The 56,822-nt window shown below is 70.9% G+C and carries 49 protein-coding genes, 1 tRNA gene and 2 pseudogenes (1 of these 52 running past the window's edge); 15 read left to right on the top strand and 37 right to left on the bottom strand.

Going from position 1 to position 56,822, the window contains the following annotated elements:
- Positions 1 to 46 precede the first annotated feature (46 nt).
- The 4 genes from ACZ5TL_RS09530 to ACZ5TL_RS09515 form a co-directional block, all read right to left on the bottom strand.
- Positions 47 to 1,483, bottom strand: a complete 1,437-nt coding sequence (locus tag ACZ5TL_RS09530) for a glycoside hydrolase family 1 protein (protein WP_468588809.1) — start codon at positions 1,481 to 1,483, stop codon at positions 47 to 49.
- A gap of 131 nt (positions 1,484 to 1,614) precedes the next feature.
- Positions 1,615 to 2,520 (bottom strand): carbohydrate ABC transporter permease, encoded by a 906-nt coding sequence (locus ACZ5TL_RS09525; RefSeq protein WP_468588808.1) that lies wholly within the window; start codon positions 2,518 to 2,520, stop codon positions 1,615 to 1,617.
- 12 nt (positions 2,521 to 2,532) lie between these two features.
- Entirely contained in the window at positions 2,533 to 3,549 is a 1,017-nt protein-coding gene (locus ACZ5TL_RS09520; protein WP_468589002.1) for a carbohydrate ABC transporter permease, read from the bottom strand.
- A 5-nt stretch (positions 3,550 to 3,554) separates the two neighbouring features.
- Positions 3,555 to 4,874 (bottom strand): ABC transporter substrate-binding protein, encoded by a 1,320-nt coding sequence (locus ACZ5TL_RS09515; RefSeq protein WP_468588807.1) that lies wholly within the window; start codon positions 4,872 to 4,874, stop codon positions 3,555 to 3,557.
- Positions 4,875 to 5,273: 399 nt separating this feature from the next.
- On the opposite strand from ACZ5TL_RS09515, the gene ACZ5TL_RS09510 reads away from it, so the two are divergent.
- Positions 5,274 to 6,329: a LacI family DNA-binding transcriptional regulator gene (locus ACZ5TL_RS09510; protein ID WP_468588806.1), complete on the top strand. Its 1,056-nt coding sequence runs from the start codon at positions 5,274 to 5,276 to the stop codon at positions 6,327 to 6,329.
- Positions 6,326 to 7,144: a protein kinase family protein gene (locus ACZ5TL_RS09505; protein ID WP_468588805.1), complete on the top strand. Its 819-nt coding sequence runs from the start codon at positions 6,326 to 6,328 to the stop codon at positions 7,142 to 7,144. The genes ACZ5TL_RS09510 and ACZ5TL_RS09505 overlap by 4 nt, the downstream gene beginning before the upstream one ends.
- Before the next feature lie 354 nt (positions 7,145 to 7,498).
- On the opposite strand, the gene ACZ5TL_RS09500 is transcribed toward ACZ5TL_RS09505, so the two are convergent.
- From ACZ5TL_RS09500 to ACZ5TL_RS09470, 7 genes are all read right to left on the bottom strand, one after another.
- On the bottom strand, positions 7,499 to 7,687 hold the full coding sequence (locus ACZ5TL_RS09500) for a hypothetical protein (protein ID WP_468588804.1): 189 nt from the start codon (positions 7,685 to 7,687) through the stop codon (positions 7,499 to 7,501).
- Positions 7,684 to 7,896, bottom strand: coding sequence for a hypothetical protein (locus ACZ5TL_RS09495; RefSeq protein ID WP_468588803.1), 213 nt, complete (start codon positions 7,894 to 7,896; stop codon positions 7,684 to 7,686). Before ACZ5TL_RS09495 ends, ACZ5TL_RS09500 begins: the two co-directional genes overlap by 4 nt.
- Complete coding sequence (locus tag ACZ5TL_RS09490; RefSeq protein ID WP_468588802.1) at positions 7,893 to 8,063, bottom strand: hypothetical protein; 171 nt, start codon at positions 8,061 to 8,063, stop codon at positions 7,893 to 7,895. The genes ACZ5TL_RS09495 and ACZ5TL_RS09490 overlap by 4 nt, the downstream gene beginning before the upstream one ends.
- 110 nt (positions 8,064 to 8,173) lie before the next feature.
- Positions 8,174 to 8,246: transfer RNA gene (locus ACZ5TL_RS09485), tRNA-His, on the bottom strand.
- A gap of 115 nt (positions 8,247 to 8,361) precedes the next feature.
- Positions 8,362 to 8,964, bottom strand: coding sequence for an oligoribonuclease (gene orn, locus ACZ5TL_RS09480; protein ID WP_468588801.1), 603 nt, complete (start codon positions 8,962 to 8,964; stop codon positions 8,362 to 8,364).
- Between the two features lie 119 nt (positions 8,965 to 9,083).
- Complete coding sequence (locus tag ACZ5TL_RS09475; protein WP_468588800.1) at positions 9,084 to 10,322, bottom strand: helix-turn-helix domain-containing protein; 1,239 nt, start codon at positions 10,320 to 10,322, stop codon at positions 9,084 to 9,086.
- Positions 10,323 to 10,699: 377 nt separating this feature from the next.
- Positions 10,700 to 11,032, bottom strand: a complete 333-nt coding sequence (locus ACZ5TL_RS09470; protein ID WP_468588799.1) for a hypothetical protein — start codon at positions 11,030 to 11,032, stop codon at positions 10,700 to 10,702.
- A 306-nt stretch (positions 11,033 to 11,338) separates the two neighbouring features.
- Here ACZ5TL_RS09470 and ACZ5TL_RS09465 point away from each other — a divergent pair, with 306 nt between their 5' ends.
- The gene (locus ACZ5TL_RS09465; protein WP_468588798.1) at positions 11,339 to 11,866 is read left to right on the top strand and encodes a universal stress protein; all 528 of its coding nucleotides are present in this window, start codon (positions 11,339 to 11,341) and stop codon (positions 11,864 to 11,866) included.
- Positions 11,867 to 12,467: 601 nt separating this feature from the next.
- Here the strand turns inward: ACZ5TL_RS09465 and glmS are convergent.
- From glmS to ACZ5TL_RS09400, 13 genes are all read right to left on the bottom strand, one after another.
- Entirely contained in the window at positions 12,468 to 14,285 is a 1,818-nt protein-coding gene (gene glmS, locus ACZ5TL_RS09460) for a glutamine--fructose-6-phosphate transaminase (isomerizing) (RefSeq protein WP_468588797.1), read from the bottom strand.
- A gap of 12 nt (positions 14,286 to 14,297) precedes the next feature.
- A complete protein-coding gene (locus ACZ5TL_RS09455; RefSeq protein ID WP_468588796.1) occupies positions 14,298 to 14,555 on the bottom strand; it encodes a hypothetical protein in 258 nt (85 codons plus the stop codon).
- A 204-nt stretch (positions 14,556 to 14,759) separates the two neighbouring features.
- The gene (locus tag ACZ5TL_RS09450; protein WP_468588795.1) at positions 14,760 to 15,641 is read right to left on the bottom strand and encodes a DUF4429 domain-containing protein; all 882 of its coding nucleotides are present in this window, start codon (positions 15,639 to 15,641) and stop codon (positions 14,760 to 14,762) included.
- A 130-nt stretch (positions 15,642 to 15,771) separates the two neighbouring features.
- A complete protein-coding gene (locus tag ACZ5TL_RS09445) occupies positions 15,772 to 17,544 on the bottom strand; it encodes an IucA/IucC family protein (protein ID WP_468588794.1) in 1,773 nt (590 codons plus the stop codon).
- Entirely contained in the window at positions 17,541 to 18,080 is a 540-nt protein-coding gene (locus ACZ5TL_RS09440; protein ID WP_468588793.1) for a GNAT family N-acetyltransferase, read from the bottom strand. The genes ACZ5TL_RS09445 and ACZ5TL_RS09440 overlap by 4 nt, the downstream gene beginning before the upstream one ends.
- Entirely contained in the window at positions 18,077 to 19,354 is a 1,278-nt protein-coding gene (locus tag ACZ5TL_RS09435; RefSeq protein ID WP_468588792.1) for a lysine N(6)-hydroxylase/L-ornithine N(5)-oxygenase family protein, read from the bottom strand. Before ACZ5TL_RS09435 ends, ACZ5TL_RS09440 begins: the two co-directional genes overlap by 4 nt.
- Positions 19,338 to 20,780, bottom strand: coding sequence for a lysine decarboxylase DesA (desA, locus tag ACZ5TL_RS09430; protein ID WP_468588791.1), 1,443 nt, complete (start codon positions 20,778 to 20,780; stop codon positions 19,338 to 19,340). The genes ACZ5TL_RS09435 and desA overlap by 17 nt, the downstream gene beginning before the upstream one ends.
- Positions 20,781 to 20,922: 142 nt before the next feature.
- Entirely contained in the window at positions 20,923 to 21,780 is an 858-nt protein-coding gene (locus tag ACZ5TL_RS09425) for a siderophore-interacting protein (RefSeq protein ID WP_468588790.1), read from the bottom strand.
- A gap of 172 nt (positions 21,781 to 21,952) precedes the next feature.
- Positions 21,953 to 22,996: an ABC transporter substrate-binding protein gene (locus ACZ5TL_RS09420; protein ID WP_468588789.1), complete on the bottom strand. Its 1,044-nt coding sequence runs from the start codon at positions 22,994 to 22,996 to the stop codon at positions 21,953 to 21,955.
- A gap of 351 nt (positions 22,997 to 23,347) precedes the next feature.
- Complete coding sequence (locus tag ACZ5TL_RS09415) at positions 23,348 to 24,508, bottom strand: acyl-CoA dehydrogenase family protein (protein WP_468588788.1); 1,161 nt, start codon at positions 24,506 to 24,508, stop codon at positions 23,348 to 23,350.
- 5 nt (positions 24,509 to 24,513) lie between these two features.
- Complete coding sequence (locus tag ACZ5TL_RS09410) at positions 24,514 to 25,464, bottom strand: hydroxymethylglutaryl-CoA lyase (protein WP_468588787.1); 951 nt, start codon at positions 25,462 to 25,464, stop codon at positions 24,514 to 24,516.
- Positions 25,461 to 27,377, bottom strand: coding sequence for an acetyl/propionyl/methylcrotonyl-CoA carboxylase subunit alpha (locus ACZ5TL_RS09405; RefSeq protein WP_468588786.1), 1,917 nt, complete (start codon positions 27,375 to 27,377; stop codon positions 25,461 to 25,463). The genes ACZ5TL_RS09410 and ACZ5TL_RS09405 overlap by 4 nt, the downstream gene beginning before the upstream one ends.
- A 14-nt stretch (positions 27,378 to 27,391) precedes the next feature.
- Entirely contained in the window at positions 27,392 to 29,008 is a 1,617-nt protein-coding gene (locus tag ACZ5TL_RS09400) for a carboxyl transferase domain-containing protein (protein WP_468588785.1), read from the bottom strand.
- 86 nt (positions 29,009 to 29,094) lie between these two features.
- Here ACZ5TL_RS09400 and ACZ5TL_RS09395 point away from each other — a divergent pair, with 86 nt between their 5' ends.
- The 3 genes from ACZ5TL_RS09395 (at position 29,095) to ACZ5TL_RS09385 (ending at position 32,015) form a co-directional block, all read left to right on the top strand.
- Positions 29,095 to 29,691, top strand: coding sequence for an SACE_7040 family transcriptional regulator (locus ACZ5TL_RS09395; protein ID WP_468588784.1), 597 nt, complete (start codon positions 29,095 to 29,097; stop codon positions 29,689 to 29,691).
- A 237-nt stretch (positions 29,692 to 29,928) separates the two neighbouring features.
- The gene (locus ACZ5TL_RS09390) at positions 29,929 to 31,086 is read left to right on the top strand and encodes an acyl-CoA dehydrogenase family protein (RefSeq protein ID WP_392033083.1); all 1,158 of its coding nucleotides are present in this window, start codon (positions 29,929 to 29,931) and stop codon (positions 31,084 to 31,086) included.
- Positions 31,087 to 31,121: 35 nt separating this feature from the next.
- Positions 31,122 to 32,015, top strand: a complete 894-nt coding sequence (locus tag ACZ5TL_RS09385; RefSeq protein WP_468588783.1) for an acyl-CoA thioesterase — start codon at positions 31,122 to 31,124, stop codon at positions 32,013 to 32,015.
- On the opposite strand, the gene ACZ5TL_RS09380 is transcribed toward ACZ5TL_RS09385, so the two are convergent.
- Both ACZ5TL_RS09380 and ACZ5TL_RS09375 read right to left on the bottom strand, forming a co-directional pair.
- The gene (locus ACZ5TL_RS09380) at positions 32,012 to 32,800 is read right to left on the bottom strand and encodes a phosphatase (protein ID WP_468588782.1); all 789 of its coding nucleotides are present in this window, start codon (positions 32,798 to 32,800) and stop codon (positions 32,012 to 32,014) included. The genes ACZ5TL_RS09385 and ACZ5TL_RS09380 overlap by 4 nt on opposite strands.
- Positions 32,801 to 32,893: 93 nt before the next feature.
- Positions 32,894 to 33,004 (bottom strand): annotated as a pseudogene (locus tag ACZ5TL_RS09375) (helix-turn-helix domain-containing protein); the annotation flags it as partial.
- 343 nt (positions 33,005 to 33,347) lie between these two features.
- On the opposite strand from ACZ5TL_RS09375, the gene speB reads away from it, so the two are divergent.
- From speB to ACZ5TL_RS09360, 3 genes are read left to right on the top strand one after another with little or no spacing between them, the layout of a single operon-like run.
- Complete coding sequence (speB, locus tag ACZ5TL_RS09370) at positions 33,348 to 34,319, top strand: agmatinase (RefSeq protein WP_468588781.1); 972 nt, start codon at positions 33,348 to 33,350, stop codon at positions 34,317 to 34,319.
- Entirely contained in the window at positions 34,316 to 36,007 is a 1,692-nt protein-coding gene (locus tag ACZ5TL_RS09365; RefSeq protein ID WP_468588780.1) for a thiamine pyrophosphate-binding protein, read from the top strand. Before speB ends, ACZ5TL_RS09365 begins: the two co-directional genes overlap by 4 nt.
- Positions 36,008 to 36,050: 43 nt before the next feature.
- Positions 36,051 to 36,197 (top strand): hypothetical protein, encoded by a 147-nt coding sequence (locus ACZ5TL_RS09360; protein WP_468588779.1) that lies wholly within the window; start codon positions 36,051 to 36,053, stop codon positions 36,195 to 36,197.
- Between the two features lie 50 nt (positions 36,198 to 36,247).
- On the opposite strand, the gene ACZ5TL_RS09355 is transcribed toward ACZ5TL_RS09360, so the two are convergent.
- From ACZ5TL_RS09355 to ACZ5TL_RS09345, 3 genes are all read right to left on the bottom strand, one after another.
- A complete protein-coding gene (locus ACZ5TL_RS09355) occupies positions 36,248 to 37,051 on the bottom strand; it encodes an endonuclease I family protein (protein ID WP_468589001.1) in 804 nt (267 codons plus the stop codon).
- 317 nt (positions 37,052 to 37,368) lie between these two features.
- Positions 37,369 to 37,983 (bottom strand): hypothetical protein, encoded by a 615-nt coding sequence (locus ACZ5TL_RS09350; protein WP_468588778.1) that lies wholly within the window; start codon positions 37,981 to 37,983, stop codon positions 37,369 to 37,371.
- A gap of 194 nt (positions 37,984 to 38,177) precedes the next feature.
- On the bottom strand, positions 38,178 to 38,798 hold the full coding sequence (locus tag ACZ5TL_RS09345) for a DUF7691 family protein (RefSeq protein WP_468588777.1): 621 nt from the start codon (positions 38,796 to 38,798) through the stop codon (positions 38,178 to 38,180).
- 396 nt (positions 38,799 to 39,194) lie between these two features.
- Here ACZ5TL_RS09345 and ACZ5TL_RS09340 point away from each other — a divergent pair, with 396 nt between their 5' ends.
- The gene (locus ACZ5TL_RS09340) at positions 39,195 to 40,046 is read left to right on the top strand and encodes a serine hydrolase (protein ID WP_468588776.1); all 852 of its coding nucleotides are present in this window, start codon (positions 39,195 to 39,197) and stop codon (positions 40,044 to 40,046) included.
- Positions 40,047 to 40,149: 103 nt separating this feature from the next.
- On the opposite strand, the gene ACZ5TL_RS09335 is transcribed toward ACZ5TL_RS09340, so the two are convergent.
- Both ACZ5TL_RS09335 and ACZ5TL_RS09330 read right to left on the bottom strand, forming a co-directional pair.
- A complete protein-coding gene (locus ACZ5TL_RS09335; protein ID WP_468588775.1) occupies positions 40,150 to 41,013 on the bottom strand; it encodes a hypothetical protein in 864 nt (287 codons plus the stop codon).
- A gap of 188 nt (positions 41,014 to 41,201) precedes the next feature.
- Positions 41,202 to 41,732 (bottom strand): SigE family RNA polymerase sigma factor, encoded by a 531-nt coding sequence (locus ACZ5TL_RS09330; protein WP_468588774.1) that lies wholly within the window; start codon positions 41,730 to 41,732, stop codon positions 41,202 to 41,204.
- 839 nt (positions 41,733 to 42,571) lie between these two features.
- Between ACZ5TL_RS09330 and ACZ5TL_RS09325 the strand changes: the two genes are divergently transcribed.
- From ACZ5TL_RS09325 to ACZ5TL_RS09315, 3 genes are all read left to right on the top strand, one after another.
- Positions 42,572 to 46,348, top strand: a complete 3,777-nt coding sequence (locus ACZ5TL_RS09325; RefSeq protein ID WP_468588773.1) for an ABC transporter ATP-binding protein — start codon at positions 42,572 to 42,574, stop codon at positions 46,346 to 46,348.
- Between the two features lie 112 nt (positions 46,349 to 46,460).
- Positions 46,461 to 46,853 (top strand): hypothetical protein, encoded by a 393-nt coding sequence (locus ACZ5TL_RS09320; protein ID WP_468588772.1) that lies wholly within the window; start codon positions 46,461 to 46,463, stop codon positions 46,851 to 46,853.
- A 114-nt stretch (positions 46,854 to 46,967) separates the two neighbouring features.
- On the top strand, positions 46,968 to 48,422 hold the full coding sequence (locus tag ACZ5TL_RS09315) for a S28 family serine protease (RefSeq protein WP_468588771.1): 1,455 nt from the start codon (positions 46,968 to 46,970) through the stop codon (positions 48,420 to 48,422).
- 35 nt (positions 48,423 to 48,457) lie between these two features.
- On the opposite strand, the gene ACZ5TL_RS09310 is transcribed toward ACZ5TL_RS09315, so the two are convergent.
- From ACZ5TL_RS09310 to ACZ5TL_RS09285, 6 genes and pseudogenes are all read right to left on the bottom strand, one after another.
- Complete coding sequence (locus tag ACZ5TL_RS09310) at positions 48,458 to 49,150, bottom strand: hypothetical protein (RefSeq protein WP_468588770.1); 693 nt, start codon at positions 49,148 to 49,150, stop codon at positions 48,458 to 48,460.
- A 113-nt stretch (positions 49,151 to 49,263) separates the two neighbouring features.
- Complete coding sequence (locus ACZ5TL_RS09305; RefSeq protein ID WP_468588769.1) at positions 49,264 to 51,129, bottom strand: glycoside hydrolase family 3 protein; 1,866 nt, start codon at positions 51,127 to 51,129, stop codon at positions 49,264 to 49,266.
- 329 nt (positions 51,130 to 51,458) lie between these two features.
- A pseudogene (locus tag ACZ5TL_RS09300) lies at positions 51,459 to 51,709 on the bottom strand (LysR family transcriptional regulator); the annotation flags it as partial.
- A 294-nt stretch (positions 51,710 to 52,003) separates the two neighbouring features.
- Positions 52,004 to 52,840, bottom strand: coding sequence for a sugar phosphate isomerase/epimerase family protein (locus tag ACZ5TL_RS09295; RefSeq protein ID WP_468588768.1), 837 nt, complete (start codon positions 52,838 to 52,840; stop codon positions 52,004 to 52,006).
- Entirely contained in the window at positions 52,837 to 53,988 is a 1,152-nt protein-coding gene (locus ACZ5TL_RS09290; protein WP_468588767.1) for a dihydrodipicolinate synthase family protein, read from the bottom strand. The genes ACZ5TL_RS09295 and ACZ5TL_RS09290 overlap by 4 nt, the downstream gene beginning before the upstream one ends.
- Positions 53,985 to 55,136 carry a Gfo/Idh/MocA family protein gene (locus ACZ5TL_RS09285; protein WP_468588766.1) on the bottom strand — a complete coding sequence of 384 codons (1,152 nt, stop codon included), beginning with the start codon at positions 55,134 to 55,136 and terminating at the stop codon, positions 53,985 to 53,987. Before ACZ5TL_RS09285 ends, ACZ5TL_RS09290 begins: the two co-directional genes overlap by 4 nt.
- A gap of 278 nt (positions 55,137 to 55,414) precedes the next feature.
- On the opposite strand from ACZ5TL_RS09285, the gene ACZ5TL_RS09280 reads away from it, so the two are divergent.
- Both ACZ5TL_RS09280 and ACZ5TL_RS09275 read left to right on the top strand, forming a co-directional pair.
- Positions 55,415 to 56,464, top strand: a complete 1,050-nt coding sequence (locus ACZ5TL_RS09280; protein ID WP_468588765.1) for a LacI family DNA-binding transcriptional regulator — start codon at positions 55,415 to 55,417, stop codon at positions 56,462 to 56,464.
- A gap of 207 nt (positions 56,465 to 56,671) precedes the next feature.
- A protein-coding gene (locus ACZ5TL_RS09275; protein ID WP_468588764.1) for an amidohydrolase family protein crosses the window boundary here: on the top strand, positions 56,672 to 56,822 show its 5' portion. 755 nt of this gene lie beyond the right edge of the window; only the first 151 of its 906 coding nucleotides appear in the window; it begins with the start codon at positions 56,672 to 56,674; the stop codon falls past the right edge of the window.

The raw sequence follows: 56,822 nt of genomic DNA, 5'->3' as shown, positions 1-56,822 counted from the left end.
CCGCACCGGTGCCCGGCCCCCCGACCGGGCCCGAAGGACGCCGCGGTCAGACCCCGTCGACCGGCGGCAGCGTCCCCGTCCGGGCCACCTCCGAGTACCAGCGGGCACTCGACTTCGGCGTCCGGGCGAGCGTGGCGTAGTCGACGTACACCGCGCCGAACCGCTTGCCGTAACCGAAGGACCACTCGAAGTTGTCCATCAGAGACCACAGGAAGTAGCCCCGGACGTCCGCGCCGTCGTCGATGGCGCGGCGCAGCTCGGTGAGGTGGCCGTGCAGGTAGGCGATCCGCTCCGCGTCGTGGACGCGGCCGTCCGGGTCGGGCTTGTCGTCGTAGGCCGCGCCGTTCTCGGTGATGTACAGCGGCAGACCCGGCGCCTCCCGCGTGTAGCGCATGAGCAGGTCGTGCAGGCCGGTCGGGTCGATCGTCCAGCCCATCTGCGTACGGTCGCCCGGCGTCTGGTGGAACATCACGTCGGTCGCGCCCGGCCACGGCGAGTGCGTGCTCTCCCCGTGTCCGTCCGCACGCGGGCCGGCCATCTCCTCCGTCGCGGCCGAGACCAGAGCCGGCGTGTAGTAGTTGAGGCCCAGGGCGTCCAGCGGCTGGTTGATCAGCGCCAGGTCACCGTCCATGACGTACGACCAGTCCGTGACCGACGCCGTCCCCTCGAACAGCGACTCCGGGTAGGCGCCGTGCAGCATCGGGCCGTGGAAGACACCGTTGGCCAGGTCGTCGATCTTCCGGCCCGCCACCAGGTCCGCCGGGTCCTGGGAAACCGTCCGCACCGCGGCGGAGTTGAGACTCACCGCGACCGTGTTGCGGGCCGGCATCACCGAGCGCAGCGCCGAGGTGCCGAGGCCGTGTGCCAGGTTCAGGTGGTGCGCCGCCTTCAGCGCCGCCTCCGGTTCCGTGCGTCCCGGGGCGTGCACCCCGGAGGCGTAGCCCAGGAACGCCACGCACCAGGGCTCGTTGAGCGTGATCCACTGCTCCACCCGGTCGCCGAGCGCCTCGCCCACGATCCCCGCGTACTCGGCGAAGCGGTGCGCCGTGTCGCGCTCCGGCCAGCCGCCCGCGTCCTCCAGGTCCTGGGGGAGGTCCCAGTGGTAGAGGGTGATCGCGGGCTTGATGCCGTGGGACAGCAGTTCGTCGACCAGGCGGCGGTAGAAGTCCAGCCCCTTCTGGACGGCAGGGCCCCGGCCCGTCGGCTGCACCCGCGACCAGGAGACCGAGAAGCGGTATGCGCCCAGGCCCAGCTCCGCCATCAGCGCCACGTCGTCGCGGTAGCGGTGGTAGTGGTCGACAGCGATGTCGCCGTGGTCACCGTCGCTCGTCCTGCCGGGTGTGTGGCTGAAGACGTCCCAGATCGACGGGGTACGGCCGTCCTCCCGTACCGCGCCCTCGATCTGGTACGCGGAGGTCGCCGCGCCCCAGAGGAAGGTGGGAGGAAAGGTCACCGGGGTGGCCGGCATTTCGGAGTCAGGCATGGAATCGCTCCCATTGGAGGTCGTGAGGACCGACGTTGCGGAGGTGGAAGAGGTGGAAGAGGTGGAACAGGGGGGAAGAGGAAAGAGCCGGGGCGGCGGTGACCCGGCTCTCGGGCGAACGGACCAGGGCGTCAGCCCTTGACGGCGCCCTGCATGATGCCGCCCACGATCTGCTTGCCGAAGATGGCGAAGACCAGCAGCAGCGGCAGCGTACCCAGCAGCGAGCCCGCCATGATCAGGGACTGGTCGGGCGTGTAGCTGCGGCCCAGCCCGGCGATCGCGACCTGCACGGTCGGGTTGCCCATCCGGGTGAGGACGAGGAACGGCCACAGGAAGTCGTTCCAGGTCTGCACGAACATGAGCATGCCCAGTACGGCCATCGCGGGCCGCGCGGTCGGGAACACCACGTGCCACACCACGCGCCAACTGCCGGCGCCGTCCACGCGGGCCGCCTCGATGATCTCGTCCGGCAGCGCCTGGATCAGGTACTGCCGCATGAAGAACACACCGAACGCGTTGACCAGTGAGGGGAAGATGACCGCCTGCAACTGGTCGGTCCATTCCAGCTTGGCGACCATCATGTACAGCGGGATCACGCTCAGCTGCGGCGGCACCATCATCGTGCCGATCACGATCAGCATCATGGCGCCGCGGCCCTTGAAACGCAGCTTGGCGAAGGCGAACCCGGCGATCGTCGAGAGGAACACGATGGTCACCGCGGAAGTGCCCGCCACGATCGTGGTGTTGAGGAACGCCTCACCGAGGTTGCCGTCCTTCCAGGCGACCTCCAGTTTGTCGAAGAGGCCCGCGCCGAACCAGAACGGCGGCGGGGACTGAGCCAGCCGGTTGTTGTCGCGGGAGGCGGCGATCGCCGTCCACACCAGCGGGAACAGCGAGCAGACGGTGAACAGGGCCAGGATCACGTAGGCGATCGGCCCGGCGTGCAGCGTTCCGCCCGCCCGTGCGGACTTCGGCAGGCGCGAGCGCTTCTGCTCCTTGACGGGCGTCCGGTCGACGGGTGTCACAGTCGTCGTCACGGCCACAACTCCTTAACTGCTGGCGCGCAGCCGGCGCGAGATGACGTAGTTGACGATGCCGATGACGATCAGGATGAGGAACATCGTCCATGCGATCGCCGAGGCCCGGCCCAGGTGCTGGTTCACCCAGCCCTGCTCGTACAGGTACAGGCCCAGCGTCTGGAACTGGTGCTCCGCACCGCCCGAGGCGCTCTTGGTCGCGTCGAACAGCAGCGGTTCGCCGAACACCTGGCTGGCGCCGATGGTCGACACGACGCACGTGAACAGGATCGTCGGCCGCAGCGACGGCAGCGTCACATGGAAGAACTGCTGCCAGCGGTTGGCCCCGTCCAGTGCCGCCGACTCGTACAGGTCGTTGGGGATGGCCTGCATCGCCGCCAGGTAGATCAGCGCGTTGTAGCCGGTCCAGCGCCAGATGATGATGGTCGAGACGGCGATCTTCGAGGCCAGCGTGTCGTTCTGCCAGTCGATCCCGCCGATGCCGACCTGGTGCAGAACCCAGTTGATCATTCCGTAGTCGTGGCCGAAGAGCAGGGCGAACACCAGCGTGGCGGCGGCGATCGACGTCGCGTACGGAGCGAGCATCACGACCCGGTAGAAGATCGAGCCGCGCAGCTTGTAGTTGAGGATGTGGGCGATGCCCATCGCCATCAGCAACTGCGGAACGGTGGAGATGATGCCGATGATCAGCGTGTTCTTCGCCGCGTTCCAGAAGAAGTCGTCGTCGAAGATCCGGGTGTAGTTGTGCAGCCCCGCCCAGGTCATGTCCGTGGGCGCCGTCAGCTCCACCTGGTGCAGCGAGGCCCAGCCGGTGTACACCAGCGGGAACAGGCCGAACGCGACGAACAGCAGGAAGAACGGCGAGACGAACGCGTACGGGCTCCAGCGCATGTCCCGCTGCCAGCGGCGGGACAACCGGGCGCGGCGGCGCTCGTCCACGGAGGGGGACGGCCCGCCCGAGCCGGGGCGGGCCGGGGCCGCGCCCCCCTTCTCGGCAGGGGGCGCGGCGGTGTCGTGGCGGGCGGCCATACGGGTCACTTGTCCAGGTTGTTGTCGATGGTCTTGGTCGCCGTCTTCCAGGCCTCCTCCGGCGACTTGCCCTTCGTCACCAGGACGAGGCCGTTGTCGTTCAGACTCGACCCGATGATCTGGTCCTTGGGGCCGATGACCTGAACCGGGGTGGTCTTCGCCGCCTCGGCGAAGATCTCGCCTATCGGCGCGTCACCCGTCATCTCGTTCTTCGCGCCCGTGATCGCCGGTGTGGTGTACGTGGAGGGCGCGCTCGGGAAGTTGCCCTGCACCTCGAACAGCTTCGCCTGCTGCTCCGGGGCGGTCAGCCAGGCCGCCAGCTTCTGGGCCTCCGTCACGTTCTTGCCGCTCTTCGGCACGGTGAGGAAGGCGCCGCCCCAGTTACCGGACTTCGGCGCGACGGCCACGTCCCACTTGCCCTTGGCCTCCGGCTTCGAGTGCTCCTTGAGCGTGCCGAGCATCCACGGCGGGCAGGCGATCGCGGCGAACTTGCTGTTGGCGACCGAGGTGTTCCAGTCCGGCTGGAACTGGGCCAGGGAGCCGACCATCCCGTCCTGAGCGGCCTCCGCGGTCAGCATGAAGGATTCCTTGACGACCGGGTTGTCCTTGTAGATGACCTCGCCGGACTCGTCGTAGAACCTGACCTTCTCACTGCCGAGGATGGCGCTCATCAGGCCACCGGGGGTGTCCATGAAGGTGGTGCCCTCGGGGGCGTTCTTCTGGTACTCCTGGCCGACCTCGACCAGCTTCTTCCAGTCGCCGGCCCACCGCTTGGCCAGCTCCTCGCGGTCGGTGGGCAGCCCGGCCTTCTCGAAGAGGTCCTTGCGGTAGCAGATGGCCACCGGTCCCACGTCGGTGCCGAGGCCGATCGTCCGGCCTTCCTGCGTGGTGGCCTGCTGCCACTTCCAGTCCAGCCAGTTGTCCGGCTTCACACCGGGCGCCTTCGACAGGTCCTCGAGCTTGTCCGCCTGAGTGGCCACCACCTCGGCGACGTTGCCGACTTCGATGGCCTGGATGTCCATCAGGCCGGCGTTGGTGGTGAGGTGGTTGACCAGCGCCGGATAGTAGTTCTCGTTCCGCTGGGTGACGTTCTCCTCGATCTTGATCTTCGGGTTGAGCTTCTCGTACTCGTCGTAGAGACCGGCCTCGTTGAAGCCGAAGGTGCCGAAGAGACCCAGGGTGACGACGGTCTTGCCGTCACTGTCACCCGACGATCCCGAGTTGTTGCCGCCGTCGTCGGCACAGCCGGCCAGCAGCCCGGCGCCCAGCGACGCGGCGGCCGCGAGGGCCATCGCCTTGCGGGCGGTTCGGATGCGTGCTCGCATGTCGTCCTCCTGTTGCCCTGACGTGCCGACCCCCCGGCCAACTGCATGGTTGGGCCCCTTTTACTCGCTGCGGCTCGGGCGGGGAACGTGCGGGATGTGTATGTGTCAGGTACCGTGGGAGCGCTCCCACCAGTGATGTGTTGAAGGGTTGCGGGTCGGGGCGAGGGTGTCAAGGGAGCGAGCGCCGCGAAATGCGTTCAGTTATCGGGCTGTTAACTGGACTCGTGGGAGCGCTCGCGCGCTTGCGCGACTGACTCGTTTCGGCCGCCGGGCCGCTCGCGCAGGACGCGTCCGGGCCGAAGCGGAGCCCCAGGAAGCCTCGGCTCCCGGGGGCGGGCACCGGCTCTGACGGGGCTGTTAGATTCCAGCCAGCGTGACACACGAAGGAAGGCGGAGCCCATGGCAAGCCACGGAGCGCGGAGCCGGAGCGGGGGCCGGCCCACCCTTGAAGAGGTGGCGGCGCGCGCCGGTGTGGGCCGCGGCACCGTCTCCCGGGTGATCAACGGCTCGCCCCGGGTCAGCGACGCGACCCGCGCGGCGGTCGAGGCGGCGGTGGCCGAGCTCGGCTACGTCCCCAACACCGCGGCCCGCGCCCTCGCCGCGAACCGTACGGACGCGATCGCGCTGGTCGTGCCCGAGCCGGAGACCCGGTTCTTCGCGGAGCCGTACTTCTCGGACATGCTGAAGGGCATCGGGGCGGAGCTGTCCGAGACGGAGATGCAGCTGCTGCTGATCTTCGCGGGCAGTGACCGCGAGCGTCAGCGCCTCGCGCAGTACCTGGCGGCCCACCGGGTGGACGGCGTCCTGCTGGTCTCGGTGCACGCCGACGACCCGCTGCCGGACCTGCTGGCCCAGCTGGAGATCCCGGCGGTCATCAGCGGTCCCCGGTCGGCCGGGGAGACACTGGCCTCGGTGGACTCCGACAACTACGGCGGTGCCCGCCAGGCCGTCGAGCACCTGCTCTCCCGCGGTCGCCGCCGGATAGCCCACATCACCGGCCGCCTCGACGTCTATGGTGCCCAGCGTCGTATCGACGGCTACCGCGACGCCCTGCGCGACGCGGGCCTGGCCGGGGACGAGGCGCTGATCGAGCCGGGCGACTTCACGGAGGAGGGCGGTCTGCGCGCGATGACGGCGCTGTTGAAGCGCCGCCCGGACCTGGACGCCGTCTTCGCGGCCTCCGACGTCACCGCGGCCGGTGCCCGCCAGGCCCTGCGCGAGGCGGGCCGCCGCATCCCCGACGACGTCGCGCTCGTCGGCTACGACGACTCCGCCATAGCCCGCCACATGGACCCGCCCCTCACCAGCGTCCGCCAGCCCATCGAGGAGATGGGCCGCCGGATGATCGACCTCCTCCTCTCGGAGGTCGCCGACCGCCGCCCCCTGGCGTCCCGCGCCCCGGAACGACGCCAGATGGTGCTGGCGACGAAGCTGGTGCACCGGTCGTCGTCGTGACGGGCCATCCCCTCCTGGACGCGACCGAGGTCGATCGGGTCGAGTCGTACGTGGGCGCGGTGGGCGAGGTCTTCCGCGCCTTCCGCGACCAGGACTCGGGTTGCGTCTCGTACGGAGTCCGGCTCGCGAACGGCGAACGCTGGTTCGTGAAGGAGGCCACGACGGTCGCGGCCCGTGCGTCGCTGAACCGGGCCTGGACCTTCCACCGCGCGGTACGCCACCCGGTGATCGTCCCCCAGCTCCACCGCTTCGAGGCACGCTCCGGCGGCCCGGTGGTGGTGATGCCGTGGCACGACGGAGAGGTCGTCTACCACCCCACCCTCCGCAGTCACGGAGGCCGCTCCGCCCCGGACCATCCCCTGGCCCGCTTCCGGGCCCTGCCGCTGTCTCGCGTCCTCCGCGCCGTGGACCGCCTCCTGGATGCCCACCTGGCCGTGGAGGCCGCGGGTTTTGTCGCCGTGGATCTCTACGACGGCGCGTTCCTGTACGACTTCGACGGCGGCGCGATCCGTCTGATCGACCTGGACGAGTACCGCCCGGGTCCGTTCGTCCTGGAGGCGGAACGCCTGCCGGGCTCGCGGCGCTACATGGCCCCGGAGGAATGGCGCCGCGGCTCCCGCATCGACACCCGCACGACCGTGCACGCCCTGGGCCGCGCCCTCCGCCTCCTCCTGGACGCCGGCGACGAGGAACGCGCCTGGCGGGGCACGGCGGCGCAACGGGCGGTGGTGGAACGCGCCACGCGGGCCGACCCGGCCGAACGGTTCACAGAGGTGGGGGAGTTGGCGGAAGCGTGGCAGGGAGCGAGGGGCTGAGGCCCGGATGGCGCCGCAGGCTCACCGCACCAGGATCCGCCACCAACGTGCCCGAGCCGCTTACGAGGCGGCAGTGGAGGCGGCCGTCCGGGAGACTCGGAAGGTGCTGCCGCCCGACAGCATCTAGGAGATCACCAGCGAGATCGACTGGTCGTGCCGCTGGACCCGGGAGCGGGATGTCCACATTCGGCGGACGGCCGACAGGTGGTGCGAGAGTCTCAGCGACACGCCGTGTACGCGGCGTGTCGCTGAGACCGTGCGGACACTTGGCTCCCGCCGCGCGACATTCGCCAACAGCATCCGCACGGGACGGCCGGGGCTCCTCTCTGTCCTCACGGGGGACGGTGGGAGCCGCTACGGCATGACCCCGTGAGGGAGTGCGGGGGTGGGTGCATGCTGGTCCACGAGAACGTCCAGCGCGTGGAGAAAAGCTGCGTGGCTCCCGGCGTCCTGAGCCGCCCTGGTCACCTCGTCCAGGAACTCGTACCCCTGCTCGTCCGTGAGGTCGCCCGGCCAGGGGAACGCGCTGCTCTGTACGATCACGCCCCTCGCTTCTTCTTGACGCGATCCAGGCGCGGGACGGTTACGGTCAACTTCTCGGCGCTCGGGGCCGTCCACCTCAGGGCAAACGAGTGGACCCCGCGCAGGATGTACGTCCCGTCCCTCTTCACGTCGCTGACGATGCCTTCCTTGCCCGCGCTGGCGTCGTACGCCTGGTCGCCGACCCAGGCCCTGGGCTTCTCCTCGGTCACCGGACCGGCTCACAGAGCACCTCGGCCCAGACCTGCTTGAGCTTTTCGAACTGCTCGGCTGCTGGCTTCTCTCCGAAGCGCTCGTTCTGCCACTCGCCGTCCTGGCGCCACTTCACCTGATAGGTGACGGCGTCGCTCTTCTGGGGTCGCTCCACGATGCTCGCCATGCTGGGACGATACGGCCCGGATCCCACGATCGGTTCCCACCCGTGTTCCCATGACCTCAGACATGACGAAGGGCTGACCTGTTTTACCAGGTCAGCCCTTGATCATTCAGGGTGAGTGACGGGACTCGAACCCGCGGCATCCTGGACCACAACCAGGTGCTCTACCAGCTGAGCTACACCCACCATGACCGGCTTGGAGATCAGTGATGTCCCCGACCGGCCGAGAAAAAGTGTACAGGGTCCGAAGGGGTGCTCGCGCCCGGCTTTCGCGGCGCCCCCCGGCGGCGCCCCGTCCTGCCTACTGAGCAGGCAGGACGTGCTTCGCCGCGATCTTCCTCGCGGTGTCCGAGTCGGGCCCGGGCTGCGGGACGAAGACGGCCTCGCGGTAGTAGCGCAGCTCCGCGATGGATTCGCGGATGTCGGCGAGTGCCCGGTGGTTGCCGTTCTTCTGAGGGCTGTTGAAGTACGCCCGCGGGTACCAGCGGCGGGCCAGCTCCTTGACCGACGACACGTCGACGATCCGGTAGTGCAGGTAGTCCTCCAGCGTCGGCATGTCCCGCAGCAGGAAGCCGCGGTCCGTGCCGACGGAGTTGCCGCACAGCGGGGCCTTGCCCGGCTCCTTGACGAACTCCCTCACATACGCCAGGACTTGCTCCTCGGCGTCCTGCAGCGTCGTGCCGGCTGCCAGCTCGGCGAGCAGCCCGGACGCGGTGTGCATCTGACGCACCACATCCGGCATCGTCTCCAGGGCCCGCTCCGGCGGCCGGATGACGATGTCCACGCCCTCGCCGAGCACGTTCAGCTCGGAGTCGGTGACGAGGGCGGCCACCTCGATGAGCGCGTCGTCCGACAGCGAGAGGCCGGTCATCTCGCAGTCGATCCACACCATGCGATCGTTCATGTGTCTAACCTTACGGCGCGCCGCCCCGGGCTGAGCCGGCAGTGCCGGGAAAGGCACGGGGCCCGGAAAGGCACGGGGCCCGCGAGGAGGCGTGCTCCTCGCGGGCCCCGCAGGCCGGATCAGGTCGCGCTGCGCTGCCCCGGCAGGCTCGCCGACAGCGCCGGGGACGCCCCGACCCCGCTCGCGGCCGCCGTACGGCGGGACTGGAGCGGCACCGGGTGCTCCGGATGCAGTGCGGGCGCCTGGCCGGGCTGGCCGGGATGCCCCGGGTGGCCCGGATGACCCATGCCGGAGCCGGGACCGCCCGCGGCGGCCTCGGTGTCCTGGGGCCGCTCGCCCTGCGGGCGCCGGGCGCGGTACGCGGCCCGGTACGCGGCCGGGGACGAGCCCAGCTGGCGGCGGAAGTGCCCGCGCAGGGCGACCGGCGACCGGAAGCCGCAGCGTCCCGCCACCTCGTCCACCGAGTAGTCCGACGTCTCCAGCAGGCGCTGCGCCTGGAGCACCCGCTGCGTGATCAGCCACTGCAGCGGAGCGCTCCCGGTGAGCGAGCGGAAGCGGCGGTCGAACGTACGCCGGCTCATGTACGCGCGTGCCGCCAGTGTCTCCACGTCGAACTGTTCGTGGAGGTGCTCCAGCGCCCAGGCGACGACCTCGGCGAGCGGGTCGGCGCCGATCTCCTCGGGTAAAGACCTGTCGAGGTAGCGCTCCTGTCCGCCGCTGCGGCGCGGCGGCACGACGAGGCGCCTGGCCAGGGCTCCGGCCGCCTCGTTGCCGTGGTCCGTGCGCACGATGTGCAGGCACAGGTCGATGCCCGCGGCCGTGCCCGCCGACGTCAGCACGTCGCCGTCGTCGACGAACAGCTCACGCGGGTCCACGTGCACCGACGGGTAGCGCTTGGCCAGCGTCGGCGCGTACATCCAGTGTGTCGTCGCGGGACGGCCGTCCAGCAGGCCCGCCGCCGCGAGGACGAAGGCGCCGGTGCACAGCCCGACGATGCGGGCGCCCTCCTCGTGGGCCCGGCGCAGTGCGTCGAGCGCATCCTCCGGTGGCGGAGAAGTGATCGAACGCCAGGCCGGTACGACGACCGTGCCCGCGCGCGAGATCGCTTCCAGGCCATGTGGTGTGGTGAGTTCGAGTCCCCCTGTGGTCCGCAGCGGACCGTCCTCGCCCCCGCACACCAGCAGGCGGTAGCGCGGTACGCCGGCGTCCTGGCGGTCAACCCCGAACACCGACAGCGGTATGGAACTCTCGAAGATGGGGCCGCCGCTGAACAGCAGCACCGCGACGATCTCCTTGCGGCGTCGCCCGGAAAGCTTCCGGGCCGCGGCTTCCGGCGCGGCAGTGGAGTCGTGGCTCATACTGCTAAGCCCCCCTCGGTGGTCGCGGCTCCTCGGTTGTGTCGCTCCTGCACGTTTCCCCTCGGTCCTGCACGAGTCCCCCGCCGTAGACAGTCAAGATCGAATCTACTGTGTCCCGTCGTGCCGAGGTGGCCGGTTCGGCACTCGGCACATTGTCGACTTGGCAACTTGGCGTGAAGCATTCGATCACGAAGCGTTGCACTCGTGGAGCGTGCGGGGAAGTGCGCCTTGTGGCAGTGGCCAATCCACGTAGGGTGCGCAGGGCCCCTGAGGCCCTTTCCGTGCAGGTCGAACGGGGGTTGGGGGGTGGTGGGGGAGGGGAATGCACAGGTGCGGGAAGTTGGCTGAAAAGCAGCGTGCCTGTGCGCGGAAACCGGTCAGCCGACCGGTGTATCCCCTCCGGTGTGCCGTCCACCCCGGTGCGACCCCGTTCCGGTGCGGTGACGCCGTCCCCGGTGGGGTGCCCGGTCCTCGGCCGCGAGGCGGGCCGCGCCGCGCTCGGACTGGCGCAGCAGGATCCGGCAGGCGCCCGTGCCGGCCGCGAGCCCGAGGGTGGTGCCCGCGGCGTCGGCGAACGAGGTGCCGGAGGCGAGGAGTACGGCCGGGACGAGCAGGCAGCTGAAGGCAGCCCAGCGGACCACGTCCGTCGCGGTGTCCCGCGGCGGCGGGGTCGCGCGGTCCGCCTCGGAGGCGGGGTGGGGTCCGGACAAAGCATGCTCCCTGTGGCGTGACTCACGGGGTTCAACGCGCGGCCGGGGCGTCGGTCACTGGACGGCCCGATCGCCCCACGGGTCAGTGAATCCTGTGCAAACCGCCTGTACAGCGCAGCAACCATTGCGTTACGGGCGCCGCCTCGTGCATGCTCCCTGGAACCCGTGCGCACGGTGAGCGGGATCTGGGCCAAGGAGGCGTGTCGCCGTACCCTTGGGGGTATGGGGTTGGGAAGACCATTCCCGGACACAGCTCAGCCGCACACCGTTGTCCCACCCATAAAGGATCACAACGCCGAGACAGCCATGGCCGGTCACGAATTCTTCGAACCCGCGGACCGCAAGCGGCCCGTCGCCGATCCCACGGCGGCCGAGCCCGAGGCGGCGGAAGAGCCACGTCACTCCTGCGACCCCGCCTTCAAGCACGGGGTCGTCGTCGGCTTCGACGGCTCCACGTCCAGTGAGCGCGCCTTGGCGTACGCGATCGGCATGGCCCATCGCTCCGGGTCGGGCCTGATCATCGTCCACGTCGCCAACCGGCTGCCCACCACGGTGTGGGCCGGCTGTGAGCCACCCGTCTTCGTGGACGTGCCGGACCACCGCACCGAGGTGCTCGGTCTGGAACTCGCCTGCGCGGACTACCTCGCCGAGGTGCCCTGGATCCTGGTCGAGCGCGGCGGCGACATCTGCCACGAACTCGAGGAGGTCGGCCGGGAGTACGAGGCCGACGCGATCGTCGTCGGGTCGACCCACGGCATCGTCGGGCGGATCTTCGGCTCCGTCGCCGGGCGGCTCGCCAAGCGGGCGCAGCGGCCCGTCATCGTCATTCCCTGAGCCCCGGACCCGGGGCCGTCAACTCCCTTGGTGCCACGCGCGAATCTACTCGCGCGCAGAGGTGTTTGTGCCCTTGTGAAGGGCATATATCGCTCACCGCACCACCGCACACGCACGAAGGGAGCCCGCCGTTGGGCGAAGACGTCTCCGTGGGGAGCGGAATCACGACCGCGGCCGGTCGACTCGCCCTGGGAATCGCCCTGTTGGCCTTCGGGTTGGGGTACCCCACTGCGATCGGCGGCGCATCGACCGCTGACGCCGTGTCAATGGTCCAGTACCGGCTGTTCTCCGTGGCGCTGGTGCTGCTCGTGCTGGCCGTGATCGCCGTGCTCGCCGGGAACGACGGGCCGGCGAAGGCCGGTGGGTGGGTCACCGTGGCCGCGGGTGCGGTGGCCTGGGGCGCGGTCACCCCGGCGCTCGCACACCGGCCCACGGCACGTCCGCTACGCGCTGCCGGCCGGGGAGTTGGGCGGCTTCCCGGCGATGAAAACGGGCCCCCGTGCCGGTCGTGGCGGCACGGGGGGGCCGTCCTCTTTCGTCAGCCTGTGCGGGTGCGTCGTGGCTGTTCGCGCCGTTCCCCGCGCCCCTGAAGGAAGGTCAGTTACTCGACCGTCACCGACTTGGCCAGGTTGCGGGGCTTGTCGATGTCGCGGCCGAGCGCCAATGCCGTGTGGTACGCCAGGAGTTGGAGCGGGATGCCCATCAGGATCGGGTCGAGTTCGTCCTCGTTCTTCGGGACGACGATGGTCTCGTCGGCCTTCTCCTGGTGCTGGTGGGCCACCGCGAGGATCTTGCCGCTGCGGGCCTTGATCTCCTCCATGGCGGCGCGGTTCTTCTCCAGGAGGTCGTCGTCGGGGACGATCGCGACCGTCGGGAGGGCGGGCTCGATGAGGGCCAGGGGGCCGTGCTTGAGCTCGGAGGCGGGATAGGCCTCGGCGTGGATGTAGGAGACCTCCTTGAGCTTCAGGGAGGCCTCACGGGCCACCGGGTAGCCCCGGACGCGGCCGATGAAGAGCATCGAGCGGGCCTCGGCGAACTGCAGGGCCAGCTTCTTGACCTCCTCCTCCTGCTCCATGATCTCGGCGATCTGGGCGGGCAGCTTGCGCAGGCCCTCGATGATCCGCTTGCCGTTGCGGACCGACAGGTCGCGGGTGCGGCCCAGGTGGAGGGCGAGGAGGGCGAAGGCGACCGTGGTGTTGGTGAAACACTTGGTCGAGACCACGCAGACCTCCGGGCCTGCGTGCACGTAGATGCCGCCGTCCGCCTCGCGGGCGATCGCCGAGCCGACCACGTTCACCACGCCCAGGACCCGAGCGCCCTTGCGCTTCAGCTCCTGCACGGCGGCCAGCACGTCGTAGGTCTCGCCGGACTGGGAGACCGCGACGTAGAGGGTGTCGGGGTCGACGACCGCGTTGCGGTAGCGGAACTCGGAGGCCGGCTCGGCGTCGGCGGGGATGCGGGCCAGTTCCTCGATCATCTGGGCGCCGATCAGGCCCGCGTGGTACGAGGTGCCGCAGCCGAGGATCTTCACGCGGCGGATGCGCCGGGCCTCGCGGGCGTCCAGGTTCAGGCCGCCCAGGTGCACGGTGGAGAAGCGGTCGTCGATGCGGCCGCGCAGCACGCGGTCCACGGCGTCGGCCTGCTCGTGGATCTCCTTGTGCATGTAGGTGTCGTGGCCGCCCATGTCGTAGGAGGCGGCCTCCCACTCGACGGTGGTGGGCTCGGCGGTGGTGCGGGTGCCCTCGGTGGTGTACGTGCGGAAGTCGTCGGCCTTGAGGGTGGCCATCTCGCCGTCGTCCAGCGTGACTATCTGCCGCGTGTGGGCGACCAGCGCGGCGATGTCCGAGGCGACGAACATCTCCTTCTCGCCGATGCCGAGGACGACCGGGGAGCCGTTGCGGGCGACGACGATGCGGTCGGGGAAGTCGGCGTGCATCACGGCGATGCCGTACGTGCCCTCGATCAGCCGGAGGGTCTCGCGGACCTTGTCCTCCAGTTTGGGGGCCTGCGAGCGGGCGATGAGGTGGACGAGGACCTCGGTGTCGGTCTCCGAGAGGAACTCGACGCCGTCCGCCTCCAGCTTGCGGCGCAGGTCGGAGGCGTTGTCGATGATGCCGTTGTGGACGACGGCGACCTTGCCCTCGGCGTCCAGGTGCGGGTGCGCGTTCACGTCGGAGGGGGCGCCGTGGGTCGCCCAGCGGGTGTGGGCGATGCCGGTCGTGCCCTTGAAGCGGGCCGGGACCTTGGCCTCCAGGTCACGGACCCGGCCCTTGGCCTTGACCATCTTCAGGCCGGACGTCTTCGGGGACGTGACGACGATGCCCGCGGAGTCGTAGCCGCGGTACTCCAGGCGCTGGAGGCCCTCCAGGAGCAGGGGCGCCACGTCACGCTTCCCGATGTAACCGACAATTCCGCACATGTATACGTATTCCTAGCCGTAGACGATGCGCCGCAGCTGCCGGAGCGAGAGCTCCGGCGGGGCCACCGCGCGGTACTTGAGGTCCGCCTCGATCCGCTCGAAGATCTCCGCGTTGACCAGGCCCTGGGCCTGGAGCTCGCGGTGGCGGCGACGGACGTACTCCTCGGTCGACTCGTCGAAGTAGGCGAGCACGTCCTGGATCACACGCAGCGCCTCGCCCCGGCTGAGGGGGGTGGAGCGCGTCAGATGATCAACGAGTTCGTCGTGCACTCGCTAGATCCTGGGGTACCGGCGGCACTTTCGCAAGAAATCTGCCCGCTTTCGGGCAGCTCGCTGTGGGGATCCTTGGGGGACCGGCAGAAATGGGTGCCGCTGTTCGAGAAGTGCACCGTGGACCTGGTCATCAACGGCCACAACCACCAGGACGAGCGCACCGACATGATCAAGAAGTAGCGCCCCCGATACCCCCGGGTGCTACATCCGCTTGAGGATCGCCTGCTTGGCCAGCGCGAACTCGTCGTCCGTGAGTACGCCCGCGCGGTGCAGCTCACCGAGTTCACGCAGGCGGCGCAGCAGGGCGTCCTGGTCGTCCTCGGCGGCGACCGGAGGAGAAGGCAGCTCCGGTCGCGCGGCCCCCGCCTCGGTGGCGGCGGCCCGGGCCGGGTGCGCGAGCCTGGCCTGGACCGCAGCCGCGACCAGTGCCATCAGCGGATCCTTCTTGAAGCCCCACAGCTCCACGGCGTTGGGGTCGTACTTGGGCGGGGCCTTGGTGGGCGCGTTCCGCACGGTGAAGCGCAGGTGGCCGTTCTCCAGGCCGGCCGCCGGCTGCCACTCCACGCCGGTGACGTCGGTGAGCGCGAGGGTGCGGGCGCCGGCGGCGGCCTTGGCGTCCTCCGTCTTCCAGTTCCACTCCAGCCGTATGCGCTCGCCGTCGAAGCTCGCGGTGCCGTCCCCGGCGGAGACCGAGAGCGGGACGGACGGCCCCGGCAGCAGGTACTCCGTCACCGGGTCCGTCGGCACCTGGTCCAGAAGCAGCGCGCTCCGGACCTCGTCCGTGAGGTACTCGGCGACCCCGTAGCGGTCGGACTCGACGATCAGCTGGTACGGGTCGTGCGGCTCGGTGAGCCTTCCGCCGGTCGCGTGCAGCAGCGGATCGGCGCCGTCCCGCAGGCGCAGCCGGAGCCGGCCGCTCCTCTTGCCCTGCTCGAACGAGAGGCCCGCCAACGCCCGGAGCGGGACGACCAGTTCACCCAGTTCCCGGCGCAGGACACTGACGTTCTTGTCCCGTCCGGGAGTCAGCCGCAGGGCGTCGCCGTCGAAGATCCACGAGCCGTCCTTCTGGATGATTTCCGCCATGGGGCGGATTGTTCCATCAGTGTCCCGGGATGGCGGTCCAGACCTCTCGTAGGGGCCCCTACGAGGACGGGCTCCTACGAGGACGGGCACCCCGGAGGACCGTACTCCGGGGTGCCCGTCTGCCGGGGGATCAGAAGCCCGCGATGGGGTTCTTCAGGGTGCCGGCCAGCTGGAGGGCGCCGGACGGGTCCGAAAGGTCGACCATCTGCTCGTTGTCGCGCAGTTGGAGGCGGTTGAGGCAGGACAGCGCGAACTCGGGGGCGAACATGTCGTACTGCCGGAATTTGTCGGCGAGTTCGGGCATCGAGTCCTGGTAGGCGCGGGTGACCTCCGCGACCGTGCGCCAGAAGTCGTCCTCCTCCAGGACCCCCTCGGTGGCGAGGTTCGCCGCGAGGAAGCGGAAGAAGCAGTCGAAGACGTCCGTGAAGACCGACAGGAGTTTCTTGTCCTCCGGGACCTCCACGCGCAGCCGCTCGACCGCCGGCGGCAGCACCGCCTCCGGGTCCATGACCGCGATCTCCTCGGCGATGTCCTTGTAGACCGCGCGCTGCACCACGCCGTCCTTCAGCACGAGGATGACGTTCTCGCCGTGCGGCATGAAGACCAGGTCGTAGGCGTAGAAGCTGTGCAGGAGGGGAGTGAGGTACGCCTGGAGGTAGCGGCGCAGCCACTCCTTCGGGGCGAGGCCCGACTGCTCGATCAGCGCGCCCGCGACGGACGCCCCCTGGTCGTCGACATGGACCAGGGACGCCATGGTGGCCAGGGACTCGCCGTCCTTCAGGGACGGCACCGGGCTCTCCCGCCACAGTGCGGCGAGCATCTTGCGGTACGGCGAGTAGCGGTCGGTCGCCTGCTCGTACTCCAGGTGCCGGTAGCCGACGGCCGCCCGTTCGCGGATGATCGACAGGCCTGTGGACCTCAGCACCGGGTCGCCCTCGATGAGCTGGGCCAGCCAGTCGTTGATCGCCGGGGTGGCCTCCATGTAGGCCGCCGACAGACCGCGCATGAAGCCCATGTTGATGACCGACAGGGCCGTTTTGACGTAGTGCTTCTCCGGGCTGGTCCTGTTGAAGAAGGTCCGGATGGACTGCTGGGCCAGGTACTCGTCGTCGCCCTCGCCCAGACACACCAGGTGCTTCCTGGCGACCTCGGCCGCGAAGGTGACCGTGAGCTTGTTCCACCACTGCCAGGGGTGGACCGGGATGAGCAGGTAGTCGGCGGGGTCGAGATCCTGGTCGCGCAGGACGCCGTGGAAGCGCTCGACGGTCTCGTCGCCCAGTTCCTCGCGCAGGAACGACTCGTACTCGATGCCGACACCGGCCGTGAACGCCGCCCGCGACCGGTGCGCGGCCAGCCACACCAGACGGACCGGGCTCGCCGTCTCCGGCGCGTACGACAGGTACTCGTGGATGCCGAAGCCGAGCCGGCCGTTGTTGGCCACGAAGCAGGGGTGGCCCTCGGTCATGCCGGACTCGATGGCCTGGAAGTCGCCGCGCGCCAGCTCGGCCGCCGTGGTCCTCGGCTTGGTGAGCTTGTAGCAGGTGCCGGAGAGGGTGGAGGAGATCTCCTCCAGGTAGACCGGCAGGATGTCGTCGCTCAGGCCCAGGGACTTCTGCAGCTCGATGAAGAAGTCCAGCGCGGCGAGGGGGAGTTCGGCGCCGTCCCGGTGGCGGGTGATCGACTCGGCGTCGACCTGCCAGTGGTCGAGGGCGCGGATAGTCGCCGTGAAGGTGTACCTGGTCAGGCCGTCGTCGCTGCGGACGACGTACGTGCCGTCACCGGCGGCCTCCGGCGCGATGAGGCGCTCGTGCGCGAACTCGGCGAGGGCTTTGCGGATCAGGAGGCGGTTGGCCCGCGCCCAGCGGTGGGGGGACAGATGCGCCACGGCGTCGGACAGGGTCATACGGCTACTCCTCGGGCGGCCAGGAACTGTTGGCGCGTGCAGAAGCTCAGCAGCGCGCGCTTCTCCGGCTTGTCGATCTCGCGCTCGGGCACAAAGCCGACGGCCTCGTTCAGCGCGTGGACTGCCTTGTTGCTCACGTCGGGCTCCACCACGACCCGCCGGGTGCGCGGGTCGGCGAACAGCTCGTCCATCACGGCCGTGATGACGGCCCGGGTGAAGCCGTGGATCGGCCGGTCGGTCGGCGCGACCAGGAAGTGCATGCCGACGTCGCCGGGCTCCGGGTCGTACAGCCCGGTCAGCTCGACGTACCGGGGGTCGTACTTCTCCATCAGGAACGCCGGCCGGCCCTCGTGCAGACCGAGGTGGGCGTGGTGGTGCTCGTGGGCGGCGATGCGCATGTACTCGCGCTCGACATCCTGGAGTCTCGCGTCCTGCATCATCCAGTAGGCCGCCTTGGGGTGGGTGACCCAGGAGTGCAGCAGCGCGGCGTCCTTCAGGGGGTCGAGCGGCCGGACGGTGAGAGTGCCGATGCTCATACGGAGAACTCCTGGAACGCGATCGTCTTCTCCACCGGGTAGTACTCGGAGCCGAGCAGCTCGCGGATGATGTACGCGTTCCGGTACGGGCCCATGCCCAGGTCGGGGCTGGTGATGCTGTGGGTGTGGACGCCGGCGTTCTGCAGGAAGACGCCCCGGCCGGTGACGTCGACGGTGTAGTTGCGGGCGACGTCGAAGTTGCCCCGGGAGTCGTAGACCAGGCGGTCCTTGACCGGCGCCAGGAACTCCGGCTCGGTGTACTTGTAGCCCGTGGCCAGGACCAGGCCCTCGGAGGTCAGCTCGAAGTCCTTGCCCTGCTCCTCCTGGCGGAAGCCGAGCGTGTACGTGCCGTTCTCGTACCGCGCGCTGTCCAGCGAGGAGTTGGTGAGCAGCCGGGTGGGGACGGGGCCGCTGAGGTTTTTCTGGTAGAGCAGGTCGAAGATCTCGTTGATGAGGTCGCCGTCGATGCCCTTGAACAGGCCCTTCTGCTCGGCCGTGAGGCGGTAACGGGTCGCCTCCGGCAGCTCGCGGAAGTAGTCGACGTACTCCGGGGACGTCATCTCCAGCGTCAGCTTGGTGTACTCCAGCGGGAAGAAGCGCGGGGAGCGGGTGACCCAGTTCAGCCGGTAGCCGTGGACGTCGATCTCGCTGAGCAGGTCGTAGTAGATCTCGGCGGCCGACTGGCCCGAGCCGACCAGCGTGATCGAGTCCTTCTTCTGCAGCTCCGCCTTGTGGCTCAGGTAGCGGGAGTTGTGGACGAAGTCGCCGCCCAGCCCCTGGCACGCCTCGGGTATGTGGGGCGGGGTGCCGGTGCCGAGGACGAGGTGACGGGCCCGGTAGGTGTCACCGGCGGTGGTCCTCACGACGTAGAGGTCGTCCTCGTACGTCACCTCGGTCACCGTCGTGCCGAAGCGGATGCTGCTCAGTTTGCCCGCGGCCCAGCGGCAGTAGTCGTCGTACTCGACCCGCAGCGGGTAGAAGTTCTCGCGGATGTAGAACGCGTACAGCCGGCCCTTCTCCTTCAGGTAGTTCAGGAAGGAGTACGGGGACGTCGGGTCGGCGAGGGTGACCAGGTCCGACATGAACGGGGTCTGGAGGTGGGCGCCGTCGAGGAACATCCCCGCGTGCCACTCGAAGTCGGGCTTCGACTCCAGGAAGACGCCGTCGAGTGCGTCGATGGGCTCGGTGAGGCAGGCCAGGCCGAGGTTGAAGGGGCCGAGCCCGATGCCCACGAAGTCATGGGTACGGGGCGGGTTGTCAGGACGCGCGGTCAAGGGAGTCTCCCAGGTACTGCTCGGCGTGGCCGGCGATCAGGTCGAGGACGGCGGCGATGTCGGACGCCTTCGTCTCGGGGTTGAGCAGAGTGAACTTCAGGTAGTGACGGCCGCCGACCTTGGTGCCCGCGACGATGGCGTCACCGGAGGCGAACAGGGCCTTGCGGGCGTAGAGGTTGGCGCGGTCGATCTCGGCGGGGTCGGTGGCGGACGCCGGGATGTAGCGGAAGACGAGGGTGGACAGGCTCGGCCGGACGACCACGTCGAAGCGCGGGTCGGCGGCGATCAGCCGCCAGCCCTCCTGGGCCAGGTCGCACACCTCGTCGAAGAGCTGCCCGATGCCGTCGGCGCCCATGGTCCGCAGGGTCATCCACAGCTTGAGGGCGTCGAAGCGCCGGGTGGTCTGCAGGGACTTGTCCACCTGGTTGGGGATGCGCTCCTCCACCATGCGGCGCGGGTTCAGGTACTCGGCGTGGTACGTGGCGTGCCGGAGCGTGGCGGCGTCCCGCACCAGCACGGCCGAGGAACTCACCGGCTGGAAGAAGGACTTGTGGTAGTCGACGGTGACGGAGTCGGCGTGCTCGATGCCCCTGATGCGGTTCCGGTGCTTCTGGGAGGCGAGCAGCCCGCAGCCGTAGGCGGCGTCGACGTGCATCCAGGTGCCGAACTGCTCGCACAGCTCCGCGATCTCGGGAAGCGGGTCGATGGAGCCGAAGTCGGTGGTGCCCGCGGTGGCGACGACGGCCATGGGGACCAGGCCGTCCTGCTTGCAGCGCTCCAGCTCCCGGGCGAGGGCGACGGTCTGCATGCGCTTGTCGTGGTCGACGGGTATGGAGACCACGGCGTCCTGGCCGAGCCCGAGGAGCTTCGCGGACTTCTTCACGCTGAAGTGGCTGACCTCGGAGGCGAAGACGCGGAGTTCGGCCAGGGAGTCCGTCTTGGCCTCCTCGCGGGCGAGCAGCAGCGCCTGGAGGTTGGACTGGGTGCCGCCGGAGGTGAACACGCCGTCGGCGGCGGGGCCGAGACCGATGCGCTCGGCCGTCCAGTCGATCAGCTTCCGCTCGATGAGCGTCCCGCCGGCCGACTGGTCCCAGGTGTCGAGGGAGGAGTTCACAGCGGACAGCACGGCCTCGCCGAGCACCGCCGGGATGACGACCGGGCAGTTGAGGTGGGCCAGGTAACGGGGGTGGTGGAAGTAGACCGCGTCCCGGAGGTAGACCTCCTCCAGTTCGTCGAGCACCGCGGTGGTGTCGTGCAGCGGCTGGTCGAGGTCGATCCCGTCGATGCGGGGCGCGAGGGCGTCGACGGAGACGCCACTGAACGGCCGGTCGGTGGCGGCGAGTTTGGCGGCCACCCGCTCGACTCCGTCGGTCACGGAGCGGCGGTACTGCTCCGCGGTGGTGTCGTTGAGCAGGTGCGAGCGCATGTGCGGGTCCTCCGGTGGGAACAGTCCGGTGCGGGACGGGGACGGGCTGAACCGCGGGTTCAACTTAGGTAAGCCTAACCTAAATTATTCAGCTGATGGGCAGCCCCTGCCGTGACTGTGATCACTGGGGTCGCAACAGGCCCTACCCCTCCGCGCGCAGCTGCTCCTCGCTCACCCCGCGGCGCCAGTAGCCGACGAACGTGATCCGGCGGCGGTCGATCCCGCGCTCGCGCACGAAGTGCCGGCGCAGCTCCTTCACGCACCCGGACTCACCGGCGATCCAGACGTACGGCCTTTCAGAGGGCGGGAGTTGGGCGCCGCGGAGGAGATCGAGGGCCATCGGGGAGCCCTCGACGCACGGCTCCTTCTCCCGGACCAGCCAGGTGATCTCGGCGTCCGCCTCGGTCACCAGGTCCTGGATGTCCCCGGTGTGGGGCACTTCCAGCCAGACCTGGGCGCGGGTACCGGCGGGCAGCGACTCGACGATGGCGGAGGCGGCCGGTACGGCGGTCTCGTCGCCCCAGACGACCACGAGGTCGGTGCCCCCGGGCGGCCGGAACCGGATGGCCCGGTTGTCGGCGACGGCCGGGCCCAGCAGCAGCACCCGGTCCCCGGCGGCGGCCCGGGCGGCCCATCGGGAGGCGGGGCCGGCCTGGACGCGGGCGCCCGGCTCGACGCCGTGCAGGGCGAAGTCGATGTCGACCTCGTCCGGGTCCCGGCGCAGGGCGCGCAGGGTGTACGACCGCATCACGGCCCGTACCTCGTCAGGCAGTTCACGCCAGCCCTGCCACCAGCCGTCCCCGAGCTCGAGCGGTACGACGGGCTCGGGCTGTCCGGGGTGGGGCAGGAACAGGGACAGCGACTGGTCGCGCCCGTCGGAGTGGAAGGTGTGCAGGTCGGGCCCTGTGAAGGTGACCCGGACCAGAGAAGGCCCGAGCCGCCTCGTCCGCGCGACCTGGAGGGAGAAGAAACGGAACGGGGCGGCCACGGCGGTGGTCATGGAAGCTCCTGATGTGGGGTCAGGCGGCGAGTGGAGGTGATCGAGGGGGCGCCGGGCGGTGCCGACGTGCGGCTCCGCCGGGCGGGCCCGGCCGGCCGCGGTGCGGCCGCGCAGCGTGCGCGCGACCGGCGAGACGGCCGCACGCCCGCTCAGGCGCCCCTCGGCGAAGGCGTCAGGAAACCTTCTTCGCGCTCTCGATGGCCTTCGCGAGGTTCTCGACCAGAGGCACGCACTTGTCGTACGACAGAATCGGCTCCGGCGAACGCGAGATGACCTGCCCGGCCTTGACCGCGGGCAGCTTCTTCCAGGTCGCCTCGGTGATGTCGGCCGGCTGAATCGTCGACGCGCGGTCGTCCATCATGATGATGTCCGCCGGGTACTTGTCGACGTTCTCCCAGCTGAGGTTCTCGAACCAGCCGCCGTTGGCCTCCTTGGCCTTCTCCGGGGGCTCGACGAGGTTCACACCGAGCGCCTTGAAGTACTCCAGGTCGATGGAGTAGTTGGACCCGGAGACGTAGAAGATGGCGTCGGACGCCGAGCCGGCCAGCACCTTGATCTCGGGCCGGGACTTCGCCGCCTTGCGCAGCCGCTCCGACGCCGTCTCGAATCGCTTCTTCGCCTCGACGACCTCCGCCGCCTTCATGTCCGCGCCCAGCGACTGGGCGAGTTCGGCCATGCGCTGCAGCGGCTTCGGCAGCTGCCGGTCGAAGACCGAGATGGCGACGCTCGGGGCGAGCTTGGCGATCTTGTCCTTGGAGGTCTCCGGGACGTACCAGAGGCTGCCGGCGGTGTCGAAGGTCGTGGTGATGAGGACGTCGGGCTGGAAGGCCGCGTACTGCTCGACGTTGAACTGGTCGAACCTGTTGCCGAAGACGGTCAGCTTGCTGACGTCCATGTCACCGGCCTGGACGTCGGCCTTGCCGTCCTTCGTCTTGGTGGGGCCGAAGACGCCCTTGACCTCGATGCCGTAGTCGTACAGGGCGGCGGCGACGCCGGTGAACGCGACGATCTTCGTGGGGACCTGGTCCAGGCTCACCGTCTTGCCGCGGTCGTCCTTGAAGGACCACGGGCCGGACTTGGCGGCACCCTTCGAGTCCGAGTCGCCGTCCTTGGAGTCTTCGCTGCCACACGCGGTCACGAGGGCGCCGAGCCCGAGAGCACCACCGGCGGCGAGCAGGCCGCGACGGGAGAAGCGGGCGGTACTGGCGTTCGACATGACTGGGTCTGCTTTCGTACGTACGGAGCCACTGCGGACACGGCTGACAGCCGCTTGGCCGGAATGAGGCTTAGGTTAGCCTAACCTCATGTCGCGTCCAGGGGGGCCCTGGTATCCGTGCCCGGCGGAGGGAGCGGGGATGCCCTCGGGGCCGGTGATCCGGATCACGAGGACCTGGCCCGCCGGGCGGCGTCGACGGACAGGGCATTCGCCCCCAGGAGGGCCGAAATCCCGTCAGAGCAGGTCCGGTTGCCCAGCGGCCCGGTGGTGTGTCCGTTCAGGGGACGTCAGAACCGTCCAGGCGGCGGAGCAACGGCCTGCGCCGGGGCGGCGCAGGCCCGGCCCGGTCGCTCAGCCCACCAGTCCCAACTCCCGCGCGATCAGCATCCGCTGGACCTCGCTCGTGCCCTCGCCGATTTCCAGGATCTTGGAGTCGCGCCACATGCGGGCGACCGGGTACTCGTTCATGAAGCCGTAGCCGCCGTGGATCTGGGTGGCCTCGCGGGCGTTGTCGACCGCCACCGTGGAGGAGTGGAGCTTGGCCAGGGCCGCCTCCTTCTTGAAGGGGTCGCCGGACACCAGGCGGGCCGCCGCGTCGCGCCAGGCGAGGCGGGCCGTGTGGGCCTTCATCTCCATGTCGGCGATCTTGAACTGGATGGCCTGGTTGGCGGCGATCGGCTTGCCGAAGGCGTGGCGTTCCTTGGCGTACTTGACGGACTCGTCCACGCAGCCCTGCGCCAGGCCCGTCGCCAGCGCCGCGATGGCGATCCTGCCCTCGTCGAGGATGCGCAGGAACTGGGCGTAGCCGCGGCCCTCCTCGCCCAGCAGGTTCGCCGCCGGGACCCGGACGTCCGCGAAGGACAACTCGCGGGTGTCCGAGGCGTTCCAGCCGACCTTCGAGTACGGGGCCGCGATCGTGAAGCCGGGTGTACCGGAGGGGACGATGATCGAGGAGATCCGCGGCTTGCCGTCCGGGGTGCGGCCGGTGACCGCCGTGACCGTCACCAAACCCGTGATGTCCGTGCCCGAGTTGGTGATGAAGCACTTCGTGCCGTTGATCACCCACTCGTTCGTCGACGCGTCCAGGCGCGCCGTCGTGCGGGTCGCGCCCGCGTCGCTGCCGCCGTCCGGCTCCGTCAGACCGAACGCGCCGAGGACTTCGCCCGAGCAGAGCCGGGGGAGCCACTCCCGCTTCTGCTCCTCCGTGCCGTAGCGGTAGACCGGCATCGCGCCGAGGGAGACGCCGGCTTCCAGCGTGATGGCGACCGAGGAGTCGACCCGCGCCAGTTCCTCCAGGGCCACGCCCAGCGCGAGGTAGTCGCCGCCCATGCCGCCGTACTCCTCGGGGAACGGCAGGCCGAACAGGCCCATGCGGCCCATCTCCCGGACGATCTCGTACGGGAACTCGTGCCGCTCGTAGAGGTCGCCGATCTTCGGCGCCACCACCTCGTGGGCGAACTCCTCGACCGTGCGGCGGAGTTCCTCCAGTTCGGGGGAGAGACGGTAGTCCATGGTGATCACTGCTCCTCGGTGTCCTCGTGGGACAGAGCTCGGACGGTGCGGGACGGGCTGGGTCGGCCCAAGTGGGCGGCCATCCACGTGCTCGTGGCGACGAGGCGGCCGAGGTCGATTCCGGTGTCGATGCCGAGGCCCCGCAGCATCCACACGAGGTCTTCGGTGGCCAGGTTGCCGGTCGCCGACCTCGCGTACGGGCAGCCGCCCAGGCCGCCGGCGGAGGCGTCGACGGTCGTCACGCCCTGCTGGAGGGCGGCGAGCGTGTTGGCCAGGGCCTGGCCGTAGGTGTCGTGGAAGTGGACACCGAGGGAGGACGGCGGGACGCCCGCCTCGTCCAGGGCGGCGAGGAGCGCGACCACGTGGCCCGGTGTCGCCACGCCGATCGTGTCGCCCAGGCTGAGTTCCTCGCAGCCCATGTCCAGCAGGGCCCGGCACACCCGCACCACCTGGGGGATCGGGACCGCGCCCTCCCACGGGTCGCCGAAGCACATGGAGAGGTAGCCGCGGACGTGCGCCGACTCGGCCCTCGCCCGGCTCACCACCGGCTCGAACATCGCCAGTGCCTCGTCCACCGTGCGGTTGAGGTTGGCCTTGGCGAAGGACTCCGTGGCGCTGGCGAAGACCGCCACCCGCCGGGCGCCCAGCGCCAGGGCGCGGTCCAGGCCGCGTTCGTTCGGGACCAGGACCGGGAGCGCGACGGGGAGATCGCCGACCATCGGGAACAGCTGCTCGGCGTCCGCCAGTTGGGGGACCCACTTGGGGTGGACGAAGCTCGTCGCCTCGATCGTCGTCAGGCCCGCGCCGGCCAGCCGGCGGATGAACTCCGCCTTGATCTCCGTGGGGACCGTCGCCTTCTCGTTCTGCAGGCCGTCGCGTGCTCCCACCTCGTGGATGCGGACCCGGGTGGGCAGGTCCACGGCCGGGACGGTCATCGGGAGCCCTGGGACTGTCATTCCGCCGCCTCCTCGCGGGGTGCGATGACCGCCAGGATCTGGTCCATGGCGACCGTGGTGCCCGGCGCCACGTCCAGTTCGGTGACCTGGCCGGCGTGCGGGGCGGAGATGACGTGCTCCATCTTCATCGCCTCCACCACCAGCAGGCTCTGGCCCGCGCTCACCTCGTCGCCGACGGCGACCTTGACGACCGTCACCGTGCCGGGCATGGGCGCGGTGAGGGAGTCGGCGCCCGCGTGCGCCGCCCGGGTCAGGGACGCGGCCACCGGGTCGTGGTCGCGTACGTGCCAGGCGTCGCCGTCGCGGCCGAGCCAGTCGGCGGCGCGGTGGAAGGTGTGGCGGACGCCGTCCAGCGTGACGGAGACCCGGTCGCCGGTGACCGTGGCGGTGCCGCGCGGCGTGTACTCCACCGGCTCCCGCGCCCTCAGGTGGAAGGCCGGTGGCTTCGGTTCGCGGCCCAGGCGCCAGCCGCTGGGGACCGAGAAGGGGTCCGTCCAGCCGCCCGGCTCGGGCCGCAGGGCCTCCAGGCGTACGGCCGCCGCCGCCTCGTGGACCTCCTCCGGTACGTCCGTGGAGACCAGCCCCCCCACCTCACGCTCGACCAGGCCGGTGTCCATGTCGCCGGAGACCACGGCCGGGTGGGCGAGGAGGCGGCGCAGGAACCCGGCGTTCGTGTGCACGCCCAGCGTGACCGTCTCCGCCAGAGCCGCGCGGAGTTTGCGCAGGGCGGTCGCGCGGTCGGGGCCGTACGCGATGACCTTGGAGAGCATCGGGTCGTAGAGGCTGCCGACCTCCGTGCCCTCGGTGAGGCCCGAGTCGGTGCGGACGCCGTCGCCCTGCGGCTCGCGCAGCCTCAGCACCGTGCCGCCGGAGGGGAGGAAGCCGCGGGCCGGGTCCTCGGCGCAGACACGGGCCTCCACGGCGTGGCCGGTGAGGCGGACGTCCTCCTGCGTGAAACCCAGGGGCTCGCCCGCCGCGACCCGCAGCTGCCACTCGACCAGGTCCAGGCCCGTGATCAGCTCCGTGACCGGGTGCTCCACCTGCAGACGGGTGTTCATCTCCATGAAGGAGTACGCGGACGGGTCGCCGCCGGGGACGATGAACTCCACCGTGCCCGCGCCCCGGTAGCCACAGGAGCGGGCCGCCTGGACCGCCGCCTCGCCCATCGCGGAGCGCGTCGCCTCGTCGAGGAGCACGCTCGGCGCCTCCTCGATGATCTTCTGGTGGCGGCGCTGGAGGGAGCACTCGCGCTCCCCGAGGTGCACGATGTTCCCCCGGCTGTCGGCCAGGACCTGGATCTCGATGTGGCGCGGGCGGTCGATCCAGCGCTCGACCAGGAGCGTGTCGTCGCCGAAGGAGGCGCGGGCCTCGCGGCGGGCCGACGCGATCTCCTCCTCCAGCCGGGTCAGGTCCCGCACCAGGCGCATGCCCTTGCCGCCGCCGCCCGCGCTCGGCTTCAGCAGCACGGGCGCGCCCAGCTCACGGGCCGCCTCGGCGAGATCCGGGTCGCGTCCGCCGGGGACGACCGGTACGCCCGCCTCCCGGACCGTCTCCTTGGCGCGGATCTTGTCGCCCATCAGCGCGATCGCGTCCGCCGGAGGGCCGATGAAGACCAGGCCGGCCTCGGCGCAGGCACGCGCGAAGGCGGCGTTCTCGGCGAGGAAGCCGTAGCCCGGGTGGACGGCCTGCGCGCCGGTGCGCTCCGCCGCCCGCAGCAGGCGCTCCACCGACAGATAGCTCTCGGACGCCGGAGCCGGGCCGATCCGCACCGCTGTGTCCGCCTCGCGGACGTGCCGGGCGTCGGCGTCCGCGTCGGAGAAGACGGCCACCGAGCGCACGCCCATCGACCGCAGCGTACGGATGACCCGTACGGCGATCTCGCCCCGGTTGGCCACCAGCACTGTCTCGAACATCGTCGTCCGTCCCCTCACATCCGGAAGACGCCGAACTGGGGTTCACCCAGGGGCGCGTTGGCGCACGCGGTCAGGGCCAGGCCCAGGACCTGGCGGGTGTCCAGCGGGTCGATCACACCGTCGTCCCAGAGGCGGGCCGTCGCGTAGTAGGCGTTGCCCTGGCGCTCGTACTGGGCGCGGATCGGGGCCTTGAAGGCGTCCTCGTCCTCCGCCGGCCAGGACTCGCCGCGGGCCTCCAACTGGTCCCGCTTGACGGTCGCGAGGACCGACGCGGCCTGCTCGCCGCCCATGACCGAGATCTTTGCGTTCGGCCACATCCACAGGAAGCGGGGCGAGTACGCCCTGCCGCACATGGAGTAGTTGCCCGCTCCGTACGAGCCGCCTACCACGACCGTGAGCTTCGGTACGCGCGTGCAGGCAACGGCCGTGACCATCTTGGCGCCGTGCTTGGCGATGCCGCCCGCCTCGTAGTCCTTGCCGACCATGAAGCCCGAGATGTTCTGCAGGAACACCAGCGGGATGCCGCGCTGGTCGCACAGCTCGATGAAGTGGGCGCCCTTCTGGGCGGACTCGGAGAACAGGATGCCGTTGTTGGCGACGATGCCCACCGGGTGGCCGTGGATCCGGGCGAAGCCGGTGACCAGGGTCTGGCCGAACTCGGACTTGAACTCGGCGAAGCGGGAGCCGTCGACGACCCGGGCGATGATCTCGCGTACGTCGTAGGGGGTGCGGGAGTCGACCGGGACCGCGCCGTAGAGGCTGTGCGGGTCGACCTTGGGTTCCGTCGCCTCCGCGACCTCCCAGGGGAGCGACCCGCGCGCGGGGAGGGTGGAGACGATGGTGCGGACGATGCGCAGGGCGTGCGCGTCGTTCTCCGCGAGGTGGTCCGTGACGCCCGACACGCGGGAGTGGACCTCGCCGCCGCCGAGCTCCTCCGCCGTGACCACCTCGCCCGTGGCCGCCTTCACCAGGGGCGGGCCGCCCAGGAAGATCGTGCCCTGGTCGCGGACGATCACCGCCTCGTCGCTCATCGCCGGGACGTACGCCCCGCCGGCCGTGCAGGAGCCGAGGACGGCGGCGATCTGGGGGATGCCGGCGCCGGACATGCGGGCCTGGTTGTAGAAGATGCGGCCGAAGTGGTCGCGGTCCGGGAAGACCTCGTCCTGCAGGGGGAGGAACGCGCCGCCGGAGTCCACCAGGTAGACGCAGGGGAGGCGGTTGTCGAGGGCGACCTCCTGGGCGCGGAGGTGCTTCTTCACCGTCATCGGGTAGTACGTGCCGCCCTTGACCGTGGCGTCGTTGGCGACGATCACCGTCTCCCGGCCGCTGACCCGGCCGATGCCGGCGATGACACCGGCGGCCGGGGCCTGGTCCTCGTACATCCCGTCGGCCGCGAGCGGGGCCAGCTCCAGGAAGGGCGAGCCCGGGTCGAGGAGGGTGTCCACCCGGTCGCGGGGGAGCAGCTTGCCGCGCGCGGTGTGGCGGGCGCGGGCCTTCTCGCCGCCGCCCTGGGCGGCCCTGGCCAGCTTGGCGCGCAGCTCCTCCACGAGGGTGCGGTGCGCCTCCTCGTTGGACCGAAAGGCCTCCGACGCGGGTTCTGCCGCGCTCGTGAGCTCCGGTGCCTCGTGCATCCTGCGGTCCCCTCACCTTGTTAATGAGCGTTAACGCATTTCCTTCAGGTTAACGACCGCTAACCTCCCTGTCTAGAATTGTTCTCATGGCCACCAGAACCGACGCCCCCACCCGCCGTGAGCAGATCCTCAAGGAGGCCGCGCGGCTGTTCGCCGAGCGGGGCTTCCACGGGGTCGGAGTCGACGAGATAGGTGCCGCGGTCGGGATCAGCGGGCCCGGGCTGTACCGGCACTTCGCGGGCAAGGACGCGATGCTCGCGGAGCTGCTGGTGGGGATCAGCGGGCAGTTGCTGACCGGGGCGAAGCGGAGGGTGGCGGAGGCGGACGGGGGTGTGGGGGCCGAGGCTGTGCTCGACTCGTTGATCGAGGGGCACATCGACTTCGCGCTCGACGACCGGCCTCTGATCACCCTGCACGACCGGGAGCTGGATCGCCTCCGGGACAGCGACCGGAAGATGGTGCGGCAGCTGCAGCGGCAGTACGTGGAGCTGTGGGTCGGGGTGGTGCGGGAGGTGTACCCGGGGCTCGGGGAGCCCGCGGCCCGGTCGGCTGTGCACTCGGTGTTCGGGCTGCTGAACTCGACGCCGCATCTGGGGAGGGGCGGGTCGTTGCCCGGGCGGGGGGCCACGGCGGAGTTGCTGCACCGGATGGCCCGGGGGGCGTTCGCGGCGGCGGGCGTCTAGGCTTTCCGCCCACTCGCCCGTCCGGCGTGCTCGGTCGGGAGGCAGGCTCCGCCCCGGGGCTCCGTCCCGGTCGCCGTCCGCCATGGGTCGGCCGGGAGGGCAGGCCCCGCCCGGGGCTCCGCTCCGCCTCCCTGCGTGACGAGCGTTACCCCACCTCCACCCTGGACGCTTGTTGATACTCGCCGGTATCTTGGACTGAGCAAGCGCTTAGACATGCGAAGTCGTGGAGGTGGCGGCGTGCGCCGTACGGTGTTCAACGAGGATCACGAGGCGTTCCGGGAGACCCTTCGCGCCTTCATCGAGGCCGAGGTCGTACCGGTGTACGACGAGTGGTTCGCAGCGGGCCAGGCGCCCCGCGACTTCTACTACAAACTGGGCGAGCTGGGAATCTTCGGCATCAACGTGCCCGAGGAGTTCGGAGGCGCCGGCCTCGACTCGCACAAGTTCGAGGCCGTGCTGTACGAGGAGACCGCTCGCGCCGGCGTCCAGTTCGGCGGCTCCGGCGTGCACGTGCTGCTCGCCCTGCCGTACATCAAGATGCTCGCCACCGACGAGCAGAAGAAGCGCTACCTGCCGAAGTTCGTCAGCGGCGAGGAGATGTGGGCCATCGCGATGACGGAGCCGGGCACCGGCTCCGACCTCGCGGGCATGAAGAGCACCGCCAAGCTCTCCGAGGACGGCACGCACTACGTCCTCAACGGCGCCAAGACCTTCATCACCGGCGGCGTGCACGCCGACCGTGTGATCGTCTGCGCCCGGACCGCCGCCCCGACCGCCGAGGACCGCCGCCACGGCATCTCCCTCTTCGCCGTCGACACCAAGTCCGAGGGCTACTCCGTCGGCCGCAAGCTCGACAAGCTCGGCCTGAAGACCTCCGACACCGCCGAGCTGGCGTTCGTCGACGTCAAGGTGCCCGTGGAGGACCTCCTCGGCGAGGAGAACAAGGGCTTCTACTACCTCGGTCACAACCTGGCCTCCGAGCGCTGGGGCATCGCCTTCGGCGCCTACGCCCAGGCCAAGGCCGCCGTCCGGTTCGCCAAGCAGTACGTGCAGGAGCGCACCGTCTTCGGCAAGCCGGTCGCCCACTTCCAGAACACCAAGTTCGAGCTGGCCGCCTGCCAGGCCGAGGTGGACGCCGCCGAGGCCGTCGCCGACCGCGCGACCGAGGCCCTCGACGCCGGTGAGCTCACCCCCGCCGAGGCCGCCTCCGCGAAGCTGTTCTGCACCGAGGTCGCCCACCGCGTCATCGACCGCTGCCTCCAGCTGCACGGCGGCTACGGCTACATGAACGAGTACCCGATCGCCCGCCTGTACGCGGACAACCGCGTCAACCGCATCTACGGCGGCACCAGCGAGATCATGAAGTCGATCATCGCGAAGGACATGGGGCTGTAAGCCGACCGCAACCAGTGGCCGGTACAACAGTCGCCATGAGCCAGGCACTACAGGACCTCCTCGATCTGCTCGACCTGGAGCAGATCGAGGAGGACATCTTCCGCGGCCGGTCCCGGTCCGCCGTCGTCCCCCGGGTCTTCGGCGGGCAGGTCGCGGCCCAGGCGCTCGTCGCCGCCGGGCGGACGGTCCCCGAGGACCGGCCGGCGCACTCGCTCCACGCGTACTTCCTGCGCCCCGGCGATCCCGGCGCGCCCATCGTCTACACCGTCGACCGGATCCGCGACGGCCGCTCCTTCACCACCCGCCGGGTCGTCGCCGTCCAGCACGGCAAGCCGATCTTCCACCTCTCGGCGTCGTTCCAGACGCACGAGGACGGGCTGGACCACCAGGAGCCGATGCCCGCCTCGCCGGATCCGGTGACCCTCCCGACCGGGGAGGAGCGGCTGCGCGGGTACGGGCATCTCGACCCCGCCGTGGTCGACAAGTTCCTGGAGGCGCGGGCCGCCGTCGACCTGCGGTACGTCGACGAGCCGCCGTACGGCACGTTCGGCGTGCCACGCGAGCCGCACTCGCAGGTGTGGTTCCGGACCAACGGCAAGCTCGACAGCGATGTCGACGATCCGCTGCTGCACGTCGTCCTCGCCACCTACGTCTCCGACATGACGCTGCTCGACTCCGTGCTGCTCGCGCACGGACGCGGCGGCTGGGCCGTCGGGGACGTCGTAGGGGCCTCGCTGGACCACGCGATGTGGTTCCACCGGCCGTTCCGCGCGGACGAGTGGCTGCTGTACGACCAGGAGTCCCCGTCCGCGTACGGCGGCCGGGGACTGGGACAGGCCCGGATCTACACGCAGGACGGGCGGCTGGCCGTCACGGTGATCCAGGAGGGCGTGGTCCGCGTCCCGCGCGAGCCGGACGCAGGGCCCTAGCTGAGGCCCGCCTCCGCCAGCAGGTACGCCGTCATCGGGTCGTAGTGGCGGGGGCTGACCACGTGGTCGTCGAGCGGCACCGTCACCTGCACGGTGCCCTCCGCCTCGGCGAGGAAGAGGGCCGGGTCGTTGCAGTCGGCGTAGCCGACGGAGTCCACGCCGTGCTGTCCCGCGTATCCCGCCCAGCCGTGGTCGGCGACGACCAGGTCGGGCAGCGGGCGGCCCTCGCGCTCCATGGCGGTCAGGATGGCCTTCATCGGTTCGCCCGAGTGGGTGTGCCACAGGGTGGCGCCGTGCTCCAGCACCGCCACGTCCGCGAACTGCATGACGTAGCCCTCCTCCGTCGTCAGCCCGTCCGGGATGACGACGATCTCGCAGCCGGCCGCGCGCAGGGCCGCCGCGGTCGCGCGGTGCACGTCGAGCAGGCCACCGGGGTGGCCGGTGGCGAACAGGACCCGCTGCTGCCCGTCCGCCGCCTTGCGCAGCCGCCCGGCCAGCCGCTCGAGACCGGCGACGGTCAGCTCCGGGTCGATGGTGTCCTGGCCGTACCGGTACTCGGGATCGTCGTTCACCCCGACCCGCTCCGCCATCACCGCGAGGACGTCCTGCTCGTCGTTCCAGCGGTCGCCGAGTTCCAGGCCGAGCCAGTAGTGGCGGTCGGCGTTCGCCAGCTTGCGGTAGTGGGAGAGGTTGTTCTCGCGGGGGGTGGCGACGTCGCCCGCGATGCGCGTCCTGACGAGGTGGTCGAGGAGTTCGGCGCGGCTGGGGGTCCCGGTTATCGGCATGGCACCCATTGTGAGGCAGCCTCCTTTGGGCGTCCCTGGGGTATCGCACGCTGGGATGTGCGTCACGTACTCAGCGGGACCCTGCCCACGTACTCAGATGTGCCGCAGCGCGAACCAGAGTTCCATGCGGACGTCCGGGGCGTCGAGGTCCGTCTCCAGCAGGGCCGCGCAGCGGGCGACGCGCTGCCGCAAGCCAGGTGGATGCCCGTATGGGGCGTCGGTGCCCGGCCTGATGGACGTTTCCTCCATCCTTTCGCGCTGCGGTGTACGAAACGTACATGTCGCAACCGTTTGCGGGTGCCTAGAGTCGACTGGAGTGGCCACCCCGGTTCCAGTCGGGGGTGCTACGGCTGAGTGTCGTCACTCGAGGGCTACGGCGGCGTCTTCCTGAAGGCGAGGCCGACCGACGCGGCCGTCCTCGCCGCCTGGCGCGATCGCGTCGCCGGGCGGGCACCCGGACCCGCTTCCGAGAGCCGGTCCCGACTCTCCTAGAGTTGTCGACAAGTAGTGCATACGCAATGAAGCGTAGGAAAGAAGGCATTTCTCCATGAGCAGTACCGAGACTCCCCGCGGGCCCGTCGACTCCTCCCGCATCCCGCGGTACGCCGGTCCCGCGACCTTCGCCCGGCTGCCCCGGCTGGACGAGGTCGGCGGACGGGCTGATGTCGCCGTGGTGGGCGTGCCGTTCGACTCGGGTGTCTCGTACCGGCCGGGCGCCCGCTTCGGCGGCAACGCGATCCGTGAGGCGTCCCGGCTGCTGCGCCCGTACAACCCGGCGCAGGATGCCTCCCCGTTCGCCCTCGCGCAGGTCGCGGACGGCGGCGACATCGCGGTGAACCCGTTCGACATCAACGAGGCCGTCGAGACGGTCGAGGCGGCCGCGGACGACCTGCTCGGCACGGGCGCCCGCCTGATGACCCTCGGCGGCGACCACACCATCGCGCTGCCCCTGTTGCGGTCGGTGGCGAAGAAGCACGGCCCGGTGGCCCTGCTCCACTTCGACGCCCACCTCGACACCTGGGACACCTACTTCGGCGCCGAGTACACGCACGGCACCCCGTTCCGCCGCGCGGTCGAGGAGGGCATCCTCGACACCTCCGCCCTGTCCCACGTCGGCACCCGCGGCCCGCTCTACGGCAAGCAGGACCTCACCGACGACGAGAAGATGGGCTTCGGCATCGTCACCTCGGCGGACGTCTACCGGCGCGGTGCCGACGAGGTCGCCGACCAGCTCCGCCAGCGCATCGGAGACCGGCCGCTGTACATCTCCATCGACATCGACTGCCTCGACCCGGCCCACGCGCCCGGCACCGGCACGCCCGAGGCCGGCGGCATGACCTCGCGCGAGCTGCTGGAGATCCTGCGCGGCCTGGCGTCCTGCAACCTGGTCTCGGCGGACGTCGTCGAGGTGGCCCCCGCGTACGATCACGCGGAGATCACGTCGGTGGCCGCGTCCCACACGGCGTACGAACTGACCACGATCATGTCCCGTCAGATTGCCGAGGCCCGCGCGCAGTGACTCACGACCACGACCTGGTGCTCCGCCCGACACCCGCCCAGACGGAGGCCGCCCTGAACCCTCCTGACGGCCGCAGCGGCGCAGACCTGGTCGTGGAGACACTGGCCGGGCTGGGCGCGACGACCGTCTTCGGCCTGCCCGGCCAGCACGCGCTCGGCCTGTTCGACGCGCTGCGCCGCTCCGACCTGAGGTACATCGGCCTCCGGGTGGAGAACAACGCCGGGTTCGCGGCGGACGCCTACGGCCGGATCACCGGTGAGGCCGCCCCGCTGCTGCTGTCGACCGGCCCGGGCGCCCTGACCTCCCTGGCCGCGCTCCAGGAGGCGGCGGCGGCCTCCGCGCCCGTGCTGGCGATCAGCAGTCAGGTCCCGGCGGCGGGACTCGGCGGCGGCCGGCACGGCTACCTCCACGAACTCCCGGACCAGGCCGCCTCGTTCCGGGGCGTGGTCAAGTCCGTCCACACCGTCCGCACCCAGTCCCAGATCCCCTCCGCGATCGAGGCGGCCTGGACGTCGGCGCTGACCGCCCCGCACGGGCCGGTGTGGGTGGAGATCCCGCAGGACGTGCTGCTCGCCGAGACGGCGATCCCGGTCGTGACGGGCGGCGACGCCTTCCCCGAGGAACTGCCGCCGCGCCCCGAACTGACCGCCGTGGCCGCCGACCTGCTGTCGAAGGCCGCCCGCCCGGCGATCATCGCGGGCGGGGGAGTGGTACGGGCGGACGCCTCCGGCAAGCTGAAGCAGCTGGCGGAGACGCTGCGGGCGCCGGTCGTCACGACCCCCGGCGGCAAGGGCGCGTTCCCCTGGACACACCCCCTGTCCCTCCAGTCCTGGATCGAGGACCGGCACACCACGGACTTCCTGGAGGACGCCGACGTCCTCCTGGTCGTCGGCTCGGGCCTCGGCGAACTGTCCTCCAACTACCACACGTTCAAGCCGCGCGGCCGGGTCGTCCAGATCGAGGCCGACCTCGGCAAGCTGGAGTCCAACCACCCGGCGCTGGGCATCCACGCGGACGCCCGCCTCGCGTTGCAGGCGCTGCTGGAGACGGTGTCGCCGCGCGAGGACGCCACGGCGCCGGACCGGGTCCGGGACCTGCTCGCGAAGGTCGCCGACCGTATCGCCGCGCAGGAACTCACCCTGGAGCAGGACGTGCTGGCGTCCGTCCGGCGGGCGCTCCCGGCCGACTCCCCGTCCTTCTGGGACATGACGATCCTGGCCTACTGGGCCTGGTCGGCCTTCGACGCCAAGGGTCCCAACCACATGCACTCCGCCCAGGGCGCGGGCGGGCTCGGCTATGCCTTCCCCGCGGCACTCGGCGCGGCGGTGGCCGACCCGACCCGGCCGGTCCTCGCCGTCTCCGGCGACGGCGGCGCCCTGTACTCGATCGCCGAGCTGGCGACGGCCCGCCAGTACGACCTGGACGTCTCCTGGCTGATCGTCGACGACGGCGGTTACGGCATCCTGCGTGAGTACATGACCGACGCGTTCGGCGAGGCGACCGGGACGGAACTGACCCGGCCGGACTTCGTGGCGCTGGCGGAGTCGTTCGGCGTTCCGGGGGTCCGTACGACCCCGGAGACACTGGAGGAGGACCTGGCCGCCGCGCTCGCCGCGCCAGGCCCGCGCGTGGTCGTCCTCCCCTCCGTGCTGCGGATGTTCGCGCCGACCCACCTGGGCTCGGACTGATCACCCGATCGGCTGGCGCGACGACCTTCACGGGACATGTTCCGTGAAGGTCGCGGCGCTGGTCGACTGGTACTGCCGGGCCGGCCGGAACCTCTGGCGGCTGCTGCGGATCGCGCTGCCCGAGTACGGAGAGCGGCGGGCGGACCTCGACGAGCTGGGGCTGCGGCTCTGGATGGGCGATGTTCGGTAGGCTGGGCTGAACTCCCTTTACAGAGAAGGGAGTTCAGTCACAAGTAGGCGCTACCAGATCGACTCGACCCACTCCGGGTGGTCGATGAACGGGTTGCGGTTGTGCTGGTAGGAGTCGTGGATGACGTCGTTGCGGCGCTGCTCGAAGGCGTCCGGCGGGTCCTCCTGGTGCCAGGCCTTGAGCACGGAGAGCTTGCCCATGTAGGGGTTGCTGCCGTTGCCGACCTGGCCGTTGACCTCCAGGTCGGCCCAGCCGTCGCCGCCCTCGTAGCGGACCGCCATGTAGAAGATCATGCGGGCCACGTCGCCCTTGACGGCGTCGCGGGGCTCGAAGGAGTCGGAGTCGGTGAGGCTGCCGCCGCTGTCGGTGAAGCCGCTGCCGCCGTTGTCGAAGTCCTTGTTGCCCCGGATCGAGTTGACCCGGACGTCCGAGGGGCGCAGGTGGTGGATGTCGGTGCCGGGGCCGGTGGAGGTGCCGAAGCCGCCGTGGGACTTGGCCCACACGTGCTCGCGGTTCCAGTCGCCGGTGTCCCCGCCGTTGAGGGACTTGCTCCGGGAGATGCCCGAGTACAGCAGGATGACGTTGTTGCTGTTGCGCGGGTCCTGGTCGGTGACCTTCAGGGCGTTCCAGACCGCCGAGTACGACAGCTTGGTCTGGTCGCTGATGATGGTGTGCAGGGAGGACTTGAGGCTGGTGCCCGTCTTGCCGACCGCGTTCTTGTAGTACGTCGTGTCGTACGCGGTCGTCGTGGCCGCGGCCGGGGTAGCGGTCATGGTGGACGCGGTGAGGCCGGTCAGGGCGGCGGCGGTGGCCAGCGCCACCGGCTTCCATCGGCGTATCCGTGTTGTCGCCAGCATGTGGGGGTCCCATCTACGCGGGTTGATCGGAGGCGGCAATCGGGAGGGTGACATGGGCATGCGGGCGTGTAAATGAATGTGACATGTCAATCAGGTGACGGAAACCGGCAAGTCGGTCGTGTTCTACCCGAGTTGACGCACCAGAACGGTCCCCCACGGGCGGGTCGGGGCCGTTCGGTCCACGCACGACCCCGGAGAACCGGGAGCAGGACCTCGCCGAGGCGCTTCGGGCGCCAGGGCCCCCGGTGGGTCCTGCTCCCGGCCGTGCTGCGGATGTTCGCCGACGCACCTGGGGCGAGCGCCGGCCGGACCGGCTAGAGGCCGTCGCGGACCATCGCGGCGACGATGTGGACGTGGCGGTCGGCCGCCGTGCCCGACCACTCGTTGTCGAAGTTCAGGCCGTAGGGCCAGAAGTGACCGCCGCCGGTGGAGATCTTGGCGCCGGAGCCGTCGTACCGCCTGACGAGGGCGGTGGCCTGTCCGCCGGTCCAGGTGCCGCTGCCGCCCAGGCGGGACCAGCCCGAACTGGTCCCCACGCCGATGGTGTGGGAGATCTCGTGCAGGGCCGTCCGCTCGTTCATGTAGCTGCGGTTGCTCCCGAAGCGGATCGTGCCGTTGATGTTGCCGTCGGCGGTGGGCACGCCCGGTTCGTAGCGGACGGTGATGGTCTTGCCCAGGTCGCTGAGGTTGTTGTAGCGGGCCACCGCCGCGTTCATGGCCCTGGTGATGAGGTCGTAGGCCGACTGCTGGTCCGCGGTGGGGTTGCCGGCGCGCACGAGGGACCAGGTGATGGTGGCCGCGGCGGCGCGGTCTCGGGCGGGGGTGGGCGCGGTCTGGGGGGTGGCGGCCTGGGCGACACCGGGACCGGCCAGCAGGGCGGCGGTCAGGGCGGCTACGAGTGCCTTGCGGGACGCCTTGCGTGGACTCATCGCGGATCCTCCTGTGGGGGGTGGCCGTGGCGAAATCTTCGAGACTTCGCACGACGTTCGGGATCTCGGGCAAGCGGCGCCCCTGTGTGTCATTGAATCGAGTAAACGAAAGCCCCTCACCGACACGGCAGTTGGCGCGCTGCCGACCGCAAGTATCCCGGTGGGAAAAGCGGCGTCAAGAGTTCCGGCAGAGGTCAGTGGAACCAGAAGAGCAGCGTGTCCGGATTCATCCCGAGCTTCCGCGCGCTCTCCCACTCCTCCGCCTCGAACCGCATGACATCGGCGAACCGGCGGGCCACGTCCCGGAACTCGGGGTCGAGCCGGTCGTGTACGGACGCGTAGGCGTCGGCGAGGGCGGCGGCCCGCTGAGCCGGCAGCGTGCCGATGGCGGGCACCGCGTCACCGGGGTGGGGCAGGCGCAGCGGCGGGCCGCTGAACAGGAACGTGCCGGGGAGCAGGCCGGACGGAACGCCGTGCCGGGCCAGTTCGTCGTCCATGGCGTAGAACCACGTCGGGCGGCGCCAGGCGCCGAGGTCGGTGGGGTCGGAGAAGTGCGCCGCGACCGTCTGGTAGAAGGCGTAACTGTACGAAGGGCAGAGGTCGGTGCTCGGGGTGCCGTCGATCAGCTCGTCCAGGGCCTGGCAGATGGAGATGTCGAGGTCGATGCCCTGCTCCTGGAAGCGGGCGTCGGTGCGCTCGCACTCCGTGCGGATCCGGGCCAGCCTGTGCTCCTGCTGCTCGGTCCGCTCCACCGCGGTGAGCAGTCGCATCACCGATCTCATGTCGCCGGTGCTCATCTCGAGGCAGTAGCCCACTGTTGCGTTTCCCTTCACCCGTCCGCCGGACACCGGCCTCCATGATCGGGGACAGGGGAACGGCCCCGGACCGAGGGGTCGGGGGCCGTTCGTTCGGGGGTGGTTACGGTCGATCAGCTGACGTCGGACGGGTCGAGGCGGTAGATCGCCGACTAGCACGGGCAGCGACCAGCGCGGAGCGGCGGCGGTGTCCCGGGGTGGAGCCGGAGGGGGCTCGGCGGTGCGGAGCTGGGTTTCGGTGGCAGATGTCACCCCAGCATCGTGGACAGCCCTGTTGGGTGGCCGCTGTGCCGAAGCCGGCCGCTGCCTGTGAAACCGCGCAGCGCCTGGCAATGTTTTGCACAAGCCTTCGTCAATGCCTACAACCCTTGCCCCGGGTCCGTGAGTCAAACGTGCATGACTCCTGGGATGTCCCGCCGCGCGAGAGTGCTGGCGGCGGCCGTGGGTACGGGTGTGCTCGTGCCGCTCGTCGCCGCCGCCACGCCCGCCGCCGCTGCCACGCCGACCGTGACCTGCTCGTCCGCCAAGGCCGGCCTGGCCGCCAAGCTGAGGAAGGACATCACCGCCGCGCTCGCCACCCGCAAGGGCACGGTCGCCGTCGGCCTGCACGACCGCAGCACCAACACGACCTGCACCCTGCGCGCGGGCACCGCCTACGACTCGGCCAGCGTCGTCAAGGTCACCGTCCTCGCCACGCTGCTGTGGGACGCGAAGAAGACCAACCGGTATCTCACCGACCGCGAGAACACCCTCGCCAAGGCCATGATCACCAAGTCGGACAACGCCGCGACCTCCACCCTGTGGAAGCAGCTCGGCATGACGAAGATCAAGGGCTTCCTCACCGCCGCCGGCATGACCCAGACCAAGCCCGGCGCGAACGGCTACTGGGGCCTGACCCAGATCACCGTCACCGACGAGCAGAAACTGCTGAAGCTCATCACCGGCAAGAACGCGGTCCTCAGCGACAACTCCCGCGCCTACATCGTCAAGCTGATGGGCCAGGTCGTCTCGTCCCAGCGCTGGGGCACCCCGTACGGAGTGCCCTCGGGCGTCACCGTGGCCGTCAAGAACGGCTGGCTGCAGCGCTCCACGCACGGGTGGCGGGTGCACAGCGTCGGCGCGTTCAAGGGCGGCGGCCACGACTACGTGATGACCGTGCTCACCCACGGCAACAGCACGATGAACTACGGCATCGCCACCATCCAGGCCGTGGCCAAGGTGATCCACCGGGACCTGGCGGCGAGCTGACCGTGCCGTCCTGCTTCCCGGCCGGCCGGCGCGCCGACGCGGAGCGGGCGGGCCGACCGGCAGCGCGGGACGACACGGAGTACCGCCGGCCGCAGCCAGTGCCCTACGGCAGGGTCTTGTCGTACGTCTTGTCCGTGTCCGAGTCGTAGACCAGCTTGCCGGCGGCGTCGAAGCCCTTGATGTGCGGGGTCTTCGTCACCTGCCGGTTCAGGACGCCGGAGGCGATGAACCAGCCGTGATCCAGGGTGGCCGCGGCGCTGCCGTCGCCGTAGTCGACGGTCACCTTGGCCACGGACGTGTCGACCATGCCGATCACGCCCCAACGGAAAGGCAGCTTCCACTTGCCCTTGTCGGCCAACGACTGCTGGTACAGGTCACCCGCGTTCGCGTCGGGCACGACCGCACCGGTGTCCGGCCCGTAGGCGTCCTTCGCGCTGGTGCTGATGCCGGCGGACCCGTCCTCCTTCACGTCGCAGATCACCCGGAAGCCCTCCGGCCGCTCCGCCACGCCGACGACGTGGATGCCGTCGCCGGGGGAGTTGGAGCCGCCCGTGCTCTTCGCCGCCAGGATGATCCGGTAGCTCTCGGCCTTGGCCAGATCCTCACCGACCGCGCTTCCCACGTGCTCCTGGTCGAGGCACTGCTCCAGCGCCTTGGACGCCTGGGCGAACGTGATCCCGTCGAGCAACTGCTCCTTTGTGGCGGGCGGTTGAGGTCCGGAGCGCGTCGTCGACCCGGAAGCCGACCCGGTCTGCGGGGCGCTGACCGACGACATCGGCGTCGCCGTGTCAGCGCCCCCTCCCCCGTTCCCCCCGGCCACGGCGTACGCCCCCGCCGGCACCGCGACCACCGCCGCCAGCACCGCCCCGACCGCCGCGACCCGCCGCCGCCGTTCCGCCACGCCCCGCCGGCGGATCGCCGGGTACGGCGCGGGCGAAGGCTGGATGGTGTAAGCGTCGTCCGTCATCAGTTCTCTCACCAGTTCCTCGAAGTCCCGCTGGTCATCGGCCGCGTGCGCCGTGCGCGCCTCGTCGGCCCCCTCAGCTCCGTCGTGCGCTTCACGCGCTTCATGCGTGTCACGTGCCTCACGTGCCTCACGTGCCTCACGTGCCTCACGTGCTTCGTGTGCTTCATGCGCTTCGTGTGCCTCGTGGTTCACCGTCCACCTCCCAGTCCGGACACCGTGCGGTCCTCACGCACCAGCCCCGGAAACCCCCGCAGTTTCGCCAGCCCCTTCGAGGCCTGGCTCTTGACCGTGCCGGGCGAACAGCCGAGCACCTCGGCCACCTCCGCCTCCGACAGGTCCTCCCAGTACCGCAGGACCACCACTGCCCGCTGTCTCGCGGGCAGCAGGGCCAGCCCGGCGAGCAGGGAGCCACGCTCCTCCACCCTGCCGACGGCCTCGTCCCCGCCCGCCCTCTCGGGTGGGGACGAGGTCAGCGCCTCCGTCACCCGCCGCTTGCGGAACCGGTCGCTGTTGCAGCTGACCAGCATCCGCCGGACGTAGGCCTCCGGGTTGTCGCTGCGCGCGATGCGCCGCCATGACCGGTACGCCTTCGCCAGCGCCGTCTGCGTCAGGTCCTCCGCGTGGTGGACGTCGCCGGTGAGCAGGTACGCGGTCCGGACGAGCCGTGACCACCGTGCCCTGACGAAATCCTGGAACTGGCCCTCAAGTTCGGCCTGCATCAAGCACCCTCCTCGCCCTCCAGACCACCACTGGGGCGGAATCCGTTGCCCGAGGGTTCGGAAACCGTTCGAATGACGGCACGGATACGCGTGTCCGACCGCGCGGGGCGACGGACAGGGGTGCCCCGGACCACTCGGACGCCGTTGGCGAATGCCGCGCGGCGGGAGCCAAGTGTCCGCACAGTCTCAGCGACACGCCGCGTGCACGGCGTGTCGCTGAGACTCTCGCACCACTTGTCGCCCGTCCGCCGAACGCGCCAACAGCATCCGCTCGGTCCGGGGCACCCCTGCGCAACTGCCGGCGCGGGTGTCGCCCCTGCCGCCGTCCGGACCGCCTCCGCCGAAACCGCCCCCGGCCGGAGCCTCGCCGGCCGTGACCGTCGCGATCTCCTCCGCCGAGCCGAGATCGCCCGACTCGGCCAGACCGCCGGTGCCGGCGCCCGAGTGGCCGCGTCCACGCCGTCGCCCTCGTCACCTGGGCCGGGTCGGGTCGGGGTCGAGTCGGGGTCGGGTCGAGTCGGGTGGGTGACAGTCGGCCCGGGGCGCGGTCCTGCCGTTCGGCCGGGCCGTTTTCCCGAGCCCGCCGGGCACATCTCGGGCCGGATCCCGCCCGACGTGCGGTCCACCGAGATCTTCGTTAGCCGGTGGGGTGCCGCAGCACCTGAGCGCGTGCGCTACCGAGCCCCGTCGCCGGAACCCGGCCCGGACGACCCGCTTCCACCACTGCGCGGGCGAGCCACCGGGGAGGAGCGCGGCCGTATCGCGTCACGGCGGGATGAAATCCGCCCCGAAACGCGTTGGTGCATTCCGGCAGCTCAGGACGACTGGAAGGTACCGGTGTGACACCGAAACGGGGATGGGCACGACGGCTGTGGGCCTACGCGTGGCGCCACCCGAAGGACGTCGTACTCGCCCTCGGCTCCTCCCTCGCCGGCATGGCCGTCATGGCCCTCGTCCCCCTGATCACCAAGGTGATCATCGACGACGTCATCAGCGACCACACCCGGTCCATGACCACCTGGGCCGGCCTCCTCATCGCCGCCGCCCTGGTCGTCTACGTCCTCACCTACATCCGCCGCTACTACGGCGGCCGTCTCGCCCTCGACGTCCAGCACGACCTGCGGACGGCGATGTTCGGCACGATCACCCGGCTCGACGGCCGCCGCCAGGACGAGCTGTCCACCGGCCAGGTGATCGGCCGGGCCACCAGCGACCTCCAGCTGATCCAGGGCCTGCTCTTCATGCTCCCGATGACGATCGGGAACTTCCTGCTCTTCCTGATCTCCCTGGTCATCATGGCGTCGCTGTCCCTGCCGCTGACCCTGGTCGCCCTCGCGGTGGCCCCCGCCCTGTGGTGGATCGCCAAGCGCAGCCGCACCCGCCTGCACCCCTCCACCTGGTACGCCCAGGCCCAGGCCGCCGCCGTCGCGGGCGTCGTCGACGGCGCCGTCAGCGGTGTCCGGGTCGTGAAGGGCTTCGGGCAGGAGGATCAGGAGACCGGCAAGCTGCGGGAGGTCGGCCGCAGGCTCTTCGCGGGCCGGCTGCGCACCGTCCGCCTGAACTCGGTCTACACCCCGGCCCTCCAGGCCGTGCCCGCCCTCGGCCAGGTCGCCATGCTGGCCGTCGGCGGTTTCCTGGCGGTGCGCGGGCACATCACGCTCGGCACGTTCGTCGCCTTCTCCACCTACCTCGCCCAGCTCGTCGGCCCGGTCCGCATGCTCGCCGTGGTCCTCACCGTCGGCCAGCAGGCCCGCGCCGGCACCGAGCGAGTCCTGGAGCTGATCGACACCGAGCCGTCTCTGAGCGACGGCGCCAAGGACCTGCCCGCCGACGCCCCCGCGACGGTCGAGTTCGACGACGTGTCCTTCGGCTACGACGTCGCCCCCGGCAAGACCGGCCCCGTCCTCGACGGGCTCTCCTTCGAGATCCGCCCCGGCGAGACCCTCGCCGTCGTCGGCTCCTCCGGCTCCGGCAAGTCCACCGTCTCCCTCCTCCTGCCGCGCTTCTACGACGTCACCCGTGGTGCCGTCCTCGTCGGCGGGCACGACGTGCGCGAGCTGACCTTGGAGTCGCTGCGGGCCGCGATCGGACTGGTCCCCGAGGACTCGTTCCTCTTCTCCGACACCGTCCGCAACAACATCGCCTACGGCCGCCCGGACGCCACCCAGGAGGAGATCGAGAAGGCCGCCCGCGCCGCCCAGGCCGACCGGTTCATCGCCGAGCTGCCCGAGGGCTACGACACCACCGTCGGCGAGCACGGCCTCACCCTCTCCGGCGGCCAGCGTCAGCGCGTCGCCCTCGCCCGCGCCATCCTCAGCGACCCGCGTCTGCTGGTCCTGGACGACGCCACCTCCGCCGTGGACGCCCGCGTCGAGCACGAGATCCACGAGGCCCTGAAGGGGGTCATGCGGGGCCGTACGACCCTGCTCATCGCCCACCGCCGCTCCACGCTGAACCTCGCCGACCGCATCGCCGTCCTGGACGGCGGCCGCCTCGCCGACCTCGGCACCCACGAGGAGCTCCAGCAGCGCTCCGCCCTCTACCGGCGCCTGCTCACCGACCCGGACGAGCTCGGCCGGGTCTCCCCGGGCCACACCCGGCCGGCCTGCCCCCAGGAGGACACCTCCATGGGGGTCCCCCCGCCCGAGTTCATTCGAGGGTGGGGGAGGGACGAGCTGGACGCGGAGTACGACGCCGAGCGCGGGGTCACCCCGAGGCTGTGGACCGGCGACCGCGAGCGCAAGGACCTCGCCCTCGCCGAGAGCCCCGCCACCCCCGAGCTGCTCGCCCAGGTCGAGGCGCTGCCCCCGGCCACAGACGTGCCCGGCATCGACGAGTCGCGGGCCGTCCAGCCCGAGGAGTCCTACGGCCTGCGCCGGCTGCTGCGCGGCTTCGGGCTGCCGCTGCTGGTCAGCCTCGCCCTGGTCGCCACCGACGCGGGCATGGGCCTGCTGCTGCCGGTGCTGATCCGGCACGGTATCGACTCGGGCGTCACCGAGGCCGCGCTCGGCGCCGTGTGGGTGGCGGCCCTGCTCGGGCTGCTGACGGTGGCCGTGCAGTGGGCCGCCCAGATCGGCGAGACCCGCATGACCGGACGCACCGGCGAGAGGGTCCTGTACTCGCTCCGGCTGAAGATCTTCGCCCAGCTCCAGCGCCTCGGGCTCGACTACTACGAGCGGGAGCTGACCGGCCGGATCATGACCCGGATGACGACCGACGTCGACGCGCTGTCGACGTTCCTGCAGACGGGCCTGGTCACGGCCTTCGTCTCGGTCGTCACCTTCTTCGGCATCATGGTCGCCCTGCTGGTCATCGACGTGGAGCTCGCGCTGGTGGTCTTCGCGACCCTGCCGCCGCTGATCATCGCCACCTTCTTCTTCCGCCGGGCGAGCGTCAAGGCGTACGAGCTGGCCCGTGAGCGGGTGTCGGTGGTCAACGCCGACCTGCAGGAGTCGGTGTCCGGGCTGCGGATCGTGCAGGCCTTCCGGCGCGAGCGGGACGGCGGGCGGCGGTTCGCCGAGCGCAGCGACAGCTACCGCCGGGCACGCATCCGGGGTCAGTGGCTGATCTCGATCTACTTCCCGTTCGTGCAGTTCCTGTCGTCGGTGGCCGCGGCGGCCGTGCTGGTCGTCGGCGGGGCACGGGTCGACGCCGGGACACTGGCGATCGGCTCGCTGGTGGCGTACCTGCTCTACATCGACCTGTTCTTCGCGCCCGTGCAGCAGCTCTCCCAGGTCTTCGACGGCTACCAGCAGGCGTCCGTCTCGCTGGGCCGCATCCAGGAACTGCTCCAGGAGCCGACGTCGACGAAGTCCGCCGACGAGCCCCTCCACGTCCGGTCCCTGCGCGGCGAGATCGCCTTCGAGGACGTGCACTTCGCCTACGGGGCCTCCGACGAGGGCGACGCGGCCTTGGACGGGGTCGCCCTGCGCATCCCGGCCGGGCAGACCGTCGCGTTCGTCGGCGAGACCGGCGCGGGCAAGTCGACCCTCGTCAAGCTCGTGGCCCGCTTCTACGACCCCACCGCCGGCCGGGTGACCGTCGACGGCACGGATCTGCGGGCCCTCGACCTCACCTCGTACCGGCACCGTCTGGGGATCGTCCCGCAGGAGGCGTACCTCTTCCAGGGCACCGTCCGCGACGCCATCGCCTACGGCCGCCCGGACGCCACCGACGCCGAGGTCGAGGCGGCGGCCCGCGCGGTCGGCGCCCACGACATGATCGCCCGGCTTACGGGCGGCTACCTCCACGAGGTCGCCGAGCGGGGCCGTAACCTGTCCGCCGGGCAGCGCCAGCTGATCGCCCTGGCCCGTGCCGAGCTGGTCGACCCGGACGTGCTGCTGCTCGACGAGGCCACGGCCGCGCTGGACCTGGACACGGAGGCCCAGGTCAACCGGGCTACCGACCGCATCGCGGGCCGCCGTACGACCCTCGTCGTCGCGCACCGCCTCACCACCGCCGCCCGCGCCGACCGGGTCGTCGTCATGGACCACGGCCGGGTCGCCGAGGACGGCACCCACGAGGAGCTGCTCGCGCGCGGCGGCCGGTACGCGGACCTGTGGCGGACGTTCACCGGCGCCGCCGAGCCGGAGGAGCCGGTCGGCGCGCCCCGCTGACCGCGTCCGGGAACGGCGTTCTCGTCACGCTCAGGCAACCGTCCGCCCTACGTCATGCGTCCGTACACCCGTACGCCGATGGACGCGGACGACGCGGTGCGGGAGGACGACAGTGGACAGCGGAGCGATACGCCGGCGGCTCGCGCTCGGCCTGGCCGTGCTGACCGCCTCCGGACTGCTCGCCGTCACCGCGCCGGGCGAGGCGCAGGCCGCCGCCTCCGCGTACTGTCCCGGCCGCAAGGTCCGCACCCTGCCCTTCCCCACCGGGACCGTGCTCGTCTACAAGCGCGGCGGCTACGTCTGCGCCGTGACCCTCACCAAGAAGCCCGGCGCGAAGCGGACGATGTCGGTGAGCGTGCAGGCGCGGGGCAACCGGCCGGTCGTCGACCAGGGCCGGTACGCCTACCGCGCCGGCCCGGTGACCGTGCACGCCGGGCGCCGCTGCGTCTGGCTCAAGGGCAGGGTGGGGGCGGAGAGGTTCAGCTCCCGCTGGATCCTCTGCTGACACCGCACCCCCTCGGATACGCGCCCGCGCACAGGGTTTTCCCTATGTCCCCTGGTGCTGGCGGGAGTTGGTCCGCTAGCTTCCGGCGCACATCTGTCTCACAGGGGAGTGCGCATGCGCAAGGCGCTCAGATGGCTGCTGGCGCTCACGGTGCTCATAGGCACACTGGGCACGACGGGAGCGGCCACCGCCGCCGACGTCACCGGCACCACCGGCACCAGCACCACCGCCGCCACCACCGACATCAAGGAAAGGCTGCTCTCCATACCGGGCATGAGCCTGGTCGAGGAGAAGCCGTACACCGGCTACCGCTTCTTCGTCCTGAACTACACCCAGCCGGTCGACCACCACAAGCCGTCGAAGGGCACGTTCCAGCAGCGCATCACCGTGCTGCACAAGGACGTCTCGCGCCCGACGGTCTTCTTCACCAGCGGCTACAACGTCTCCACGACGCCCCGCCGCAGCGAGCCGACCCAGATCGTGGACGGCAACCAGGTCTCCCTGGAGTACCGCTTCTTCACCCCGTCCCGGCCCGCCCCGGCCGACTGGTCCAAGCTGGACATCTGGCAGGCCGCCAGCGACCAGCACCGCGTCTTCAAGGCGCTGAAGGGTGTCTACGGCAAGAAGTGGATCTCCACGGGCGGTTCGAAGGGCGGCATGACCGCCACCTACTACGAGCGCTTCTACCCGCGTGACATGGACGGTGTGGTCGCCTACGTCGCCCCCAACGACGTGGTGAACAAGGAGGACTCGGCCTACGACCGCTTCTTCGCGCGCGTCGGCACCAAGGAGTGCCGCGACCGGCTGAACGGCGTGCAGCGCGAGGCGCTGGTGCGCCGGGAGCCGCTGGAGAAGAAGTACGCGGCCTACGCGCAGGACAACGGCCTCACCTTCACCACCATCGGCAGCCTGGACAAGGCCTACGAGGCCACCGTCCTCGACTACGTATGGGGCTTCTGGCAGTACAGCCGGCTGTCCGACTGCGACCAGGTCCCGGCCGACGCCAAGAACGCCACGGACGACGAGATCTGGGACTCCGTCGACACGATCGCCGGCTTCTCCGCCTACGCCGACCAGGGCCTGGGGACCTACACGCCGTACTACTACCAGGCCGGCACCCAGCTCGGCGCGCCGACGATCCGCTTCCCGCACATCGAGAAGAAGTACATCCGCTACGGCTACCAGCCGCCGCGGAACTTCGTCCCGCGCGACATCCCCATGCGGTTCCAGCCGCAGGCGATGCGGGACATCGACACCTGGGTCCGGCACAACGCCCGCCGGATGCTCTTCGTCAACGGCCAGAACGACCCGTGGGGCGCGGAGCCGTTCCGCGTCGGAAAGGGCGCGAAGGACTCCTACGTCATGACCGCCCCCGGCATGAACCACGGCGCCAACATCGCGGGCCTCGTGCCCGAGCAGAAGGCCCTCGCCACCGCCCGCATCCTCGACTGGGCCGGCGTCGCCTCCGGCGCGGTGCAGGCCGACCCGCAGGCGGCGAAGCCGCTGGCGAAGTTCGACGCCAAGCTGGACAAGCGGGACACGCGGCGGGAGATGACGCTGCGCCCGTAAGGCCGGCAGACTGCGTCCCCCTCGCGCCCGGCCGCTCACAGCGGCCGGGCGCATCCCACCGGCCGCTCGCCGCCCAGCCGGACGTACAGGGCGGTCGACGCGGGGCAGTCGGCGCGCCTGGCGACGGCCTGGCTCACCTGGTACTCCGGCTCCTGCTCGCCCTTGCCGTCGCAGGAGGTCTCGCGGACCTGCCCGTCGCCGGAGCCGTAGACGCAGTCGCCGACGATGGTGCGGGGCCCGCCTCCGCCGCCCGGGTCGCCGGGGTGCGGCGGCTGGAGGTTGCGCATGCAGGCGTAGCCCTGCGACACCGTCCCCTCGCCGTGCTCGCGGTCCTCGCCGTCCTCGCCGTCCTCGCCGGACGCGAGTCGCTGCTCGCTGATGTGCAGGACGAAGTCAGTGGTGGCCGGACAGCGAGGCCCGTCCCGCACCGTGCCGTCGTGCCGTGCCACGACCCGCGCCGCGGCCCGCTCACCGGTGCAGGGCACCTCGGTGAAGCTCGTCGTTCCGAACGAACTGCACTCGCCGACCGCGAGGAATACCGCGCCGTACCCCGACGGCCGGGTCGGCACGGGTGACACCGTGGCCGACGCGCCGTTCTTCCCGGTCGCCGGCCCGCCCAGCCGACCGTCCTGCGCCACGCCCCCCGACGGGTTCTGGCACCCGGTCAGCAGCGCGCCGAGCAGCACCAGCAGCCCACAGACCACCCCCACGAAACCCCTGCCACGCATCGCCGTCCCCCCGAATGTGCCCGCCCAGCGTGACCCGCCGCGACGGGCACACGCCAGGCACATGGGAGGGTTTGCGCACGTTGGGGGTGGTGCGCCCGGTCCATGACGTACGCCTAGTACGACAGCCCGTACCCGATCGGGTACAGCACCTGCTCCGGATCATCCGCCCGCCGCACGGCGACCGGCAGCTTCCCGCGTGGCTTCACCCGCCCGGCGATCACCCGTGCGGCGGCCCGCAGTTCGACGTCGGTCCAGGAGTAGGCGGCCAGGCAGGCCGGCACGGAGGGCAGCTGGGCCACGTCGTACGGGTTGCGGATCGCCACCGCCACGACCGGCCTGCCGGCGGCGACGAGCTGCTCGACCAGCGCCTTCTGGCTGCTGCTCGCGGTGACGTTGTACGTGGCGGCCACCACCGCGTCCGCGTCCCGCGCCGCGGCCACCGCCTTCGCGACCGTCGCCGCCGAGGGGGCGGTCCCGGTCGAGAGCGCGGTGGCCGTGAAGCCCAGCTCGGACAGCGCGCCCGCGAGGACACCCGTGGGAGGCCCGGTCGTCCCCGACGGCGAGGCCGGATCCGCCCCGACCACGAGCACTCTGGGGCACCGGCGCCGCGACAGGGGAAGCAGCCGCCCCTCGTTGACGAGCAGCGTGGTGGTCCGCTCGGCGATCCGGCCGGCCGCCGCGAGGTGCGCCCGGATCCCGACGGTCCGGTCGACCCCGCGCCGGCTGACGTACGGCTCGCGGAACAACCCCAGTTTGGCCTTCAGCCGCAGAATCCGCAGGACCGACGCGTCCAGCCGGGCCTCGGTGAGCTCGCCCTCGCGCACGGCGGTCAGCACGGCGTTCCAGGCGAGGTCCAGGTCGGGCGGGTTGAGGAGCTGGTCCACGCCCGCCTTCAGCGCGAGCACCGGTACCCGCTCGTCGCCGTACTTGGTGCGTACGCCCTCCATGCCGAGGGAGTCGGTGACCACGACCCCGTCGTAGCCGAGTTGTTCGCGGAGGATGCCGGTGAGGATGGGGCGGGAGAGGGTGGCCGGGTCGCCGGAGTCGTCGAGGGCCGGGACCATCAGGTGTGCCGTCATGATCGAGTCGATGCCGGCGGCGATGGCGGCCCGGAACGGCGGGGCGTCCAGCTTCTCCCACAGCTCGCGGCTGTGCGTGATGACGGGGAAGCCGGTGTGGCTGTCGACGGCGGTGTCCCCATGCCCGGGGAAGTGCTTGGCGGTCGCGGCGACCCCGGACCCCTGGTACCCGGCGACCTCGGCCGCCACCAGCGCGGACACGGCCCGCGGGTCGGCGCCGAAGGACCGTACGCCGATGACCGGGTTGGCCGGGTTGACGTTCACGTCGGCCACGGGTGAGTAGTCCTGCCGGATCCCCATCGCCCGCAGCTCGGTGCCCGCGATCCGCCCCAGCGCACGGGCATCGGAGCGTGAACCGCCCGCCCCGACGGCCATGGCCCCCGGGAACAGCGTCGCGGGCCTGCCCACCCGCGCCACGATCCCGTGCTCCTGGTCGGTGGAGATGAGCACGGGAAGCCCGCGCGGCAGGCCGAGGGAGGCCTTCTGGATGCCGTTGGACAGCTCGGCGATCTGGTGCGGCTCGCGGGTGTTGTGCGCCCAGGCGAAGTAGATGATGCCGCCGACCCGGTACTTCGCGACCAGCTCGGCGGCCGTGCGGACCCCGATCTCCTTGAGGTTGGCGTCGATGTCGGCCTGGTCCGGGTCGGTCGCGGAGTGGCCGTACACCCGCATGACGAAGAGCTGGCCGACCTTCTCCTCCAGCGGCATGCGGGAGACGAGGGCGCGGAGTCGGCCGCCGTCCGGGGCGGCGGCGTACGCGGGCCCGGCGGCCGCGAGGGCGGTGACGCCGGCTGTGGCGGTGAGGACGGTACGTCTGGAGGGCTGTGCGGTGTTTCCCGTGCTGCCGGTGCTGCCCGTGCTTTCCGTGCTTCCCGCGCTTCCTGTGCCGGTGTCGTGCACGTGGGCTCCTTCCGGAGGTGATCCGCTCGGACCGCTGAAGGAAACTTCCGGAAGGTCAGCAATAACCGGGAAGTTTCTGCCGGTCAAGGGAGTGCACCGTATCCGGGAAGGGGCCGCCACCGGCGCGGTTGGAGGGGGACGCGCCGATGGCGGCGGTGCCGCCGGCCGCGGTACGGCGGAGAGGGTGGTCAGCGATCGCAGCCAGAGCGAGGGCCGACACCGCACCGAGGTGACTCTCCGGCAGCCTGCGATGGGACGGCCGGAGTCCGCTGCGGGTTCCCGGCTCGGGACGGATTTCCCGAAGTCGGGACAGGGGGTGGGCCAGAGGCTCAACGGGGCGTGTGAGCCGACGCTTCCGGCCACTGCTCGCCGAGCACCCGTACGGTCTCCGCGATGGCCGGACGCCGGGCCGCGCCGGTCCGCCACAGCGCGTACAGCCGCCGCACCGGCATGGGGGCGAGCGGCACCTCCACCACTCCGGCGGGCAGCGGACCGCGCCCGGTCGCGGGATGAGCGCGTTGCCGGGCCTGGCCGTGACGAGGGCGACGTAGGCCGGGTCCTCGCCGGCCTGCTGGACGATGCCTCGACCGGCCTCCCCGGCGGCGTGACACGGAACGTGCGGACTCGTACGCCGGAACCCGTGCCGCCGTCGAGGCGGGCCGGAGCACCGGCCCGGGGACGGCCGCTGCCCCGCCCCTTCACGGGATGCTGTGGGCGAATGCCGCGCGGCGGGAGCCCAAGTGTCCGTACCGTCTCAGCGACACGCCGCGTGCACGGCGTGTCGCTGAGACTCTCGCACCACTTGCCGGCCGTCCGCCGCATTCGCCAACGGCACCCTTCGGGGGCGGGGCAGCGAGCACGGTTCACGGTCAGGTCACCGGGTGTGTTCCACGAACCTCGCAGCCGTCTCGGCCAGGACCTCGCGGCCGTCCCGGGCCCACAACCCGTCGTTGAACAGCTCGACTTCGATGGGACCGGTGTAACCGGCGGCCTCCACGTAGCCCTGCCACTCGCGCATGTCGATCGCGCCGTCGCCGATCTGGCCGCGGCCGGTCAGGACGCCCTGGGGGAGCGGGGTCGTCCAGTCGGCGAGCTGGAAGGTGTGGATACGGCCGCCCTCGCCCGCCCGGGCGATCTGCGCGGGGGCCGTGTCGTCCCACCAGATGTGGTACGTGTCGACCGTGACGCCGACCTGGTGCGCCGGGAAGCGCTCCGCGAGGTCCAGGGCCTGGGCCAGCGTCGACACCACGCAGCGGTCGGAGGCGTACATCGGGTGGAGCGGCTCGATGGCCAGGCGGACGCCGTGCCGCTCCGCGTACGGGCCCAGTTCCGACAGGGCGTCCGCGATGCGCTCCCGCGCGCCGTGCAGGTCCTTCGAGCCGGCCGGGAGACCGCCCGAGACCAGGACCAGGGTGTCCGTGCCCAGCGTGGCCGCCTCGTCGATCGCGCGGCGGTTGTCGGCCAGGGCCTCCGCCCGCTCCCGCGGATCGATCGCCGTGAAGAAGCCGCCCCGGCACAGTGTCGTCACCGTCAGGCCCGCGTCCCGGACCAGCTTGGCCGTGGCCTCCAGCCCGTACGTCTGGACCGGCTCGCGCCACAGGCCCACGTGCCGGATGCCCAACCGGCCGCACTCCTCGACCAGTTCCGGCATCGTCAGCTGCTTCACCGTCATCTGGTTGATGGAGAAGCGCTCCAGCTCCGACGCGCTCACTGGTCCACCCCGTACACGCCCAGCAGTGTCTTCATCCGTTCCTCCGCCAGCTTCGGATCGGGGAACAGCCCCAGGCCGTCGGCGAGTTCGTACGCCCTCGCGAAGTGCGGCAGGGAGCGGGCCGACTGCAGGCCGCCGACCATCGTGAAGTGCGACTGGTGGCCGGCCAGCCAGGCCAGGAACACCACGCCCGTCTTGTAGAAGCGGGTCGGAGTCTGGAACAGGTGGCGGGAGAGCTCGACCGTGGGGTCCAGCAGGCCGCGGAAGCCCTTCACATCACCGGTGTCCAGGACCCGGACCGCCTCGGCCACCAGCGGGCCCAGCGGGTCGAAGATGCCGAGCAGCGCATGGCTGAAGCCCTGCTCGTCACCCGCGATCAGCTCGGGGTAGTTGAAGTCGTCGCCGGTGTAGCAGCGCACGCCCTGCGGCAGCCGGCGGCGGATGTCGATCTCCCGTTGGGCGTCCAGCAGGGAGACCTTGATGCCGTCGACCTTGTCGGGGTGCGCGGCGATCACGTCCAGGAACGTGTCCGTCGCCGCGTCCAGGTCGGACGACCCCCAGTAGCCCTCCAGCGCCGGGTCGAACATCGGGCCGAGCCAGTGCAGGATCACCGGCTCGGCCGACTGGCGGAGCAGATGGCCGTAGACCTCCAGGTAGTCCTCGGGGCCGGAGGCGGCCGCCGCGAGGGCCCGGGACGCCATCAGGATGGTCTGCGCCCCGGACTGCTCCACGACCGCGAGCTGCTCCTCGTAGGCCGCGCGGACCTCGGCGAGTGAACCGGCCGTGATCTGGTCGGTGCCGACACCGCACGCGATACGGCCGCCGGCCGCCCTGGCCTCGGCGGCGCTGCGGCGGATCAGCTCGGCCGCGCCCGCCCAGTCCAGGCCCATGCCGCGCTGCGCGGTGTCCATGGCCTCGGCGACGCCCAGCCCGTGCGACCACAGGTGGCGGCGGAAGGCGAGGGTGGCGTCCCAGTCGACGGCGGCGGGCGAGTCGGGGGAGACGTCCGCGTACGGGTCGGCGACGACGTGCGCCGCCGAGAAGACCGTACGGGAGGTGAAGGGGGTGCCGGGTGTCACGGCGAGGGGCTCGGTGCGGGGCTCGTACGTCCGCAACGCCCCGTCACCGCCGGGGAGTCGGATGGTCACAGCGAGATCTCCGGAACGTCGAGACGGCGGCCCTCGGCCGAGGACTGCAGGCCCAGCTCGGCGAGCTGGACACCGCGGGCGCCGGCCAGCAGGTCCCAGTGGTAGGGCGCGTCGGCGTAGACGTGCTTGAGGAACAGCTCCCACTGGGCCTTGAAGCCGTTGTCGAACTCGGCGTTGTCCGGGATCTCCTGCCACTGGTCGCGGAAGACCTCCGTGGCGGGGATGTCCGGGTTCCAGACCGGCTTCGGCGTCGCCGAGCGGTGCTGGACGCGGCAGTTGCGCAGGCCCGCCACCGCCGAGCCCTCCGTGCCGTCGACCTGGAACTCCACCAGCTCGTCGCGGTTGACGCGGACGGCCCAGGAGGAGTTGATCTGGGCGATGGCGCCGCCTTCCAGCTCGAAGACGCCGTACGCGGCGTCGTCGGCCGTGGCGTCGTACGGCTTGCCGTTCTCGTCCCAGCGCTGCGGGATGTGCGTGGCGGTGAGCGCCTGGACGGACCGCACGCGGCCGAACAGCTCGTGCAGCACGTACTCCCAGTGCGGGAACATGTCGACGACGATGCCGCCGCCGTCCTCGGACCGGTAGTTCCAGGACGGCCGCTGGGCCGCCTGCCAGTCGCCCTCGAAGACCCAGTAGCCGAACTCGCCGCGCACGGACAGGATCCGGCCGAAGAAGCCGCCGTCGATCAGGCGCTTCAGCTTCAGCAGGCCCGGCAGGAAGAGCTTGTCCTGGACGACGCCGTGCTTGATGCCGGCCTCGTTCGCCTGCCGGGCGAGGTCGAGGGCGCCTGCGAGCCCCGTCGCCGTGGGCTTCTCCGTGTAGATGTGCTTGCCGGCGGCGATGGCCTTCTTCAAAGCCTCCTCGCGGGCGGAGGTGACCTGGGCGTCGAAGTAGATGTCCACCGTCTCGTCGGCGAGGACCGCGTCCAGGTCGGTCGAGACGTGCTCCAGCCCGTGCTGCTCGGCCAGCGCCCGCAGCGCGTGCTCCCGGCGGCCGACCAGGATCGGCTCGGGCCACAGCACGGTGCCGTCGCCCAGGTCGAGACCGCCCTGCTCCCGGAGGGCGAGGATGGAGCGGACCAGGTGCTGGCGGTAGCCCATGCGCCCGGTCACGCCGTTCATGGCGATACGCACCGTCTTGCGTGTCACGTCGTTCCCTTCGTACGCGGTTGTCGCGCCGCGTACGCCCCACCCGTCACCGGAGAGCCGGTGAGGCGTCCGTGGACTGGTGGGCGTGACAGCAAGCGCTTTCTATACAGGAAGAAGCTAGCCTCTGACGGCGGTCCGGACAAGACCGTGACCAGGACGAGTTGTTCGAGGGGGCGAACAACCCGGGGCCGGGGGCTTAAGGTCTGCTCGGAACCATGGCCACAGGTCTGGATGTGTAGGAGGGCGGACGACGAGATGCGCGACCGGAGGACGACGAGATGACGGTGACCCTGGCGGACGTGGCGGCCCGCGCGCAGGTCTCGCCCGCGACGGTGTCGCGCGTGCTGAACGGGAACTACCCCGTGGCGGCCTCGACCCGCGAGCGGGTGCTGAAGGCCGTGGACGAGCTGGACTACGTGCTCAACGGGCCCGCGAGCTCCCTGGCCGCCGCCACCTCCGACCTGGTCGGGATCCTGGTGAACGACATCGCCGACCCCTTCTTCGGGATCATGGCGAGCGCGATCCAGGCGGAGATCGGCGGACCGGGCGGCCGCGCGGGCGGGGAGAGACTCGCGGTGGTCTGCAACACGGGCGGCTCCCCGGAGCGGGAACTGACGTATCTCACGCTGCTGCAGCGGCAGCGGGCCGCGGCCGTGGTGCTGACCGGCGGGGCGATCGAGGACACGGCGCACACGGCGGCCATGGACGCGAAGGTGCACAAGCTGTCCGACGCCGGGACGCGGGTCGTCCTGTGCGGACGCCCGCCGGCGCCGGAGACCGGGGCGATCGCGCTGACCTTCGACAACCGCGGCGGCGGGCAGGAGCTCACCGAGCACCTCATCGGGCTCGGGCACCGGCGCCTCGGGTACATCGCGGGCCCGGAGGAGCGGACGACCACGCGGCACCGGCTGGAGGGCCACCGGGCCGCGCTGGCCGCGCACGGGATCGAGGAGGACCCCCGGTGGACCGTGTACGGGCGCTACGACCGGCGGTCCGGCTACGAGGCGACGCTGGAACTGCTGCGGCGCGACCCGTCGTTGACGGCGGTCGTCGCGGCGAACGACTCCGTCGCGCTAGGGGCGTGCGCCGCGTTGCGGGACTCGGGGCTGCGGATTCCGGAGGACGTGTCGGTGGCGGGGTTCGACGATCTGCCGTTCAGCATCGACGCCGTGCCTTCGCTGACGACGGTCCGGTTGCCGCTGGCGGAGGCCGGGGCGCGGGCCGGGCGGATCGCCATGGGGCGTGAGGAGGCGCCGCCCGGGGGGATCGCGTCGGTGCGGGGGGAGTTGATGGTGCGGGGGTCCTCCGGGGTGCCGCGGGTTTCTTGAGGGCGGGGCCCCGCGGGGTGCTGGGGGCTTCGTGAGGTGCGGGGGTCCTTCGGGGAACGCGGGCCATGGCGACCTGGCGCAACCTCGCCAAAGGCGCCCTCCGGCTGGGCGGTGTCAGGAACATCGCCGCCGCTGTGATGGATACCTCACCACCTTGCGCGCCGAGAGGATCGCTCTCTGCCCTCGTCAGGGTCGATCGTGGGCGGCATGAACGACCACCGCATGGCGCCCGTCGACCTCGAGGAGGCCGGTGAGGTCCGCCGTTTCTGGGGCGGACTCGGTCTTCCCGGGCTAATCGACGTCCATACGCACTTCATGCCCGAGCGGGTCCTGCGCAAGGTCTGGGAGTACTTCGACG

The organism is Streptomyces sp. NPDC033136, from assembly GCF_055578235.1.
This window is presented reverse-complemented; position numbering and strand designations above follow the sequence as displayed.

What these genes read in the sequence shown, in the direction of transcription:
- ACZ5TL_RS09415 (WP_468588788.1), bottom strand. Translation starts at nt 24,508, where the DNA reads ATGGACTACCGTCTCTCCCCCGAACTGGAGGAACTCCGCCGCACGGTC.
- ACZ5TL_RS09385 (WP_468588783.1), top strand. Translation starts at nt 31,122, where the DNA reads ATGAGCCAGGCACTACAGGACCTCCTCGATCTGCTCGACCTGGAGCAG.
- ACZ5TL_RS09420 (WP_468588789.1), bottom strand. Translation starts at nt 22,996, where the DNA reads ATGTCGAACGCCAGTACCGCCCGCTTCTCCCGTCGCGGCCTGCTCGCC.
- ACZ5TL_RS09315 (WP_468588771.1), top strand. Translation starts at nt 46,968, where the DNA reads ATGCGCAAGGCGCTCAGATGGCTGCTGGCGCTCACGGTGCTCATAGGC.
- ACZ5TL_RS09440 (WP_468588793.1), bottom strand. Translation starts at nt 18,080, where the DNA reads ATGAGCATCGGCACTCTCACCGTCCGGCCGCTCGACCCCCTGAAGGAC.
- ACZ5TL_RS09405 (WP_468588786.1), bottom strand. Translation starts at nt 27,377, where the DNA reads ATGTTCGAGACAGTGCTGGTGGCCAACCGGGGCGAGATCGCCGTACGG.
- desA (WP_468588791.1), bottom strand. Translation starts at nt 20,780, where the DNA reads ATGCGCTCGCACCTGCTCAACGACACCACCGCGGAGCAGTACCGCCGC.
- ACZ5TL_RS09450 (WP_468588795.1), bottom strand. Translation starts at nt 15,641, where the DNA reads ATGGCGGAAATCATCCAGAAGGACGGCTCGTGGATCTTCGACGGCGAC.
- ACZ5TL_RS09510 (WP_468588806.1), top strand. Translation starts at nt 5,274, where the DNA reads ATGGCAAGCCACGGAGCGCGGAGCCGGAGCGGGGGCCGGCCCACCCTT.
- ACZ5TL_RS09340 (WP_468588776.1), top strand. Translation starts at nt 39,195, where the DNA reads ATGACTCCTGGGATGTCCCGCCGCGCGAGAGTGCTGGCGGCGGCCGTG.
- ACZ5TL_RS09380 (WP_468588782.1), bottom strand. Translation starts at nt 32,800, where the DNA reads ATGCCGATAACCGGGACCCCCAGCCGCGCCGAACTCCTCGACCACCTC.
- ACZ5TL_RS09330 (WP_468588774.1), bottom strand. Translation starts at nt 41,732, where the DNA reads ATGCAGGCCGAACTTGAGGGCCAGTTCCAGGATTTCGTCAGGGCACGG.
- ACZ5TL_RS09475 (WP_468588800.1), bottom strand. Translation starts at nt 10,322, where the DNA reads ATGAGCCACGACTCCACTGCCGCGCCGGAAGCCGCGGCCCGGAAGCTT.
- orn (WP_468588801.1), bottom strand. Translation starts at nt 8,964, where the DNA reads ATGAACGATCGCATGGTGTGGATCGACTGCGAGATGACCGGCCTCTCG.
- speB (WP_468588781.1), top strand. Translation starts at nt 33,348, where the DNA reads ATGAGCAGTACCGAGACTCCCCGCGGGCCCGTCGACTCCTCCCGCATC.
- glmS (WP_468588797.1), bottom strand. Translation starts at nt 14,285, where the DNA reads ATGTGCGGAATTGTCGGTTACATCGGGAAGCGTGACGTGGCGCCCCTG.
- ACZ5TL_RS09465 (WP_468588798.1), top strand. Translation starts at nt 11,339, where the DNA reads ATGGCCGGTCACGAATTCTTCGAACCCGCGGACCGCAAGCGGCCCGTC.
- ACZ5TL_RS09490 (WP_468588802.1), bottom strand. Translation starts at nt 8,063, where the DNA reads ATGGCGAGCATCGTGGAGCGACCCCAGAAGAGCGACGCCGTCACCTAT.
- ACZ5TL_RS09395 (WP_468588784.1), top strand. Translation starts at nt 29,095, where the DNA reads ATGGCCACCAGAACCGACGCCCCCACCCGCCGTGAGCAGATCCTCAAG.
- ACZ5TL_RS09425 (WP_468588790.1), bottom strand. Translation starts at nt 21,780, where the DNA reads ATGACCACCGCCGTGGCCGCCCCGTTCCGTTTCTTCTCCCTCCAGGTC.
- ACZ5TL_RS09445 (WP_468588794.1), bottom strand. Translation starts at nt 17,544, where the DNA reads ATGACCCTGTCCGACGCCGTGGCGCATCTGTCCCCCCACCGCTGGGCG.
- ACZ5TL_RS09520 (WP_468589002.1), bottom strand. Translation starts at nt 3,549, where the DNA reads ATGGCCGCCCGCCACGACACCGCCGCGCCCCCTGCCGAGAAGGGGGGC.
- ACZ5TL_RS09530 (WP_468588809.1), bottom strand. Translation starts at nt 1,483, where the DNA reads ATGCCTGACTCCGAAATGCCGGCCACCCCGGTGACCTTTCCTCCCACC.
- ACZ5TL_RS09400 (WP_468588785.1), bottom strand. Translation starts at nt 29,008, where the DNA reads ATGCACGAGGCACCGGAGCTCACGAGCGCGGCAGAACCCGCGTCGGAG.
- ACZ5TL_RS09280 (WP_468588765.1), top strand. Translation starts at nt 55,415, where the DNA reads ATGACGGTGACCCTGGCGGACGTGGCGGCCCGCGCGCAGGTCTCGCCC.
- ACZ5TL_RS09310 (WP_468588770.1), bottom strand. Translation starts at nt 49,150, where the DNA reads ATGCGTGGCAGGGGTTTCGTGGGGGTGGTCTGTGGGCTGCTGGTGCTG.
- ACZ5TL_RS09515 (WP_468588807.1), bottom strand. Translation starts at nt 4,874, where the DNA reads ATGCGAGCACGCATCCGAACCGCCCGCAAGGCGATGGCCCTCGCGGCC.
- ACZ5TL_RS09350 (WP_468588778.1), bottom strand. Translation starts at nt 37,983, where the DNA reads ATGAGTCCACGCAAGGCGTCCCGCAAGGCACTCGTAGCCGCCCTGACC.
- ACZ5TL_RS09335 (WP_468588775.1), bottom strand. Translation starts at nt 41,013, where the DNA reads ATGACGGACGACGCTTACACCATCCAGCCTTCGCCCGCGCCGTACCCG.
- ACZ5TL_RS09410 (WP_468588787.1), bottom strand. Translation starts at nt 25,464, where the DNA reads ATGACAGTCCCAGGGCTCCCGATGACCGTCCCGGCCGTGGACCTGCCC.